This is a genomic window from Rhodococcus sp. SJ-3, assembly GCF_051918125.1.
Lineage (GTDB): Bacteria > Actinomycetota > Actinomycetes > Mycobacteriales > Mycobacteriaceae > Rhodococcus.
This window is the reverse complement of the sequence record NZ_CM123306.1, coordinates 5,098,024-5,155,392: the sequence shown is the minus strand read 5'-3', so window position 1 is coordinate 5,155,392 and position 57,369 is coordinate 5,098,024. Positions and strand designations below refer to the sequence as shown.

51 protein-coding genes and 2 tRNA genes (2 of these 53 cut by a window edge) are annotated in these 57,369 nt (G+C 66.1%); 26 read left to right on the top strand and 27 right to left on the bottom strand.

The features are described from left to right. On the bottom strand, nt 1–769 hold the 5' end (the start) of the coding sequence (locus ACTDXD_RS24055; RefSeq protein ID WP_440124688.1) for an ABC transporter substrate-binding protein. The gene continues 821 nt to the left of window position 1, outside the view; 769 of the gene's 1,590 nt are visible here — the first part of the coding sequence; the start codon lies at nt 767–769; the stop codon falls past the left edge of the window. A 140-nt stretch (nt 770–909) separates the two neighbouring features. Here ACTDXD_RS24055 and ACTDXD_RS24050 point away from each other — a divergent pair, with 140 nt between their 5' ends. Beyond that, nucleotides 910–2,499 carry an acyl-CoA synthetase gene (locus ACTDXD_RS24050; protein WP_440124687.1) on the top strand — a complete coding sequence of 530 codons (1,590 nt, stop codon included), beginning with the start codon at nt 910–912 and terminating at the stop codon, nt 2,497–2,499. A 61-nt stretch (nt 2,500–2,560) separates the two neighbouring features. On the opposite strand, the gene ACTDXD_RS24045 is transcribed toward ACTDXD_RS24050, so the two are convergent. After that, nucleotides 2,561–4,135, bottom strand: a complete 1,575-nt coding sequence (locus ACTDXD_RS24045; protein ID WP_440124686.1) for a protein kinase domain-containing protein — start codon at nt 4,133–4,135, stop codon at nt 2,561–2,563. A gap of 896 nt (nt 4,136–5,031) precedes the next feature. Between ACTDXD_RS24045 and ACTDXD_RS24040 the strand changes: the two genes are divergently transcribed. Continuing rightward, nucleotides 5,032–5,529, top strand: a complete 498-nt coding sequence (locus ACTDXD_RS24040) for a DUF4274 domain-containing protein (protein WP_440124685.1) — start codon at nt 5,032–5,034, stop codon at nt 5,527–5,529. A gap of 287 nt (nt 5,530–5,816) precedes the next feature. Here ACTDXD_RS24040 and ACTDXD_RS24035 read toward each other — a convergent pair whose 3' ends face one another. From ACTDXD_RS24035 to ACTDXD_RS24025, 3 genes are all read right to left on the bottom strand, one after another. Continuing rightward, the gene (locus tag ACTDXD_RS24035) at nt 5,817–7,319 is read right to left on the bottom strand and encodes a protein adenylyltransferase SelO (protein ID WP_440124684.1); all 1,503 of its coding nucleotides are present in this window, start codon (nt 7,317–7,319) and stop codon (nt 5,817–5,819) included. Between the two features lie 90 nt (nt 7,320–7,409). After that, nucleotides 7,410–8,021, bottom strand: a complete 612-nt coding sequence (locus ACTDXD_RS24030; RefSeq protein ID WP_440124683.1) for an AAA family ATPase — start codon at nt 8,019–8,021, stop codon at nt 7,410–7,412. Nucleotides 8,022–8,257: 236 nt separating this feature from the next. Then, nucleotides 8,258–8,779, bottom strand: a complete 522-nt coding sequence (locus tag ACTDXD_RS24025) for a nitroreductase/quinone reductase family protein (protein ID WP_440124682.1) — start codon at nt 8,777–8,779, stop codon at nt 8,258–8,260. Nucleotides 8,780–9,038: 259 nt separating this feature from the next. Between ACTDXD_RS24025 and ACTDXD_RS24020 the strand changes: the two genes are divergently transcribed. The 3 genes from ACTDXD_RS24020 (at nt 9,039) to ACTDXD_RS24010 (ending at nt 12,422) form a co-directional block, all read left to right on the top strand. Next, entirely contained in the window at nt 9,039–9,383 is a 345-nt protein-coding gene (locus tag ACTDXD_RS24020) for a hypothetical protein (protein ID WP_440124681.1), read from the top strand. Then, nucleotides 9,380–11,638 (top strand): TPR repeat region-containing protein, encoded by a 2,259-nt coding sequence (locus ACTDXD_RS24015; protein ID WP_440124680.1) that lies wholly within the window; start codon nt 9,380–9,382, stop codon nt 11,636–11,638. Before ACTDXD_RS24020 ends, ACTDXD_RS24015 begins: the two co-directional genes overlap by 4 nt. Nucleotides 11,639–11,861: 223 nt before the next feature. Beyond that, nucleotides 11,862–12,422 (top strand): hypothetical protein, encoded by a 561-nt coding sequence (locus tag ACTDXD_RS24010; protein ID WP_440124679.1) that lies wholly within the window; start codon nt 11,862–11,864, stop codon nt 12,420–12,422. A 662-nt stretch (nt 12,423–13,084) separates the two neighbouring features. Here ACTDXD_RS24010 and ACTDXD_RS24005 read toward each other — a convergent pair. Further along, nucleotides 13,085–13,525 carry a VOC family protein gene (locus ACTDXD_RS24005; protein ID WP_440124678.1) on the bottom strand — a complete coding sequence of 147 codons (441 nt, stop codon included), beginning with the start codon at nt 13,523–13,525 and terminating at the stop codon, nt 13,085–13,087. Nucleotides 13,526–13,789: 264 nt separating this feature from the next. On the opposite strand from ACTDXD_RS24005, the gene ACTDXD_RS24000 reads away from it, so the two are divergent. The 3 genes from ACTDXD_RS24000 (at nt 13,790) to ACTDXD_RS23990 (ending at nt 15,217) form a co-directional block, all read left to right on the top strand. After that, nucleotides 13,790–14,710: an SDR family oxidoreductase gene (locus ACTDXD_RS24000; protein ID WP_440124677.1), complete on the top strand. Its 921-nt coding sequence runs from the start codon at nt 13,790–13,792 to the stop codon at nt 14,708–14,710. A gap of 34 nt (nt 14,711–14,744) precedes the next feature. Further along, nucleotides 14,745–14,999 carry a hypothetical protein gene (locus tag ACTDXD_RS23995; RefSeq protein WP_440124676.1) on the top strand — a complete coding sequence of 85 codons (255 nt, stop codon included), beginning with the start codon at nt 14,745–14,747 and terminating at the stop codon, nt 14,997–14,999. An 89-nt stretch (nt 15,000–15,088) separates the two neighbouring features. Continuing rightward, on the top strand, nt 15,089–15,217 hold the full coding sequence (locus ACTDXD_RS23990; protein ID WP_440124675.1) for a hypothetical protein: 129 nt from the start codon (nt 15,089–15,091) through the stop codon (nt 15,215–15,217). 41 nt (nt 15,218–15,258) lie between these two features. Here ACTDXD_RS23990 and ACTDXD_RS23985 read toward each other — a convergent pair whose 3' ends face one another. The 7 genes from ACTDXD_RS23985 to purF form a co-directional block, all read right to left on the bottom strand. Further along, entirely contained in the window at nt 15,259–15,798 is a 540-nt protein-coding gene (locus ACTDXD_RS23985; protein WP_440124674.1) for a VOC family protein, read from the bottom strand. A 125-nt stretch (nt 15,799–15,923) separates the two neighbouring features. Further along, entirely contained in the window at nt 15,924–16,619 is a 696-nt protein-coding gene (locus ACTDXD_RS23980) for a nucleotidyl transferase AbiEii/AbiGii toxin family protein (protein WP_440124673.1), read from the bottom strand. Continuing rightward, complete coding sequence (locus tag ACTDXD_RS23975) at nt 16,616–17,263, bottom strand: type IV toxin-antitoxin system AbiEi family antitoxin domain-containing protein (RefSeq protein ID WP_440124672.1); 648 nt, start codon at nt 17,261–17,263, stop codon at nt 16,616–16,618. Before ACTDXD_RS23975 ends, ACTDXD_RS23980 begins: the two co-directional genes overlap by 4 nt. A gap of 123 nt (nt 17,264–17,386) precedes the next feature. Next, on the bottom strand, nt 17,387–18,625 hold the full coding sequence (locus tag ACTDXD_RS23970) for a vWA domain-containing protein (protein WP_440124671.1): 1,239 nt from the start codon (nt 18,623–18,625) through the stop codon (nt 17,387–17,389). Then, a complete protein-coding gene (locus ACTDXD_RS23965; protein WP_440124670.1) occupies nt 18,622–19,863 on the bottom strand; it encodes an AAA family ATPase in 1,242 nt (413 codons plus the stop codon). The genes ACTDXD_RS23970 and ACTDXD_RS23965 overlap by 4 nt, the downstream gene beginning before the upstream one ends. Before the next feature lie 58 nt (nt 19,864–19,921). Continuing rightward, nucleotides 19,922–21,286, bottom strand: coding sequence for a hypothetical protein (locus ACTDXD_RS23960; RefSeq protein WP_440124669.1), 1,365 nt, complete (start codon nt 21,284–21,286; stop codon nt 19,922–19,924). Nucleotides 21,287–21,416: 130 nt separating this feature from the next. After that, the gene (gene purF, locus ACTDXD_RS23955; protein WP_440124668.1) at nt 21,417–22,871 is read right to left on the bottom strand and encodes an amidophosphoribosyltransferase; all 1,455 of its coding nucleotides are present in this window, start codon (nt 22,869–22,871) and stop codon (nt 21,417–21,419) included. A 132-nt stretch (nt 22,872–23,003) separates the two neighbouring features. Between purF and ACTDXD_RS23950 the strand changes: the two genes are divergently transcribed. Continuing rightward, nucleotides 23,004–26,219, top strand: a complete 3,216-nt coding sequence (locus ACTDXD_RS23950; RefSeq protein WP_440124667.1) for a DEAD/DEAH box helicase — start codon at nt 23,004–23,006, stop codon at nt 26,217–26,219. Here the strand turns inward: ACTDXD_RS23950 and ACTDXD_RS23945 are convergent. Genes ACTDXD_RS23945 through mshC form a run of 3 tightly spaced genes read right to left on the bottom strand, consistent with a single transcriptional unit; the run spans nt 26,124 to nt 32,202 of the window. Continuing rightward, nucleotides 26,124–29,567, bottom strand: a complete 3,444-nt coding sequence (locus ACTDXD_RS23945) for a hypothetical protein (protein ID WP_440124666.1) — start codon at nt 29,565–29,567, stop codon at nt 26,124–26,126. The two genes, ACTDXD_RS23950 and ACTDXD_RS23945, sit on opposite strands and share 96 nt — an antisense overlap. Then, complete coding sequence (locus ACTDXD_RS23940) at nt 29,564–30,910, bottom strand: SWIM zinc finger family protein (RefSeq protein ID WP_440124665.1); 1,347 nt, start codon at nt 30,908–30,910, stop codon at nt 29,564–29,566. The genes ACTDXD_RS23945 and ACTDXD_RS23940 overlap by 4 nt, the downstream gene beginning before the upstream one ends. 50 nt (nt 30,911–30,960) lie before the next feature. Beyond that, nucleotides 30,961–32,202 carry a cysteine--1-D-myo-inosityl 2-amino-2-deoxy-alpha-D-glucopyranoside ligase gene (gene mshC, locus ACTDXD_RS23935; RefSeq protein ID WP_440124664.1) on the bottom strand — a complete coding sequence of 414 codons (1,242 nt, stop codon included), beginning with the start codon at nt 32,200–32,202 and terminating at the stop codon, nt 30,961–30,963. 142 nt (nt 32,203–32,344) lie between these two features. On the opposite strand from mshC, the gene ACTDXD_RS23930 reads away from it, so the two are divergent. Further along, nucleotides 32,345–33,298 carry a DUF808 domain-containing protein gene (locus ACTDXD_RS23930; protein ID WP_440124663.1) on the top strand — a complete coding sequence of 318 codons (954 nt, stop codon included), beginning with the start codon at nt 32,345–32,347 and terminating at the stop codon, nt 33,296–33,298. A gap of 6 nt (nt 33,299–33,304) precedes the next feature. On the opposite strand, the gene ACTDXD_RS23925 is transcribed toward ACTDXD_RS23930, so the two are convergent. The 4 genes from ACTDXD_RS23925 to ACTDXD_RS23910 are packed head-to-tail and all read right to left on the bottom strand — an operon-like array spanning nt 33,305 to nt 36,363. Beyond that, nucleotides 33,305–34,102 (bottom strand): SCO1664 family protein, encoded by a 798-nt coding sequence (locus tag ACTDXD_RS23925; protein ID WP_440124662.1) that lies wholly within the window; start codon nt 34,100–34,102, stop codon nt 33,305–33,307. 4 nt (nt 34,103–34,106) lie between these two features. Then, nucleotides 34,107–34,694 (bottom strand): DUF3090 domain-containing protein, encoded by a 588-nt coding sequence (locus ACTDXD_RS23920; RefSeq protein ID WP_440124661.1) that lies wholly within the window; start codon nt 34,692–34,694, stop codon nt 34,107–34,109. Between the two features lie 45 nt (nt 34,695–34,739). After that, entirely contained in the window at nt 34,740–35,471 is a 732-nt protein-coding gene (locus ACTDXD_RS23915; protein ID WP_440124660.1) for a histidine phosphatase family protein, read from the bottom strand. Between the two features lie 46 nt (nt 35,472–35,517). Continuing rightward, nucleotides 35,518–36,363, bottom strand: coding sequence for an undecaprenyl-diphosphate phosphatase (locus ACTDXD_RS23910; RefSeq protein ID WP_440124659.1), 846 nt, complete (start codon nt 36,361–36,363; stop codon nt 35,518–35,520). Between the two features lie 205 nt (nt 36,364–36,568). Here ACTDXD_RS23910 and ACTDXD_RS23905 point away from each other — a divergent pair, with 205 nt between their 5' ends. The 8 genes from ACTDXD_RS23905 (at nt 36,569) to ACTDXD_RS23870 (ending at nt 43,782) form a co-directional block, all read left to right on the top strand. Beyond that, complete coding sequence (locus ACTDXD_RS23905) at nt 36,569–37,507, top strand: aldo/keto reductase (RefSeq protein WP_440124658.1); 939 nt, start codon at nt 36,569–36,571, stop codon at nt 37,505–37,507. A gap of 88 nt (nt 37,508–37,595) precedes the next feature. Continuing rightward, a complete protein-coding gene (locus tag ACTDXD_RS23900; RefSeq protein ID WP_440124657.1) occupies nt 37,596–38,261 on the top strand; it encodes a heme oxygenase (biliverdin-producing) in 666 nt (221 codons plus the stop codon). A 5-nt stretch (nt 38,262–38,266) separates the two neighbouring features. Continuing rightward, the gene (locus tag ACTDXD_RS23895) at nt 38,267–39,286 is read left to right on the top strand and encodes a heme/hemin ABC transporter substrate-binding protein (RefSeq protein ID WP_440124656.1); all 1,020 of its coding nucleotides are present in this window, start codon (nt 38,267–38,269) and stop codon (nt 39,284–39,286) included. A 55-nt stretch (nt 39,287–39,341) separates the two neighbouring features. Next, complete coding sequence (locus ACTDXD_RS23890) at nt 39,342–40,403, top strand: FecCD family ABC transporter permease (protein ID WP_440127774.1); 1,062 nt, start codon at nt 39,342–39,344, stop codon at nt 40,401–40,403. Between the two features lie 89 nt (nt 40,404–40,492). Continuing rightward, nucleotides 40,493–41,278: a heme ABC transporter ATP-binding protein gene (locus ACTDXD_RS23885; RefSeq protein ID WP_440127773.1), complete on the top strand. Its 786-nt coding sequence runs from the start codon at nt 40,493–40,495 to the stop codon at nt 41,276–41,278. Between the two features lie 132 nt (nt 41,279–41,410). Then, the gene (locus tag ACTDXD_RS23880) at nt 41,411–42,418 is read left to right on the top strand and encodes a hypothetical protein (RefSeq protein WP_440124655.1); all 1,008 of its coding nucleotides are present in this window, start codon (nt 41,411–41,413) and stop codon (nt 42,416–42,418) included. Nucleotides 42,419–42,420: 2 nt separating this feature from the next. Next, nucleotides 42,421–42,675 carry a DUF5703 family protein gene (locus ACTDXD_RS23875; RefSeq protein WP_169690516.1) on the top strand — a complete coding sequence of 85 codons (255 nt, stop codon included), beginning with the start codon at nt 42,421–42,423 and terminating at the stop codon, nt 42,673–42,675. A gap of 42 nt (nt 42,676–42,717) precedes the next feature. Continuing rightward, entirely contained in the window at nt 42,718–43,782 is a 1,065-nt protein-coding gene (locus tag ACTDXD_RS23870; RefSeq protein WP_440124654.1) for a quinone-dependent dihydroorotate dehydrogenase, read from the top strand. A gap of 65 nt (nt 43,783–43,847) precedes the next feature. On the opposite strand, the gene ACTDXD_RS23865 is transcribed toward ACTDXD_RS23870, so the two are convergent. Then, nucleotides 43,848–44,390, bottom strand: a complete 543-nt coding sequence (locus tag ACTDXD_RS23865; RefSeq protein ID WP_440124653.1) for a YbhB/YbcL family Raf kinase inhibitor-like protein — start codon at nt 44,388–44,390, stop codon at nt 43,848–43,850. Between the two features lie 41 nt (nt 44,391–44,431). Beyond that, the gene (locus tag ACTDXD_RS23860) at nt 44,432–45,784 is read right to left on the bottom strand and encodes a M20/M25/M40 family metallo-hydrolase (RefSeq protein WP_440124652.1); all 1,353 of its coding nucleotides are present in this window, start codon (nt 45,782–45,784) and stop codon (nt 44,432–44,434) included. A 118-nt stretch (nt 45,785–45,902) separates the two neighbouring features. Between ACTDXD_RS23860 and ACTDXD_RS23855 the strand changes: the two genes are divergently transcribed. Then, nucleotides 45,903–45,988 (top strand) — tRNA-Leu (locus ACTDXD_RS23855). A gap of 210 nt (nt 45,989–46,198) precedes the next feature. Next, nucleotides 46,199–46,284, top strand: a tRNA-Leu gene (locus tag ACTDXD_RS23850). 64 nt (nt 46,285–46,348) lie between these two features. On the opposite strand, the gene ACTDXD_RS23845 is transcribed toward ACTDXD_RS23850, so the two are convergent. Further along, entirely contained in the window at nt 46,349–46,594 is a 246-nt protein-coding gene (locus ACTDXD_RS23845) for a PLDc N-terminal domain-containing protein (RefSeq protein ID WP_440127772.1), read from the bottom strand. A gap of 94 nt (nt 46,595–46,688) precedes the next feature. Here ACTDXD_RS23845 and ACTDXD_RS23840 point away from each other — a divergent pair, with 94 nt between their 5' ends. From ACTDXD_RS23840 to ACTDXD_RS23815, 6 genes are all read left to right on the top strand, one after another. Then, nucleotides 46,689–48,164: an SDR family NAD(P)-dependent oxidoreductase gene (locus tag ACTDXD_RS23840; RefSeq protein ID WP_440124651.1), complete on the top strand. Its 1,476-nt coding sequence runs from the start codon at nt 46,689–46,691 to the stop codon at nt 48,162–48,164. Between the two features lie 138 nt (nt 48,165–48,302). Continuing rightward, nucleotides 48,303–48,671 carry a universal stress protein gene (locus ACTDXD_RS23835; protein WP_440124650.1) on the top strand — a complete coding sequence of 123 codons (369 nt, stop codon included), beginning with the start codon at nt 48,303–48,305 and terminating at the stop codon, nt 48,669–48,671. 18 nt (nt 48,672–48,689) lie between these two features. Next, nucleotides 48,690–49,082 (top strand): DUF2784 domain-containing protein, encoded by a 393-nt coding sequence (locus ACTDXD_RS23830; RefSeq protein ID WP_440124649.1) that lies wholly within the window; start codon nt 48,690–48,692, stop codon nt 49,080–49,082. A 9-nt stretch (nt 49,083–49,091) separates the two neighbouring features. After that, nucleotides 49,092–50,336 (top strand): saccharopine dehydrogenase family protein, encoded by a 1,245-nt coding sequence (locus ACTDXD_RS23825; protein WP_440124648.1) that lies wholly within the window; start codon nt 49,092–49,094, stop codon nt 50,334–50,336. Nucleotides 50,337–50,607: 271 nt separating this feature from the next. Next, nucleotides 50,608–51,555, top strand: coding sequence for a sulfite exporter TauE/SafE family protein (locus ACTDXD_RS23820; protein ID WP_440124647.1), 948 nt, complete (start codon nt 50,608–50,610; stop codon nt 51,553–51,555). A 72-nt stretch (nt 51,556–51,627) separates the two neighbouring features. After that, nucleotides 51,628–52,227 carry a hypothetical protein gene (locus ACTDXD_RS23815; protein ID WP_440124646.1) on the top strand — a complete coding sequence of 200 codons (600 nt, stop codon included), beginning with the start codon at nt 51,628–51,630 and terminating at the stop codon, nt 52,225–52,227. A 101-nt stretch (nt 52,228–52,328) separates the two neighbouring features. Here the strand turns inward: ACTDXD_RS23815 and ACTDXD_RS23810 are convergent, their stop codons facing one another. The 4 genes in view from ACTDXD_RS23810 to mutA are tightly spaced (at most 1 nt apart) and all read right to left on the bottom strand, a layout consistent with a single transcriptional unit that may run on beyond the window. Further along, a complete protein-coding gene (locus ACTDXD_RS23810) occupies nt 52,329–53,027 on the bottom strand; it encodes a lysoplasmalogenase (protein ID WP_440124645.1) in 699 nt (232 codons plus the stop codon). After that, nucleotides 53,024–54,073, bottom strand: a complete 1,050-nt coding sequence (gene meaB, locus ACTDXD_RS23805; RefSeq protein ID WP_440124644.1) for a methylmalonyl Co-A mutase-associated GTPase MeaB — start codon at nt 54,071–54,073, stop codon at nt 53,024–53,026. Before meaB ends, ACTDXD_RS23810 begins: the two co-directional genes overlap by 4 nt. 1 nt (nt 54,074) lies before the next feature. Next, nucleotides 54,075–56,321 (bottom strand): methylmalonyl-CoA mutase, encoded by a 2,247-nt coding sequence (gene scpA, locus ACTDXD_RS23800; protein WP_440124643.1) that lies wholly within the window; start codon nt 56,319–56,321, stop codon nt 54,075–54,077. Further along, nucleotides 56,322–57,369, bottom strand: the 3' portion of a protein-coding gene (gene mutA, locus ACTDXD_RS23795) for a methylmalonyl-CoA mutase small subunit (protein ID WP_440124642.1). Its footprint extends 821 nt past the window's final position; the window shows 1,048 of its 1,869 coding nt (coding positions 822–1,869); its start codon lies beyond the right edge, outside the window — the gene reads right to left on this strand; its stop codon occupies nt 56,322–56,324.

Below are 57,369 nucleotides of genomic sequence, written 5' to 3'. Positions count from 1 at the left end.
TGCGTTGGTTCGTGTCGCCGTTGTGGACCAGTTCGATGCCGTCCAGGTAGGGCGCAGGCTCGAATTCGACGTTGCGCTCCAGCATGATCCGGTCCTGTCGCCGCCACTCTGCCATGGTGAACGGGCCGGCCCCGACGGGATCGTCGTCGAATGCCTGCCGTCCGGCCTCGAGCGCCGCCGGGGAGGCAATCCAGTTCAGACCGCTCCACACCACGGACTGGGCGTAGTGCGGGTTGGGTGACTGCAAGGTCACCCGCAGCGTGAGGGAGTCGGTCACCTCGAGGGCGGCGATCTGCGAGGCCTGGATCAAAGATGGTGACCCGGAAGCTTCGTCGCGCATCCGCTCCCAGTTGTAGCGGACGGCTTCGGCATCGTAGGCGGTTCCGTCGGTGAAACGTAGGCCGTCGCGCAGTGCCAGTTCGAAGGTTGCGCCACCGTCGGCGGTGTCGAACGACTCGGCGAGCACCGGCGTGATCTCGAGTGTCTCGGGATCGTTGACCAGTAGCGTTCCGTACAGGGCATTGCCGATGAGACTGTTCGAGACCCACGCGTTGACGAGAGTGGCCGGATCGAGCGAACGCGGCTCACCGCCCTGCACGACGGTGACCGTCCCACCCTGGATCGGGTCGCCGGTATCCGCATCAGTTTCGGCGTTGCCCGTTGTTCCCCCGCCCCCGCATGCTCCCAACACCAGGGCCATAACCGCGACGAGCACCGGCACCAACATCGTGCTGCGGCTCTCCGGTCTGCGACGGATGAAGTTCGACATCTGGACTCCTCCACTGGAGCGACTGCACGAGCGCCGGTTCGGCTCAGTGCTGAAACCGGGGTGGCCCGGACCGGTTAGAAACGATACTCTCACAAAACAGAATCATATTCTCATGCGCATGCCGAACCTGGGAGGCACTGATGACAGCAGCCGCGGCCGAACCGACGGAGATCGCACTGACTCCTACCGCCCACGCCCTGCGCACCCCGGACGCGCCCGCCATCATCATGGGCGAGGGAGATGTGGTCACCTACCGGGAGCTCGACGACCGGTCGGCGCGGTTCGCCACATATCTCCGCGCTCAGGGACTCACCATCGGCGACCACATCGCCATCCTCATGGAGAACTCGCGCGCGTTCCTCGAAGTCGCTTGGGCTGCTCAGCGTTCCGGGTTGTATTACACGGCGATCAATCGACACCTGCGACCGGCCGAGGTTCAGTACATCCTCGATGATTCCGGCTCGGCCGCCCTGATCGCGACCGTATCGATGTCCGACGTCATCGACGGTATCGATCTGGCGAGCATCGGCGTCCGCGTGTGCACCGACGGCGCACTGCCCGGTTTCTACGACTACGCGTCGATCCTCGACAGCAACGATCCGCTGTCGCTCGACGACAGCGTCGAAGGCCGCGAGATGCTGTACTCGTCGGGTACCACCGGGCGTCCCAAAGGTGTTCGCAAACCACTTCCGGCCACTCCCTTCGGCGACCCTGCCTCGCCGACCTCCCAGGTCGCCCAGGGCATCGCCGCGCGAGGAATCACCGCCGGCAGCGTGTACCTGTCGCCCGCCCCGCTGTACCACGGCTCTCCCCTGGTCTTCTGCATGTCTGCGCAACGACTCGGTGCCGCGGTCGTCGTGATGGAACGGTTCGATCCGGTCCGGTGTCTCGAGCTCATCGATCAACACCGCGTCACCTACGCACAGTTCGTGCCGACAATGTTCGTGCGGATGCTCAAGCTGTCCGACGAGGACCGGGCGGCATACGATCTGTCGTCGCTTCAGGAAGTCACCCACGGCGCTGCCCCGTGCCCGGTCTCGGTGAAATATCGGATGATCGAGTGGATGGGGCCGATCATTCACGAATACTATTCCGGAACCGAGGATGTCGGAGCCACCCAGATCTCGTCGCAGGAGTGGCTCACGCACCCCGGATCGGTCGGCAGGCCGATGCAAATCTGCCATATCGTCGGTGAGGACGGCGAGGAACTTCCGGTCGGCGAGGTCGGTGTCGTGTACTTCGACGGCGGGCGCCCCTTCGAATACCACAACGACCCCGACAAGACCGCGGGAGTGACCCACCCGAACGGATGGCGCACCCTCGGCGACATGGGATATGTCGACGACGAAGGCTATCTCTACCTCACCGACCGACAAGCCCTGATGATCATTTCAGGCGGGGTGAACATCTACCCGCAGGAGACCGAGAACATTCTGATCGGGCACCCCGCGGTGCTCGATGTGGCCGTCATCGGAATTCCCGACGACGAGATGGGCGAAGCGGTGAAGGCGGTCGTGCAGTTGGTCGAGCCCGATGCCGCCACCGACGCCCTCGCGGACGAGCTCCTGTCGTACTGTCACCGCGAGCTCGCTTCCTACAAATGCCCGCGCAGCATCGACTTCGTGCACGAGTTGCCCCGCGATCCGAACGGCAAGCTCTACAAGCGTCATATTCGTGAGGAGTATTGGAAAGACAACACGACTGCCCGCACTCGGCTCGTGCAGGACTGACGCGCGCCCGCGCAACCTCGGTTGTCTGCCGCTGCATACCGATTCCGCCGTGCTGGCGCGATCATCGGACGGTGACGACACCCTGGTCGAACATGACCGAGCCGTTCTCGAACGTGCTGACCTTCACACCGTCGACATCGATCTCATCGCTGGTGGGGTAGCCCAAAGCGCCCTGGCTGCCGCCGAGTTCGTTCCACTTGTTCCGTATTTCGCCCCACACGATGTATGCGGGATTGCCTGTCTTCTGAATGATCACGCCACCGACGAACCATTGATACTTGCCGTCGGGATTGGTCTTCTCGGCACCCAACGGCTGCCCGAGGTCGGCTTTCTGGGAGGCATCGGCAGTGTAGTACTTCTCCAGAAGACTTCCCGACACCGTGTACTCGGCGCCGTCCGCGCCCATCATCACCGTGGAGGGGATCACCGACGCGGGTGAATCGGAGTCCGACGACGCGAACTTGTTCATTCCGAGGATGATAACGACGAGGGCGAGCAGAACGATCACCGCGACTGCCAGCATTTTCTTACCCCACCCGGTTTTCCGGGTCGTCGGCTGCTTCTCGACCGCGCCACCGCCCGCAACCGGTGGCGTCACAGGGGTCTCCGGAGGAGCCGCGGGAGCAACCGGCGGTTCCTGCACGAGCACAGGCTCGGGAGTGTGCACCGGCTCCTTCACAACTACCTGCGCGGTCACCGGTTGGGGCGTCTGGGTGGACTGATACGGACTCCCGAACTGCTCCGAGTACGAGGCTGTGGAATCGAACACCTTGGTCGGATTCGCGCGCCGCACAGACGACATGATTGCCTCGGCTGCGGCGTCGGCAAACGCCACACACGTGGGATAGCGGTCTTCGCGGTTCTTGGCCATCGCCCGCGCCACCACCCGATTGAGTTCGATGGGCAGGCTCGGAACGATCCAACTCGGTGCCGGTATCCGGCCACCCAGATGTGCGTGCATCAATTGCGGCAAGGAATCGCCCGGATACGGCGGCTCGCCGGTCAACAGATGGAAAAGACTGCACCCCAATGAATAGATGTCTGCACGACCGTCGAGCGTCGCTCCCTCGAACTGCTCGGGAGCCGCGTAGTGCAGGCTCGCGAGCATCATTCCCGTCTTGGTGTGGAATGCCGTCTCGACGAGGGCTTTGGCGATGCCGAAGTCCGTCAATAGGACGCGTCCCGATCGTCCCGGGCCCGCTTCTTCGAGCAGCATGTTCGCCGGCTTCACGTCGCGGTGCAAAACACCGTTGTCGTGTGCGTAGTCGAGAGCCTTCGCGATTTCACCGATGACACGAACGGCCCGCTCGGGCTCGAGTCGCCCCTGCGCCATGGCTTCGGATGCGTTCATACCGGCGACGTACTGCATCGCGATCCAGAGCTGATCACCCTCGCGTCCACGATCGAGGACGGAAACGATGTTCGGGTGGTCCAGTCGCGCCGCATGGTCGGCTTCGCGTTCGAACAGGGCGCTCGCATGCTGGTCCTGGGTCAGCGACCTGTGCAGGAGTTTCAGCGCGATCTTCCTGGGCAGCCGTGGATGGTCTGCCAGATACACCGATCCCATACCGCCGGCACCCAGCAGTCGTTCGATCTTGTATCCAGCGAAGACCGTGCCGGGGGTCAGTGCAACCATCGTCATCTCCCTCGGTCATCCAACACAGGCTGTGCGCGTTCGCTGAGAAGATTAACCGGAGTGTCGAAAAGCGATGCCGCGCGGTCACGCTGATCGGCCGCGCGTTCGGCTCCGACGGCACTCCACCCTGCACTCGGCGATCGCGACACGAACATACATTCGAGTTGACGCCTCCCCCGCCACATGGGACGATTCCCGCACCAACCTGAAAACAGGTCGACCCCGGAGGGTGCTACCAACACCGACCGGGGTCTGGGCACACGACAGAACGGAACTGTCATGCACCGTAGGGTGGAGTCTATCCACACGCCCCCAGGGGGCGCTTCTTCTGGTTCGGTCTTCGATACCGACCCTCTTCGTCTCACCCCGCCGGGGTCTTCGCTGACGTCCTGATTCTCGCCAGCCTCTCGACCGACAAGGTCGAGAGGCTGGCGGTGTTTGTGCTGCGACGTGTGCGCGGGCCGGTCCGGTAGCCGCGGCATGTCGGAGTATTCGTCGCTCATCTCCTTCAGGTCCGACGTCAGCGCTTCGACGCTGCGCGCAGGGGTGCCATTCCCGTGCGTGAAACCGACTGGGCGCCAGTACCTTCGTCTCCACAGCTGGCGGTGGAGCACCCGCTCGTGAGGGTCGACACGAACGACCGGGTCCAACGCACAGCCACACGTCACCTCCGACGTGGGGCCAGAAGCGTTGGCCGAGACGGTCTATCGGGGCATGGCGACCGGGCAGCGTTGGGGAAGGGGCCGAAGGCAAGCTCAGGGACCCGCAGGGTCTCGGTACGGTCGAGCACTGCCGCCCGCAGGGCGTCCTCTTTCTCGGTTCGGTAGTCTCGCGAATCGACTCGACCATTCTCCGGCCCGGTGCGGGCCCTGGAGACTCACCTGAAGGACGGTGTCATGCACCCCGCCGTCGAACTGGTTCTGAACCACGACCCCGACGACCACGGAAGCCTCGCCGATCGGGTCGCATCGCTTGCCGACGAGTTCCGACTGTGGGAGCTCATGAGCCACTACAACTGGGACGAAGGCTTCGAGGTACCGCTCGCCGTCATCCGTCACCCGCGGTGCGATCGGGCACTGGCGCTGCGCCTGTTCTGGGACCTCGACGATGCCGCGAGGGAGTACCTCGTCGGCGGCACCACCGATTTCGGCGCCTCATACGCACCGTACGACGCGGAGGAGGCAGCGCGCGTCGAGGAATACTGCCGAATCCTGACCGAGGGGCTGCGCCACGGCCGGTTTCCCCCCGGCCGCAATTCGTTCGACACCGGCTTTTTCGGCACCGATGATCCCACCCTCACGGAGCGTCAACGCAAGCTTCGGGCCGGGAAGACCACACTCGCCCAGCGCGATTACGACGATGCGTTCCTCCATCCGGCTGTCGCCGTCGCCTGACTTGATCACTGTCACGAGGCGGCTGCCGACACAACGTGCACGCTGAAGAGGGACCCGCAGGGATTTCCGACGACTCGGCGACAGCGGACCACTCCTAGCACTGGGCGCACTCGGCGCACTACAGGCAGAAGGAAAGATCCTGAGTATCGCATCGTCGAATGTCGCTGCGGCACAGTGGCGCCTCTCGGACTCGGAGCTGGCAGCCGTTCCCTTCTGATCGCGCGTAATCACCGACTGCGCGGACCGTGACGACGTGAACGCCGAGCGTGCAGTGCACATGAAATCGATCAGGTGCCGCAGAACGTCCGGAAGTTCTCAGTGAACTCGCTGGATGCCGGGGATGTGTAAACCGCCCACTCGTCCCGGCGTTCGAACGGATGCGTCACCGCATCCAACAGTGCCTGGAACGGAGCGAGGTCACCGGCGGTCGCCGCGCGCAGTGCAGCGTCGACCTGGTGGTTGCGCGGAATGTAGAGCGGATTGACGCGATCCATCGCGTCCGCCGTCTCAGCGCAGCTGCGGGTCCCGAGAGCACTACGCCACCGACCCAGCCACGGGTCGAGGTGCTCACGCGCCCCAAGAACGTCGAGTGGCTCCGAGTTGCTGCGGAGTTCGTCTGCGAGAGCACGGAAAGTGCCGGTCCAATCCATACGGTGCTCGGCCATCGCGGTCAGCAGATCGTCGATCAGCGCCCGGTCGGCGACCTCGACGGGCAGACCGAGCTTGGCGGCCATACCGTTCCTGTAGTGATGCTCGTAGCATTCGTCGAATGTCTCGAGCACCGCAGTGGCGGCCGTGATCGCATCGTCCGGGGTGGAGGCGACCAGCGTCAACAGGGTTTCGGCGAATCGCGCCAGATTCCATTTCAGGACGATGGGCTGGTTGCCGAACGCGTAGCGGCCACCCTGATCGATCGAGCTGAACACCGCGGAGGGGTCGTAAGCATCGAGGAAGGCACACGGGCCGTAGTCGATGGTCTCCCCCGAGATCGTCGTGTTGTCGGTGTTCATCACTCCGTGCACGAAGCCGATGTGCATCCACCGCGCCACCAGCGATGCCTGAGCATCGACGACTGCTTCGAGGAATGCCAGGTAGCGATTCCCCTCTCCTTCCGCGGGCAATTCGACCAGGTTCGGGTAATGACGTGCGATCGCGTAGTCGGCGAGGGTCTGCAGAATCTCACCCTGCCGGACCGCGAGTTCGAACGTGCCCACCCGCAGATGACTGGCAGCGACCCGGGCCAGCACGGCACCGGGCTCGGCACCGTTGCGGTGGACGGGGCGGCCTGTCGCGACCACCGACAGGGCGCGCGTGGTGGGGACACCCAAGGCAAACATGGCCTCGCTGACCAGGTATTCGCGCAGCATCGGGCCTACCACCGCGAACCCGTCGCCGCCACGGGAGAAGGGCGTCGGTCCCGACCCTTTGAGATGCAGATCCGTCCGCCGGCCGTCGCGGTCCACGAGTTCGCCGAGCAGCAGCGCCCTCCCGTCTCCGAGGAGCGGGGCGTATCCGCCGAACTGGTGACCCGCGTACGCCATGGCGACCGGTGTCGCGTCGGACGGTGTCGCGGCCCCGGACAGGACGGCGATTCCCTCGTCGCTGCGCAGTGTGCCTTCATCCAACCGCAGCTGCGCTGCGAGCTGGTCGTTGAGCACGAGCAGCGTCGGATCCGGAACCTCGGCACCCTGCCACGACACACTGAGGTCGCCCAGTTCGTCGACGAACGTGCTCTCGAAGCCGAATGTCGCCGTGTGCGCGTCTACTGGTGAATCCGGGATTGCAGCCATGCTTCGAGGGTAGTCACCTGGGCCACCATGCTCGCGACGACGTGAGCGTCACCATGGATCGCTGTTGCCGCATGGCGCTGACGGTCGTACTCAGATTCTGATGTGACGCACACCGACCGCAGCGCGCCGAAGCTGGTAGCGAGCGCCGTTCATCCTGTCGTGGATCAGGTCCAAGCCCGTGCGTCGCGCAATGTCCTCGACAACCTCGTCCACGGCGCGGCCATCGGTGCCTATGTGTTCATCGAACCGCTCAGAAGCGAGCGCCTGCACACAGCGAGGGATCTGGCGCAGCGCCCAAGTGTCTTCCCTCCCCGCAAGACGACCGAGCCAATAGCCGCTGCGTGTCCGCAACCGTTGCCGCAGAGTCTCGGGCGATGCGATGAGGGAAAAGTGCCTGACGTCGACGTTCTCGGCCGACAGTCCGGTCATGATCTCGTCGAAGTAGGCCGGGTTCACGAGCGTCATCGGAACGATGACCGGTCCGTCGCTTACGGCCACCGCGTCAGCAAGCGTCCTGACGACGGCCGACCGCCACTGAGGTCGGTCTTGGAAGTCGCCCCGTGCGTGGGCAGGAAGCATCTTGTGGAGTGCGAATCCGATGAACTCGGGATCCGCGACATGTGAGGATGGAGCACGGCGATGCAATTCGAACGCGGTCTGCGTCTTGCCTGCACCGAATGCACCGTTTATCCAGATGAGCACCGCACCGAGTGTAGTGGCAGTGGTTCTTCCCGGCTGACACTGCAAGATCCGGCGATGCAGAAGCGAATCGTGCTCGGCCACCTTATGTTCCGGTCCACCTCGTGAACCTCCGAGATCTTCGAGTTGCCGATCCGAGCTGGGCTACGACCTGACACACAGCCAGGAAGATCGAGGCTGGCGGGTATTGGCCGCAGCACACGGCGCAGTGCAACTGAAGGCAGTGCCGCCGGGAGTTCTCAGGAGTGCTCGGACCTCACGTTCGGAGTCAGCACAACCAGCGGCATGGGCCGGTCGATCTTGGACTGGAAGTCCGCCAGCAACGGGTTGTTGGCCAGCACCCAGCTCGCGAACTCGTCGTAGTCCGCGCCTTCGAGAGCCCTGCCGGTCGCCTGGTAGGTGGTGTCCCGGAGCTCGATGGTGACCTGAGGATTCGCTTTGATGTTGTACCACCAGGCCGGGTACTTGTCCTCGATGAACGAGCTGACAAACATGGTGTCGCCCCGGTACAGAGGCCCCAACGGAGTCGTGTGCCGCTTGCCGCTCTTGGCTCCCGTGGTGGTGAGCAGGATGAGATCCCCGCCTGCGTAAGCACCGCCCACCTTGCCCGAGTTCTCCCGGAATTCCTTGATCACGTCATCGTTCCAATTCGCGATGCTGCCTTCCTTGTCCCAGGCCTGGTTCCACGGCGCATTCGGATCGTCATAGTCGGTGATGTCGGCCTGATCGGGCTGTCCCGTGGTCGAATTGATTTCGCTCATGATGCGAGTGTGTCGCGAATATAGGACGATCAGCGTCCTGAATGTGGCCGCAGGCGCGGCACACCGATGATCGTGGCCAGGCGGTTCTGTGTGATTCCGAAAGGCTCGAGTCATTCCGCCACGGTTCTCGAGACTCGACAGCGTCAACGTCGTGACCCATTCGCGGACTGCCGATCCTGCATTCACCCAGTCGCACCAGTGCAGGGTGATCCGTCGGTCCGACCGCTCTGCTACTCTCCATCGCTGTCAAGGGGGACACATGCCGAATCATGCCTTGAGAGTTGATCTTGATCGACTCTCACACCTGTCGGGCCGGCTCGACCAACTCGCACGAAGCGCCGAAACATTGAAGGTCATACCGCACGAGCCCTGGATCGACGCTCCGGCAACGAGCCTGTCGTCGGTTCGGGCCGTCATCAGTATCTCCACCGACCTACTCGACACAGCGCTGGTCGCTGCCGTCACCGAACGGTTCGAGGAAACCGCCGACGTCATGCGTCAGGCCGTAGTTCAGTACAGAAACGCCGACGACGACGTGGCGCAACACCTCGCCGCGACCTACCTGTCGGCCACCGGTGCCTGGACCACGAACAGCGAAGCGTGACGCCGACTCGAACCCAGGTCGAGAACTGGACGCCCGGATCACTGCTCACCTGGCGTGACGGGTGGTTGAGCCTCGGGACCAGTATCGAAGCACTCTTCGACACGTACGTCGCCTCCGTCGAGAAGATCGACGGCCAGTACTGGGAAGGTGTGGCCGCCGAAGCGGCCTTCGAGCGCGCACACAACGACCGCACCACCGCACGCACCATCGTCGACACCCTCGAACGCGTAGCCGAAACGATCACCACCGGGTACCACGCGATCAAAGGCAACCTCGACGTTGCGCGCGATGCTCTGGCCACCGCCCAGGAGAACTGCTTCACCATCACCGACAACCTCGAAGTGATCGACCCCCGCACCGAGAATGACGCAGACCGCGAAGCGCTCCGGGCGGGACTACAGACCAACCTTCAGCGTTATGCCGGCCTCGCCGAACAAGCAGATTTCGACCTGACGCGCAGCCTTGAAGAGGCGCGTACCAGCCTGCGACTCGCATTCACCTCCGCGGCCGCACTCGGCGACACCCAGGCCACGGCAGACGCCGCTGCCCTCGCAGCCGGCGATGTCGGCCCCGAAACCCTGCACCGCATCGTCGAATCGGGAACTCTCACGCCCGAGCAACTCACCGACCTGCGCGCTGGCGAACCTACCTCGATTCCGGCCTCTCAGATGGAGTATCTCAACACCGTCGCCCGCTCACTCGACACCCTCAGCCCACGCGAGCTGGAACAGTTGATGTCGCCCCTGCCGGAGGAAGCACGGGCAGCTCTGGCCAACTCGCTGCAGATCATCTCGACCGACACCGTCACCGTCGCGACCAGCGGAGACCCCGAGGTCCCCGCCCGAGGCGGCATCGACCTCCTCCCCGAAGGCATCCGCGACTCGTTGTCGCGGGAGGACTGCGTGGTCCACAGTGTCGAGTCGATGGGAGGAACTGCCCTGCGGCAGACCACTCTCCACGGCGTTCCGGATGCGGATGCAATCGCATCGATCGTCTCCGCAGGGGACGGCGAGTACCGCAACGGCAGCGAGCTCGACAAGCAGCTCCTCGCTGCCGGTCGCGAGTATCTCGATGCACAAGTCACACACGATCAGGATCCCCAAGGCAACATGACCATCTTCGAGGTCGACGGCCACACCCCTGGAGATCCGTACCTCGACCCGATATTCGCAGCCGTCTCCGACGATCGAGTTGCCATCGAGCAGGCAGTCACCGACCCGAACGGATCCGAATTCGTACGAGACGTCCTCACCCACTCGTGGTCTGACGAATCCACGGTGCAGTCGATGTTCCACTTCGACGAACTCGAAGGCGCCGTGCAGGATCCGAACGATGCCGTCGATGTTGCAGAGGCGGCCAGGAGCGGACAGATCATGTCGGCGGTCGCGTCGGCGATGAGCACGGATGCGGCGTGGCAGCAGATGTCGAGCATCCCCGGGACGAACCATCAATCCATCGGCGAGGTGAATCCCGAACTGGTCCGCACCATTTCCCACAGCATGACCCCGTACATCCCGAGCCTCGTCAGCGTCGAAGTGCCTGATCGTCCTGGGTTCGACATCGAAGGGTGGACGGACCCCGAGGGTTCTGGAAGCTATCGCGGATCCGTCAACGTCTTTGCCGTATTGAGCACCGATGAGGAGGCGGGGACACACTTCCAGTCGCATGCAATGCGAGAGTCTGTAGCAGCCCAGATCCGATTCGGTGAAGATCCCGATGCTCCGAACTCGAATCAGCAGCTCGCCAACGCTGGTCAGCTCCTGGCGTTGACCGACAAGGGCATCGAAATGTCGATGCAAGACCGGTACGACGACGAAGCCGCCCGAGACTTGGCTGTCTACGAACAGAAAGCGAATGCGTACAACGCCGTGACGTGGCTCGGAGGTCATGTGCTCCCGGGAACTGATCTGCTCTTCGATACTATTTCCGCCGGCGGAGAGCCCTTGAAAGAAACCGTGATCGGACCAAAGCCGGACCCTGCAGCCGAAGTGCAGGTGAATCGCCCCAATTTTGAGCGCCTCAGCTACTTCGCACTCGCAGCTGTTCAAGACTTCCCGGAGAGCACTCGTCGTGACTTCACAGCACTCTTCGACGACGAGGGAAACCTCCGCGCGTACGGAGAAATCTTCTCAGAAGAGCGATCCCAAACGCATACGAGACGCGCAGATTACACCCTCGCCAATCTATTGGGGCGCGTCGGCGACACCCACGCACTCCGCATCGCGTACAACGAGGTGAAACCTCCAAATGTCTAAGCTCATACGAAACATGGTCACCGTTGCCTTAGGTGCACTCCTCAGCAGCTGCGGTACCCCTGAGTATCTGGGCTCCGCTGACGACACCGAGACTCCGCCTGACTTCAAGCCGTCCTACACAAGTTCATGGACTGCGGAGCCGGGCATCGACTTGTTCAGCCGCGGAGGAGAACTCGTCCGCTCTTCCCTCGAAGCCGGAATGCAGACATCCATGTATACACTCATGGATTCATTCCCCGGGTACCGCGAGGCCATCGGATACCCAGACAACGCCGACCGAGACATCGCCGCGGGTGTCCAATCAGGAAACACCGAGGAGAACAGGGTCGGCGAATTCACAGTCAACTACCACATCACCGAACTGATCGAGTCACACACCGAAGTCACCGCAAACGTGTGCGATGACATCGTCCACGCCGAAACCATCGACCATGACCGCATCACTGGTCACGGATTCTCGTGGACAGTGTCGCTGCACAACACTGCCGACACCCCGGGCCTCCCCGGCATCGTCGATACTGACCGTGCCAACCATGACCCACGAGCCCGTCGCACCCCGAACTGGAATGTCTTCGGCACCTGGAAAATCACACGCTTCACCCCACAAGGACTCAACGCAGCCCCAGGGGGAGCGGATCCCGCGTGCAAATCTTGGTGGCTGGCGAATCATCCTGATGCTCTGAATATCGACAGCGACTATACCTTCCGCGCGCCCGGTGTCGTGCCTGGCGTCCCGCGCGCGCCACAGTATCCCGAATGGATAGGCCCATCCGAACCCCAATGAGCAGACACAGACTCATACGAAACGCAGTCGCCGCCACCCTCGGCATACTCCTCAGCAGCTGCGCCACCGCTCAGGGTCCGACACCTGCCGACGTCATCGAAGCACCGCCCGCTTTTCAACCCTCATACACAAGCTCCTGGTCTGCAGAACCCGGCATCGACCTGCTCAGCCGTGAAGCAGAACTCATCCGAGCCACATTCGAATCCAGCTGGCAAACAGAGATGTACTCGATCACCAACTCCTTCCCCGGATACCGCGAAGCCATCGGCTATCCCCACCCCTCCATCCAGAACATCGTCCGGGGAGCCGACGTGGGGAATACCGACTGGGACCAGGTCGACGAACACACTATCCGCTACCACATCACCGAACTCATCGAAACTCCCACCGACATCACCGCAAGCATCTGCGACGACATCGTGTACACCGAAACCACAACCAACGACCACATCACCCGTCACGGGCTCTCATGGACCGCCTCCCTGCACAACACCGCCGACGCCCCGGGCGGCCGGCGTAGTGCCCGGTGCCCCCCTCGCTTCGCAATTCCCCGAGTGGATCGGACCAGCGGAGGGTCGATGACGACGCAGGCCGATCCAGTCACATTGTCGAGTGCAGTGCCCAGCGATGACCGAGGACTTGCGTCTGCGGTTCCGGTCTGGTCAACCGACACGCTCGAACAACGACACAATGATCCCTTCGGGCCCACGCACGTACGCCATCCGCACGCTGTTCTCGTACTCACCGATGCCACTGATGAGGCCGTATCCGTCCGCAGCCACCTCATCGATTGCAGCTTGAAGGTCGACGACTTCGAAAGACACATTGCGCAATCCGACCTCGTTGGCCATCGCCGCTGGCGATCCGGGCACGTGGTCGGGCGTGATGAAGCTCGAGAGTTCCAGTCCGCAGCCTCCGCCGGGCGGCCGCAGCATCACGATCTCGCAGTGAGCACCGGGGATACCGCAGACGGTCTCAACGAACTCGCCTTCCACAGATCCGGTGCCTTCCACCTCGAATCCAAGTCTCACGAAGAACGTCGTTCCAGAGGCGAGATCCGCGACGGTGATGCCGACATGGTCGAAACGCTGCACGTGTGCCATGACATCCATCTTCCATTCGAGAACTTCGATCCACGGCCGTTTGCATAGCACTGGTCTCGCCCCGGACAAGGACCCTTGTCTCGACCGCCAGAACACCGACGATCGGCGATGCCGAAGGGCTGATCGCTGAGATCTCGCAGCGAGTACCGCATCGTCGTCCCTGGTTTGGGGCCGTGCGACGAGGGAAACCTGCACTCGGAGGCGAGAACCATCCTCCGCTCGCTGCAAGGACAACCCTGCCCTCATACTTCCAGGACGGCATCCATGGCTGACGACGACACGCACACCACCCGCACAGACCAGCTCCACCTACAGAACCCTGTGTCCCGATACCCGACGATCTCGCCTCCTGAACAGCACCAACCCGAGCCCGGACGCGAATCCGAACTCGAACCGCGAGCCGACATCGGCGAATTCTCCTATCGCGGGACCGGGCGCCTGGAAGCTCGTAAGGCACTGATCACCGGCGGCGATTCGGGTATCGGTGCTGCGGTCGCGATCGCGTTCGCCCGTGAAGGCGCCGATGTCGCCATCACCTACCTGCCGGACGAGGAACCGGACGCGGCGAGGGTCGCACGGATCATCACTGACAGCGGCCGTAAGGCGGTCACTCTGCCAGGAGATCTCACCCGTGCCGACTTCTGCCGGGATGTCGTCGAACAGGCCGCGGAACAGCTCGGTGGCCTGGACATTCTCGTCAACAATGCCGGAAAGCAGGTGGTCGCGACCAGCCTCGAGGAACTGCCCGACGAGCAGCTCGAACAGACCTATCAGACGAACATACTTGCGATGTTCCGTACGACGCGAGCAGCGTTGGCACACATGCCTCCTGGCGGCACCATCATCAACACGACCTCGATCGAGGCCTACATGCCGGCGCCCACGCTCATCGACTACGCCTCCACCAAGGCGGCGATCAACAATTTCACCAAGGGATTGGCCAATCAACTGGCATGTAAGGGTATCCGGGTCAATGCGGTGGCGCCCGGCCCGATATGGACGCCTATCCAACCCACAGACGGCCAGCCGAAGGAGAAATTGCCCGAATTCGGACAGAGCACTCCGCTGGGCCGTGCCGGGCAACCTACCGAGTTGGCACCCGCATACGTTTTCCTTGCGTCCCCGGAATCCAGCTATGTGGTGGGCTCGACGATCCACGTGAACGGCGGCATGCCGTCGCCGTAGATGCAGGTCACCACCACTGAGACAGGAGACGATCATGACCACCAATCTGACCGCAGACGATCTACGGAACCTTCTCGACTCCACCCTCCCAGATCCCGCACTCGTGCTCACCGAAGGCCGGTTCCGAGTCGTAGGCGCCGAAGACATGACCGAACGGCACCGCACCTTTGTCGTGCTCACGCAGAAGCAGCTTCGCGATGAGCTACCGAGTGATCAGGAGTACGACGAAAGCGCTCTCGAGTTGCGAGCAAGTTCCTTGGACTCCGCCATCGCGAACCTCGGAGGATGACCGACGCTCCTGTCCGGACTCGGAAGGTCTCCTTCATCCCGTTGTCGACAACGGTCTCCTGCGGCACGGACGATCAGACAAGAGGAATCATGTTCGAACGCAACGTAGCCGACAGCGTACACCGCATTGCGCACGCCGATGTGAATGTCTATCTCGTCGAGGATAACGACGGGATCGAGACCGCTGTGGAAGCAGCATTGCGTGCTGGTCCGCCCTGACCACCGCACCTCGTTGCGCTCCCGACCGCACGGCGGTGAGATCACGGCGTAGCAGACGACCTCGCCGCGAGTCGCTTCCATACCTCGACGTCGGTGCGCGGTCCCCCTGGCGTCTCGGCGCCGTATCGAGCGATCTCGCCGGGGATGTCCAAGGGGCCGACCATCGGGACACCCGGGTACAGTGCTTCTTCGATCCGCTCGTCGGGCACCAGCCAGCAGATTTCGAACTCGATTCCGTCGGGATCGCGGCCGTACAGCGCTTTGGTGGCGGCGTGGTCCGCGGCACCCGTCAACGCCCCCGCAGTGACGAGGCGCTGACGCATAGCGTCGAGGTCGGTGAGTGTTTCCACTTCCCACGCGACGTGGTAGAGCCCGACCCTGCCCGGCACGACAGGGTCCCCGCCGCGCGCCTGGAACAGTCCCAGGTCATGATCGTTCGCCGATCCCGCGTGCCGAAGGAAGGCGCCACCGGGGAACTCCCCTGCCAATTTCTCGAATCCGAGGACCTGCTCATAGAAATGCAGACTTCGTTGCAGGTTCGACACATACAGGACGACATGATTGATGCCGCGCATCCCCATCGACAATCCCTTCTCGAGGGCCCCCGCACCGCGTCCGGTGCGTGAGCTGTGAACCTGCCATTCTCTATCGGGTGTTCGCCGCTGCGGTCGGTCGTTCCCGAAGAGCGGACTCGCCTAACGGGCTCCTAATCGAACCTGCGGAAAATGGTGCGCGGCACTTCGAGTGCCGCGCGTGCGCCTTGTTCATCACCGAGTCGCTTGGCGAGGGTCTGCTCCGCGAGTCCCGGCGGCAATGCGGCGGAAAACTTCAGTCCCGACACCGCATTGGTGATGCCGCGATCGTGCAGTGCCGCACCGAGCTCCCCTGCGCGGCGTCGCGAGTCTACGAACGCCAATCGCTTCTCCCCCTGATGCAGGGATGCGATGACAGTGGCAGCGTTCGAGACGGAACCCACGTAATCGACGGTGATGTCGGGATCAGTAGCGGGTGCTCCGACGTCCGGCGCGACGACACGACGCGGCCGACCGATTGCACTCCCCTGCAGCCACGCCAGCGACTCGTCGGGATTGCCGACCGTCGCCGACTGCCCGATGCGCTGAATGTCGCGATCGTGCGTCCGTGCGGCAGCGCGCTCGAGTACAGCGTCGAGCTCGGCGGCCATCTCGTTCCGATTACCCAGCGCAACGAGATCTATGTCCTCGCTGAGACGACCGCTCGGGAGATGGGTTCGCGCGAGCGCGGTGCCTCCTATGAAATGCACGCGGTCCGCGAAGCGATCCACGATTGCGGTGAGGAGGTGTGCGATGAGGTGGTCACGCTCCACCTGTTCCGGGGCGACACCGAACTGTGCGGCAACGGCGTCTTGCTCGTCGAGGATCATGACCGCACTCCTGCCCAGATCTCAGCGCGTCGCAAGGCAGAGACAAGCCGCTGAGGCTCCGCGAGTTCGGCGAGCCGGTCCGGGTCGCTGCGGCGGTAGAGGGCAGTGATCGCCGCAGCGATCTCGGGCTCTGCATTTCCGAGCAGTGGCCGGCGGGCAAGATCGAGCACTGTCTGTTCGGGTGTCGTGACAAGTGCAGGGCCGAGTGCTGTGTCCACGCGTTCAGCGTCGAGCGCGTTGGTATCACGCTGCACGAACCGGACGATGGCGTGACGGTCGCTCAACTCGATTGGCCTGTGCGCACGGGTGACGGCGACGACGGCGGTAGCCAGTGCGCGGGGAATTGCACCGAGTACCCGCGCTGCGCTGATACCCATCAGCACTGCGCGGTCTACCCCGTAGATCGCTGAGGCGATTCCCGCGGCAGCAGCTTCCAGTCCGGGAAGCCACGGACGCCCCACCTGGTCTTGCGGGACGACGATGTAGTAGCCGTAAGCCACCCGATGCAAGACTCCCCGGTCAACGAGCCTCGACAGCTCAGGACGCGGGTGCGCATACACGCGGGCAGCATCCTGGGGACGGAACGTGCGCAGGGCTGATCGCGCCAGCTCGACCGGCAGTGGTGTCCCGCGCAATGCGCCCACATCTCACCTTTCATTGTGCATTTCGTAGGCTGTAACCCTACGTACTGCACAGTGCTCACTCAATCAGCGCTGGCCACGGAAAATTCTGTCCGCCGATTCTGCCCCGAGCGCGGCGGGTGCCGCTCAGGTACGCGACGTGCCGATCTCCACCACATGCGTCCATTCCGGTGGTGGGTCCGGAACGTAGTCGGGGTTCTCTTCGCTGCGGAAAACGATTCGAGGGAACAGACCGACCACCGTTCGGCACCCCGGTCGCCTGCTGGGCCACGGTGACTGCCCGTCGGTGAGCACCACCACCACGTCGGGACGGAGTCGACTGCGCAGCGCCTTCTCGAACCCGGCACGCAGATCCGTGCCACCACCCCCGACCAGTGGAATGTCCTCTGCCTGGCACAGCGGGTGGACCACCCGGGCTGCCGCGTCGCAGGACAGCACCGTGACCAGGTCTCGGCGCCCGCCCACGGCCCGCGCGATGGCGGCGACCTCGAGGAGTGCACTACCCAGGTCGGCGTCGCTGACCGAACCCGACGTATCGACGATGACGCTGACCCGAGGTGGGGTGCGCCGCAGGCTCGGTAATACCGCGCCGGGCACGGCCGCGGATCTCCGCGCCGGCCGCCGGTAGGTGTAATTGTCGCCGGTCCCTGACGAGAATGTGGCCGAGCGGATCGCCGCACCCAGCAGCGCCCGCCACGGCTGCGGCGGGTGCACGGCCTCCTCCGCCCACCGCCGCCACCCGCGAGGTGCACTGCCCGGCTGTCCGATGATGCTGTGCGCCACCCGGTAACGGACCGCGTCTCGCTGCTCGTCGCTGAGTCCGTTCGCCCCTTCGGGACCCAGTTCCCACTCGCGTCGCAGCCCGTCGGCGCCGCTGCCGCAGTCGAGCCACGCCACCGCATCAGTCCAGGGGCCGAGAGCGAATTCGCCCAGGTACTCCTCCATGAGCCGGCCGTGGGGCAACCCAAGGGTCGACGGTAGGACAGCGTCGGGCGGTGTCTGCAGTCCGTCACCGAACGCGTCGTCATTGATCTCGGCATCGGCAGCGAGATTCATCCGTAGCCGATCTGCGCGGGAGGTCAGTCCGTGCGCATGGGCGTAGCGATCACTGCGGCCGTGGTGATCGCGCAGCAGGTGCGAGACCTCGTGGACCAGGATCGAGGCCAGTTCCTCCACCGGCCGTTGAGCGACGAAGATGGGCGAGAGATAACAGCGCCAATGCCGGTCCACACCCATCGTCGGGACTCGGGGTGAGTTGACGATGTGCAGCGCGTACAGGGCTGTCGCGAGGTAGGGCCTGGCACGCGCGGCGAACAACCGTGCGGCATAGATCTTGTTCTCGTCGAAAACTGGTGCGGCCGTCATCGCGTTGCCTGCGCGACGGCACGCTCACCCGCGTGGTCGGCTGCCTGGGACACCGACACGACCCCGGCGAGACGATCTATCGCCGCAGGCACCTCCCAATTGTCCCGCCGCAGGGTGGCCAGTGTGGTTGCCGGGACAACCACGAGGTCGGGTGGCCCGGTCTCCACCGCGGCCACCAGGATTGCCCATGCCGCATCCCAACGCGACTTCTCCGGCTGTCGGCGGACAGCAGCTACCACCGCGTCGAGCACGGCCTGGCGTAGATCGCCGCGCTCGGGTAGCTCGGCAGACGCCGGATCGGCAAGCAGCGTCTCCGGGTCCGGGAGATCCATGCGCTCGATGGCGGCCAGCAGCTCGAATCCGGGTCCGTCTCCGACACTCCCCCGAACCAGTAGGGACAGCACATCCTTCGACGACGAGGTGGCGGTCGCGAACGCGATCAGCCGCACGGTCATGTCCCAGCTCCGCGGCGACGGCCACGCGCTGCCACGACGGGTCTGGCTACTGGGAAGCTGATGAACGAGGGCGGGTCGGGCGGCGAGAAGGTCGCAGACGGCTCGGCGGGCGAATGTCACCGCATCGGAGAACTTCTCCGGATCAAGGCGCGGCAGCGTCGCGCGTGGCCAGGTCCCGCCGAGCCCCCGGACGACCACCTCGTGGTCGTAGGTCCAGTTCAGGTGCACGAATCGGTTGGCCAACGGCGGGCTCAGCTCCCAGCCGTCCGCTGCCGACGATGGCGGGTTGGCGGCTGCCACGATGCGCACTCCGGGTGGCAATTGCAGTGCCCCGATTCGTCTTTCGAGGACGAGACGGAGCATGGCAGCCTGCACGGCGGGCGGTGCCGTCGACAGTTCGTCCAGGAAGAGCAGCCCTCGGCCGGCCTCTACGAGCCGTACAGCCCAGTCCGGCGGGGCCATCGGGACACCCTGTGTGGCGGGGTCGTCCCCGAGCACGGGCAGACCCGAGAAGTCGGAGGGCTCGTGCACGCTCGCGATGACGGTGGTCAACGGAAGATCCAAGGCGTCGGCGAGCTGGGTCAGTGCGGCGGTCTTGCCGATTCCCGGTTCACCCCACAGCAGTACCGGGAGATCCGCGGCCACGGCCAGGGTGAGGGCCTCGAGTTGGTCGTCGGGACGGGGTTCGGTGGTCACCGTGCCGAGCATCGTCAACAGTACTGCAGCACTGTCGAGTTCATCGTTGCGAGGGCGGTCGGAATGGAGCATGGAAGACATGTGCATCACCTGAGGTATCGAGCCGAGCAGCAGCTCAGCGGGTTTCGGGGAGTGCGGAGATGGGTCAGCGCGAACGGGGCCGGCGCGACCGGGCGGTGCGCCGAGGTTGCCTTACCGGGGGCGGTTCCACCGGTGCGGCACGGAACCCCTCGTACATACTGCGGCGGTCCGCGGCGGCGCGAAGTTCATCCAGCAGAGGACCGTCGCGGAGGACCGCATCGGGACCGAGCAGTCCTTCGACGAGCGCCAAGGCGCCGACGGCGTCGCCGTGGTCCAGACGTTCGCGAACGCCCGGCAGACAGTCCGGGCGACGAAGCGCCTGGTCGATGACCTGAAGACACGGCAAGGGAGTGCCACCCAATCGGACGAGCAGTTCCTCGCGCCGAATCTCGGCGGGATCGTGGTCGAGTGCGGTCAATGCGCCGTCGACCAATCCGATCCGGTGCTGCTCACCACGGCAGTCGACGCTGTCGATCCGATTCGTCGGCGTCGATCTCGAGGATGACGGCGGCGGCCGGCCCGGATCCAGGGCGGCGGCGACCAGCGGGTGCAGTCGGTCGGCGGTGATCGCTCCCGACCGGATCAGTTCCAGATCCGGTAACACCCAGGTCGCGGCATCGGGCAGCACCGGCAGTGCGGCGAGCCGGCCGCGTGGGTAGTCGGCAACGAGCCGCACGGCTGCGGGTTCGGTGCCGCCGGCCGACTCCATCACCAGCCCCCGGCCCCCGCATCGCACCCGAACGGGACCGTCATTCTGCCCGTCCGCACGGTTGAGGATGCGGGCTTCGGCCGCCCAGCGGTCGACGGCGCAGCCCTCCGGTATCACTTCACGCAGGCGCGGGTCGAGTGCGGCGGAGTCCGGCAATTGACCTGCCCCGCAGCGTATTCGTAGCTCGCTTGATCTGCGCGCCTCCCACAGATGCCGATGGAGGTCGAGCCGGAAACGCCGGTTGGGTCGAGGATGCGGATGATTCGCGGGATCGGGACCGTCCCACAGCGTCAGGACAATCCGCTGCCCGGCATCCACCCAGGCCGGGGCGGTGCGGGCCACCAAGTGCACGGAATCGGTTCCACCACAAGTTTTTCGGTTCCCACAACGGGAATATCGGGCCAGCGTGACGGTCAGTCCGGGTCGCAGCAGCCCATCGGGTGCCACGCGCGGTAGGTGCCAGCGCAGCAAGTCCGGGGCGAGGTGACGCAGATCGTCCAGAACCTGTGATGCGACGTCGAGTCCGTGGGTGTGACGCACTGCGCGTAGGTCGATGTCGACATCGAAACCCGCTGCAGCACAGGCGCCGCGCCAGTCGCCTGCGAGACGCAGATCGGTTGCGGCTTCGATCATGGACGGCGGCACGGCGAACTCGCGCACGCGCAGCCAGAAGGACAGTCGGGGGTCGAACCCGTTCACGGTCGGAGGGTGCATCAGCACTCACCGTGTGTGAACTGGGCCCCCAATCTTGGATCAGAGAAGGTAGTCATCGGCGCAATCCTACAGTGCCGCGGCGATTGCGGCCAGTGCGCACTCCGTAGAGATCCTCCGCACCGCCGTCCCGAAGACTTCAGGAGATGTGGTGCTCCTCGAGGTAAGCGAGGTACTCGGGTGTCACGGTGCCGGTCACGTACTCGCCGGTGAACGGAGACAGATCGAGCTGTGTGAGCTCGGTATCGGCGGTGATCGCGTCGAAGAGGTCGTCGACATCCTGATAGATCAGCGCGTCCGCGCCGATCACCGAGCAGACCTCCTCGACCGACCGCGACGACGCGACGAGTTCGGCGCGGGTCGGCATGTTGATGCCGTACACATTGGGGTAGCGCACGGCCGGCGCCGCGGACGCGAGGTACACCCTGCGGGCGCCTGCCGCGCGCGCCATCTCGATGATCTCCTTCGACGTCGTGCCACGAACGATCGAGTCGTCGACGAGCAGCACATTCTTGCCCTCGAACTCCTGCGAAAGCGCGTTGAGCTTCTGGCGCACCGACCGCTTTCGTAGTTCTTGGCCGGGCATGATGAAGGTGCGGCCCACGTAGCGGTTCTTGTAGAAGCCCTCGCGATAGGGCAACCCGAGGGTCTGCGCCAATTGCATGGCCGAGGGGCGGGCCGAGTCCGGGATCGGCATGACGACATCGATCTCGGCGAGATCCATCTCGCGCTCCACCTTGCGGCCGAGTTTTTCGCCCATTCGCAGACGGGTGTCGTACACCGAGACGCCATTCATGATCGAGTCGGGCCGCGCGAGGTACACGTACTCGAAAGCGCAGGGCGCGGTGGTCGGATTCTCGGCGCACTGACGCGAGTACATCCGGCCCGACTCGCTGATGAAGATTGCCTCGCCGGGCTCGACTTCACGGACCACATCGTAGCCGCCCGAGGCGAGCACGAGCGACTCCGAGGAGACGACCCACTCGTCTCGGCCACCCGCATCCATTCGCCGTCCCAGCACGAGGGGACGAATACCGAAGGGATCACGAAACGCAAGCATTCCGTGGTCCGCGACCAGGGCTATCGCGGCGTAGGACCCCTCAACGCGGCGGTGCACGGCGGCGACGGCGTCGAAGATGTCGTCCGGCGTCAGGTTCTGGCCGTCGATCGAGCGTTGCAGCTCATTCGCCAGCACGTTGAGCAGTAGCTCGGTGTCGCTCGAAGAGTTGAGGTGACGCCGGTCGACGCGGAAAAGTTCGTCCGAGAGTTCGCGGGTATTCGTGAGGTTGCCGTTGTGGACCAGGAGCAGGCCGTACGGCGCATTCACGTAGAACGGCTGTACCTCGTCCTCGCTGCCGGATCCTGAAGTTGCGTAGCGAACATGACCGATGCCCATGTTTCCGAGCAGCGTGCGCATATCCCGCGTGCGATACGCCTCACGCACCTGCCCCCGTTCCTTGACGGTGTGGAACGTGCTGCCCTCCGCCGTGGCGATACCCGTCGAGTCCTGGCCTCGGTGTTGCAGCAGCAACAGGGAGTCGTATATCTGCTGATTGACGAGACTGCTCGAGACATGACCGACGATGCCACACACAGTGGATGATGCTCCCTTGGCTGAGTGATCTGGAACGACGCACCATTCTGTCATCTCGTGAAGCAGTTCTGGCCCGCGGCGACAACATCGACTCGAAACGGTGCGTTACGCCGGTGCATAGACTGCCGGTCTATGTCCGCGAATCCCCAGTACGAGCGCCTCGTCCACTCGATGATCTCGGCGGTGGGCAGACCCACCTTCTCGCGCGGCAAGCACTATGCGGAGTCCGGTGCGGTCCTGGACTGCGCCTTCGACGAAGACGAATTGATCGGCATCGGGACCATCGCCGGCACCGAGGTATACCGCACTCTGATCCAGCTGCGCCCCGGCCCGCGCGGCCTCGAGTTCGAGTACGGCGAATGCTCGTGTCCCGTCGGGTACGACTGCAAACACACGGTGGCTCTGCTGCTCGCCCTCACGACACCGGCCAGCGCCCCGGCGTCCGTCGAACCCGACTGGGATGAAATGTTCGCCGCGCACTTCGGTACCGACCAGGCCGACAGCGGTGTGCCACTGGGCCTGCAGCTGGCGTTGTCGCAGCCGTCGCAGGTCCCCACGCCGAAACTCACCGCACGTGTGGTGCGTCCCGGCCGCACTGGATGGGTATCGGGGAACATCTCCTGGTCGAACCTGAGCTACACCTACGACGTGAACCCGCAGCACAAACGGCTGCTACTCGAACTCGCCGCGTTGGCGCAGGCGGAGACACGAAGCTACTACGTCACCTCGCAGAACACCCTCGACCTGTCGGCCGCGTCGCCGCGACTGTGGGCCTTGCTCGACGACGCGACGGCTCACGGCATCGAGCTGCGTTACGCGAAGAAGAAGCACGGTGCAGTGCCGCCGCCGGGTGTCGCGGAGGTGTGCGTCGACGTCGCCGACACCGGCAACGGTCTGACCGTCACGCCTACCCTGCGCATCGGCGATCAGTCTGCGTCTGCCCTCGGGTTCATCGGCGCCCCGGCACACGGCGTGATCCTTCGGCCGCCAGGTGATCCCACCGACGCCGCGCCCGCGGATCTTCCGTTCCGCATCGCCCGACTGCACGGCACCACACCGGACGGGATGCAGCAGCTGCTGCTCGGCGGTGCCGCGCTTGCGGTGCCGCCCGAGCAGGTGCCCCGCTTCGTCACCGGCTACTACCCGCGGCTGCAGCGCACCGCCACCGTCGGGTCCGCCGACGGATCATTCACCGCCCCGACGGTGAGCGGCCCCTCGCTGCTACTGCACATCGCGTTCCGCCCGCAGCACCGCACCGACCTGCACTGGCAGTTCGTCTACCGCGTCGGTGACGCCGAGCATGCCGTCGAACTGTACGAGCAGCGTACTGACGCTGTCCGCGACCGCGGCACCGAAGATGCGCTCCTGTCCGAGATCCGCGAGGTCGTCGCGCCGTACGGACTGGACAACTCCGTCGACCGCCGGCCCCTCTCACGCATCACCCTCACCGGCCTCGACACTGCCCGTCTCGTATCCGAACTGTTGCCTCTGCTGTCCGACCGCGACGACGTGCAAGTGCGTGTCGAGGGCACTCCCGCCGACTACCGCGATGTGGGCGACAGCCTGCGGATCGGGTTGTCCACCAAGGCGACCGGCGACTCCGACTGGTTCGACCTGGACATCACCATCGAACTCGACGGTGAGACCGTGCCGTTCCGTGAGGTGTTCACCGCGCTCAGCGAGGGCGCGTCGTACCTGATGCTGCCCGATGGCGCATACCTGTCGTTGGACAAGCCCGAGCTGCAGCAGCTGCGCCGCCTCGTCGACGAAGCCCGCGCTCTGCATGAGGACCACGACCCGGACCGGTTGCGGCTGAGTCGATTCCAGGCGGGCATGTGGGAGGAGCTGGCGGCGCTCGGCGTCGTCGACCGGCAGGCTGCGGCCTGGAAGAAACAGGTGCAGGGCCTTCTCGATGTGAAGGCGACAGCGAAAACGCGGATACCGAAAACTCTGCAGGCAACATTGCGCCCGTATCAGCTCGACGGCTTCCGGTGGCTGACATTCCTGTGGACGCACGGCCTCGGCGGCATCCTCGCCGACGACATGGGACTCGGCAAGACCCTGCAGTCGCTCGCGTTGATCTGCCACGCTCGCGCAAAACGTCCCACGGATGCCCCGGTGCTCATCGTTGCGCCGACGTCGGTGGTTCCCAACTGGGCCGCCGAGGCGAAGCGGTTCGCTCCGCATCTGAACCTCGTCGCGATCACCGACACCTCCGGCAAGCGCGGGGTGGGCCTGGGTGAGCTGCTCGACGGAATCGACGTCGTCGTCACGTCCTACACCCTGCTGCGCATCGACATCGACGACTATCTCGAACACCCCTGGTCGATGCTCCTGCTCGACGAAGCCCAGTTCGTGAAGAACCATCGGGCGAAGGCATATCAGTGTGTGCGGCAGATCGACGCGCCGCTGAAGGTCGCGATCACCGGCACCCCGATGGAGAACAACCTGATGGAGTTGTGGTCGCTGCTGTCGATCACCGCGCCCGGGCTGTTCCCCAACCCGACGAAGTTCCAGGATTACTACCGCAAGCCCATCGAGAGCGGCAGCAACCCTGAACTGCTCGCGCAGTTGCGGCAGCGCTTCAAACCGCTGATGTTGCGGCGCACGAAGGAGCAGGTGGCCTCTGATCTGCCGGACAAGCAGGAGCAGGTGCTCGAGGTGGATCTCGCACCGAAGCACCGCGCTCTCTACGACCGGCAGCTGCAGCGGGAGCGCCAGAAGATCCTCGGGCTCATCGGCGACTTGGACCGCAACCGCTTCACCATCTTGCAGTCGTTGACGCTGCTGAGGCAATTGAGTCTCGATCCGGTGCTCGTCGACGAGGCGCACAGCAAGATCGGCTCCGCGAAGATCGACGCGCTGCTCGAACAACTCGACGACGTGATCGCCGGTGGCCACCGCGCGTTGGTGTTCAGCCAGTTCACCGGTTTCCTCGGCCGCATCCGCGACCGCCTCGATGCGGCCGGTATCGAATACCTGTATCTCGACGGCAAAACCAAGCAACGTGGAAAGCTGCTCGACGACTTCAAGGCCGGGGCCGCGCCGGTGTTCCTGATCAGTCTCAAAGCAGGCGGGTTCGGATTGAACCTGGTGGAGGCCGACTACTGTTTCCTGCTCGACCCGTGGTGGAATCCTGCCGCCGAGGCGCAGGCGATCGACCGCACCCACCGGATCGGGCAGACCCGCAACGTGATGGTGTACCGGCTGATCGCCCGCGACACCATCGAAGCGAAGGTGCGGGCGCTGCAGCTACGAAAGTCCGAGTTGTTCTCGTCCGTCGTCGACGACGGAGAGATGTTCTCCTCCGCCTTGACCGCCGACGACATCCGGGCGCTCCTGCACTGAGTGCGGCTCCGCCGGTGAGAGTGCGGCGACGAGTGCCTTCGCTTTCGTCGACGCAGCCGACCGGCCCAGCCGCGCGGCAAGAGAGACGAGCCCGGGCCACCGCGCGGCCTCCACCGGAATCAGCCCGCGGCGACCGGCTTCCCGCAGCAGCGGTGCGTGAAGCAGCGCGACGTCGAGGATCCGGTTGAGCCAGCGCGGAGCAGTTCCGTCCAGATCGGATGTGTACCGGATCGATTCGACAAGTATCGGCCACAGCACCGGCAGCAGCGACGCATCGCGTTCGAGGAGTCGCACGAGACGAGCGGGAGTCACGTCCGGTTGGGTCAGTAGTGCACGCATCGCGACGGCAACCGAACCCGATCCGATCAAACCGTCGCGGAGGATGGATCGGATCGAGTACATGTCCGGCCTGCCGTGGCACGCGCCGACCAGGACGACAGCGGTCATCGACGTGGTGAGCGGCGATGCGTTGCCACCGTGGAGGGGGCCGTCGGTGCCGTCGACCCAGTTGCGGTGCTCGCCGACGATCATGGTTTTCGCCGCCTCGTCCCACCGCAACCACACCTGGTCCCGTCCGTGATCCGGCCGGTCGCCGCCCGGTCGGTCGCCGTCGGTGTATCGGACGGCGGCGCATTGCCCTTCGTGTTCGAGGTCGTAGAACCAGCCCTTCCTGATGCGGAACATCTCGCTGGGACGGTCCGGAAATTCGAGGTCGACGGACAGGAACTTCGACGGTGCCGAGGCGTCCTCCCAGGTCGCGGTGATCACGGCGCCGTCGTCGACGGTCGGGGCGGCACCGAGTTCGGGGCGCCACCATTCGTCGAAGTCGAGAACCTCCTCGTCCGCCGGTTCCTCGACGGGCACGCGCGTGGGCTCCGGCAGTCTTGCCACGAGCGCGCGTGCAGCGGCGACGGCGCGCGACGATCCGCTGCGCGCCGCGAGGGCCCGCACCCCGGGTAGGTCGAGGACGTCGACATCGGCGACGCCGGCATCGACACCGCGCTGCGTTTCGGGGAGCCACCGGTCGAGGGCTTCCACCAGGTCGGCGGCGCCCGGTGGGATCCGGGTCTCGTGGACGGCAGCGGCGATCAGGTCGTCGAACAGCGGCCACAGCACCGACAGCATGCCCTCGTCGGCGAGTTCACTGCCGGCGCGGGCGAGTGCCGCGAGACCGGACGGGGTCGTCTGCCAGTCCAGATAGCGGGCATCGGCCACTCCCGGACGTAGCAGGCCACGTTGCCACGCTTCGACGACGGCGGTCGCGCCGTCCGCAGCGGCACCGCGATGGAATCCGCGTTGGGCGCCGATCATGTTGACCGCCAGACCCGGAGTCAACGGCGTCGTGCGGCGCGCGATCTGGCGCAGGAGAACCCCCGCGGACGCGTCGTCGCCGTGCCCGACCGACAGTCCGGCCGCATCGCCCCACGTGGGCAGGGTTGCCGGGTCGGCGGAACGGTACTCGTCGAAGGCCAGTCGTTTCGGAAACACGCTGAGAGAGTTCGGGATCCGAATGTCTCCGGCGATCCAACGATCCCATTCCCGGTGGTGTACCAGATGCGGCTCGACGACGGGATCATCCAGATAGGAGGCGAGCACGCGGCCCGCGGTCACCGAGAGCAGCGTCCCGGCCGATGTCTGCAGGGGCACCGCCAGCGACCGGGCGCGCGTCCGGTGCGTGTCGGTGGCCAGCGTGGTGTCGAGCCGGGTCAGTGCCGCGAACAGGTCGGCTTCGGCAGCGACCACATCGGCCGTCACATAGGTGTCGAGCCGGGCGAGTAGGTCGTCGGGGTGGATACGAAGGTCGACCCACGTGGGTGTCGACAGCAACACGGGCGCCTCCCCGAGTCGCGCGACGACGGCACCCTCGCGGGCATGCAGCACCTCCCAGACCCTGTCGCGGTACCAGGGGTCGTCGTCTGTGCCGCCGTTGATCCGGTCGGCCAGGTAGTTCGGCTCACCGTGCAACCATGTCCGGACCACGGCGAGCCCGGGAATCCAGTTCTTCCGCACCCCGCCGAGCGCGACGCGGGCGCCGTCGGGGTCGTCGTGGGCGAGACGGTTGGCGAGAGCCAGGAAGCGTTCGACCTCGACGTCGACCACACCGGTGTAGCGGCGTAGCAACAGAGCTGCCGCATCGGTGACGGTCTCCACCGTGGCCTCGCCCGGATCGAAACGCGGCACCTGCCACACCTCAGGGGTGGGTTGCCACAATCCCTGCACGGTCGAGGGCGTGGCATCCGGTGCGGATGCCGTGATCGCCCACGCCGACCTCAGGTCCGCTGCAGCACGCGCGAGGGCCCGATCACCGTCGGCAGCATCGTCGGCGATCAGCTCGGCGACCGCCGCGACGGTGTCGTCGCCGGGCCGATGACGCGCAGCCGCGGCGGTGAGGACGACCCGCCGGGCCTTCTTCGTCGGTGCACTGAGAGCGACGGTGAGAACATCGACGAGCAGATCGTCGTCGACGGCGGCGGCGATCAGGATCGGTGCGACGGCTTCGACGGCGAAGGCGTCTCCGAACGACATCAGCGACACCATTGCGTCGGCGCGCTCCACGAATTCTGTTTCGTCAACGGCGAGTTCGTCGGTGAGTAACCGGAGCCAGGCTTTCCTGTCGCCCGGTCGCTGCGCGGAATCCAATGCCGCGAAACACAGTTCGACCACGTCGGCGCGGTCGATCCAGCCGCGGTCGATCGCAGGCATCAGGGTCGCGGGGAACGGGCCGGTCGCGGGGAGTCCGGCGGCGACGGCGGCACGGGCGTGGTCGGCGAACGGCTCGGCGATCACGGCGTCGTCGACCCAGCCGCGTTCGGCGGGGAACAGCTCGCCCTCGCCGGTGAGCGCGCCGAGCGCGTACACGGCCCAGTCCTTCAGATACTCGATGTGCTGCGGGACGGGCAGTCGGTGATGAGCGACGAGTCTCACCGCCGCACCGGCATGCACCGACGTGGCGTGTTCCCACGCGCGCCGCGACGACACGCATACCCTCTCGACGAACCGCTGAGCGAATTCCGGACCGCGGGTCGCGAGGATCTCGGCTGCAAGGTCATCGCCCAGCCGGTGTGTGGACGGCATGATGTGCGCGGCGCGACGCGCGTCGACGCCGAGCCGGATCGCGAACAGGGCGAGGGCCGCGTCGTCGACGTCGACGAAGCTGATCCAGCCGTAGGTGCGTTCGGCGATCTTCCCGAACTCGCCCCACTCCCCCGTACGCAGCCCGGCGAGCGCGACACGTCGCTGCTCGTCGGTGCCGAGCGGGAGTGTCGGAGCATCTGTGAGATCGGCTTTGCTCCAACCGAGTTCGGTGAAGATGTCGATCGCTGCGGCGAGTTCGTCGCTGACGGTCACGCGATGCCCTTCCGGTGGAGTCGTACGGCCAGGATGTGTCGGCACGGGCCGCGCCGGTCGGCGTGGCGCAGGTACCAGGTGCAGGTGCATCGGCCCGTCTCGGCGGCCCCGTGGCCGACGGTGACGCGATGTTCCGTGGTGCCGCCGCTGCCGTGACCGCGGACCGACCATGTGTCCGGATCTGTCGCGGTGATCGCACCGGCTTCGACGAGCCCGCGCGCGGCGACGAGCCGCGGATTGTCGGTGTCGACGCGATCAGGATCGTCGGGCAGTTCACGGTGAAAGTAGGTGCTCTCGTGCAGGTCCCAGCCGATCCGTCCTGAGGACGCCAACACCGCGAGCGCGCCGTGCACGGCAGTGCGGTCCAGGGTCGTCTCGCGGGCGAGCCGGTCGATGTCGACGGAGGGTTCGAACGCGAGCAGCGCGGAGATCGTCTCGGCGTCGTCGCGCACCGTCGGCGAGGTGAGTGCCTGCAGCAACGCACCTTCGCCGGAGTGGCCGCGCCAGGTCTGTTCGGTCAGTCCGAGTACGAGACGTGCCGACGGAAGTGCGAATTCGACTGCGAGTGGACCGGGTTCGGAGCCATCGGGCCCGTACACGGTCATGCCCTGCACATGCGGCAGGAGACGTTTCGCCGCGGTGAGCCGGTGCAGTCCGTCGATGTGGACGGCGCCGCGGGTGGGCCGGGCGGCGAGTCGCACACCCGAGGTGGACGGTGTGAGCCATCCGCTGCGTTCCGCTCCGGTGGCCGGTGGGACCGTGGCCAGAAAACGGCGGGTGCCGGCTGCGTCGACGGTGAATGCGCAGTGCAGTTCGCGGTGCATCTCCGCGACGTTGCCGAGTGCACGCACCCAGCGATCGGGCATCGCCACTGGGCGTTCGGTGTCCGTCCGGTGGGGATCGGACACCGTCATGCCATCGATCCCCACCGCGAGGTGCAGCAACGCATGCCGGTGCACCGACCCGAGGGCGCTGCGCATCGCCGGTCCGATGTCGACGTTCGTGGTGCCGTGCGCGAGGGCGCCGCCGTCGAAGCCGTCGGCAAGCAGGTCGAGGCGCGCGTGGACTCCGTTGCACGCCGAGAAACATTCGACACGCAGTCGGTCTCCGTGCGCGGTGAGCACCGGATCGCGCAACGACGTGGGCGTGTGCCGGAAGTACCGGGTAGCGGTGATGTCGGCCAGCACGAGCAGACCGCGCGCCAGGACCTGCGGGTGGGTCGCGAATCCACGGAAGAACGTGGGTGACGCCACGATGCCGTTGGGTGTGAGGGCGGGGCCGAGAGCGAGGGTGAGCGCATCGTCGTCGAGCGTCGAGGCTCCCGTGAACGTTCCTGTGGGCACGGCGGCAGTGTAGGGACGGGGTACGACAGTGCGGTTCCGCCGCCCGTGGGTCAGCGCAGTGGCACACCCAGCAGCGCGTCGACGGCGGCGGCGAACAGTCCCGGTGCGGAGGTGTCGTCGCCGCCGCGATCGACCGCGAATTGCGCCCACGCGTCGAGGGCGGCGAGGGCCTTGGGGGTGTCCAGGTCGTCGGCGAGGTGCTGACGCAACCGCGCGACCGTGTCGTCGGCGGACGCCGCGGACGGCAACGCCGCTGCCCGGCGCCACAGATCGAGGCGGGACTGCGCGGACGCGAGCACGTCCGCTGTCCACGGCCGGTCGAGGCGGTAGTGGCCGGAGAGCAGACCGAGCCGGATCGCGGCCGGGTCGACGCCTTCGCCGCGCAGCTTCGAGACGAACACGAGATTGCCGCGCGACTTGGACATCTTCTCGCCGTCGAGGCCGATCATGCCGGTGTGCACGTAGTGCCGCGCGAAGCGGCGGTCGCCGGTGACGGCTTCGGCGTGCGCGGCGGAGAATTCGTGGTGCGGGAAGATCAGGTCGCTGCCGCCGCCTTGGACGTCGAAGCCGGAGCCGATGCGGTTGAGGGCGATCGCGGCGCATTCGATGTGCCAGCCGGGGCGTCCGTCGCCGAACGGGGACGGCCACGACGGTTCGCCGGGACGCCGGGCCCGCCACAGCAGGGCGTCGAGCGGGTTGCGTTTGCCGGGGCGGGCGGGGTCGCCGCCGCGCTCGCCGAAGAACTGCATCATCGTGGTGTGGTCGTAGCCGGATTCGTATCCGAACTGTTCGGTCGCGTCGACACGGAAGTACACGTCGGGGTACTCGGCGTCGTCGACGGTGTAGGCGGCTCCGGATGCGACAAGTTTCTCGACGAGTTCGACGACCTCGCCCACCGACTCCACGGCACCGATGTAGTCGCGTGGCGGCAGGACCCGCAGGGCTTCCATGTCTTCACGGAACAGAGCGGTTTCGCGCATGCCGAGCACGACCCAGTCCTCGCCGTCGCGGTCGGCGCGTTCGAACAACGGGTCGTCGACGTCCGTGACGTTCTGCACGTAGTGAACGTCGTGCCCGTTGTCGCGCCAGATGCGGTTGACCAGGTCGAAGGTCAGGTAGGTGGCGGCGTGCCCGAGATGAGTGGCGTCGTACGGGGTGATGCCACACACGTACATGGTGGCCGTCGCGCCGGGGGTGACGGGGCGCACCGCTCGGTCGGCGGTGTCGAACAACCTCAGTGGGGGGCCTTCACCGGGCACGGACGGAATCGCGACATCGGACCAAGACAGCATGAACCCGAGCCTAATGGAGTGGGCGAATCACGCGGCCTTGCCCCTGCTCCGCGGTCGTGCGTCACCATGGATTCGGTACGGTGCGGTGTCGGCCACGACCACGTGTTCGGCTCTACCGATCTCGAGATTGTGGGAGGTTCCCGTGGCTGGTGGTCTCGTCGCTCTGCTGGACGACGTAGCGGTACTGGCAAAGGCGGCTGCGGCGTCCATCGACGATATCGGTGCAGCGGCCGGTAAGGCGAGCATCAAGGCTGCGGGAGTGGTGGTCGACGACACCGCTGTCACCCCCCGCTATGTGCACGGCTTCTCCCCCGACCGCGAACTGCCGATCATCCGCAAGATCGCAATCGGCTCGATCCGCAACAAGCTGCTGATCATCCTGCCGGTGGCGATGTTGCTGAGTCAGTTCCTTCCGCAGGCACTGCCGTATCTACTGATTGCCGGTGGTTTGTTCCTGTGCTTCGAGGGTGCCGAGAAGGTCTACGAAGCGCTGTTCGGCGGTCATCACGCCGAAGACGACGTTCCGGCCGCGGTGCGCGGACCCGAGTTCGAGAAGTCGATGGTGAGCGGCGCGATCCGCACCGACCTGATCCTGTCGGCGGAGATCATGGTGATCTCGCTGTCGTCGGTCGAGAACGAGCCGTTCGTGACCCGGCTGCTGGTGCTGATCGTCGTCGCGATCATGATCACCATCCTCGTGTACGGGGTGGTCGCGTTGATCGTGAAGATGGACGACGTGGGCCTGTCGCTCGCTCAACGCACATCGACAATCAGTCAGCGGGTGGGGCGCGCTCTGGTGGCCGCGATGCCGAAGGTGATGTCGGTGCTCACGGTGGTCGGTATCGCCGCGATGCTGTGGGTCGGTGGGCACATTCTGCTCGTCAACGTCGGTGAGGCCGGGTTCCATTGGCCTGCCGATCGTCTCCATGATCTCGAGCATTGGTTCGGTGAGCTCGTGCACGGCGGGCTCGGCGGTGTCCTGTCGTGGACGGCGGGTACCGTGACGTCCGCGATCGTCGGGCTGGCCCTGGGCGCGCTCGTCGTGCTGATCGTGCATTTCATTCCGAAGCGGAAGAAGAGCGCCGAGGTCCACTGACCTCGATCAGAACGCAGGCCAGGGAATGCGCCGCTCCCCGACGGGGCGGGGCATCACGGGCCGTTCGAGCAGCGCGGTGATGCGGTGATGCAAGGCTGCGGCTTCGTCGTCGGTGATGTGTTCGCGCAACATGTCGGCGAAGTCTTCGTCGAATCTGCGGGCGAGCTTGTCGAGGTCGGTGAGCAGCGCCTGGTCGACGGTGGAGTTCGCCCATCCCCACAGCACGGTCCGGAGCTTGTTCTGAGAATGCAGGCAGATGCCATGGTCGATGCCGTAGACGGTGCCGTCGAGACCTTCGAGGATGTGCCCGCCCTTGCGGTCGGCGTTGTTGAGGACGACGTCGAGCACGGCCATCCGCTGCAGGCGGGGGTCGTCGGCGTGGACGAGCGCCACGTCGCTGCCGTCCATGTCGCGGGCGTGCAGCACGGGCAGCCACCCGTCGGGGACGGCATCGATCGGGCAGATGTCGACGAGGTCGAGCCGGTCTGCGGAGTCGGCACGGGTGTCGATCCAACGTTGCACCATGCCGGTCCCGAAGGGGCCGTCGCGCAGCACCGTCATGGGGATGACGTCCCAGCCGAGTGCTTCGGAGACGAGGTAGGAGGCGACTTCACGACCGGCGAGGGTGCCGTCCGGGAAATCCCAGAGCGGGCGTTCCCCTCGGACGGGCTTGTAGACGCACCGCACGCTCTGTGAGCCGAGTGTGGCGTCGCAGACGAGCGTGGCATTGCTGGCGTGCACGATCTGGCCGACGACGGTCAGCTCACCGTCGGCCAGCACGCCGCGCACGTCGGGAACCGCCACCGCGTCAGCTCTCCTCGTCGAACCACGAGGTCGGATCGAAACCCGGACTGCGGAGATAACCGTTGGTGCGTATGCAGATGTGGCCCTCGCCGCCGATGGGCTCGCCGCACAGCGGGCATGGGGCGCGTCCCGCGGAGATCACCATCTCGGAACGCGTCGCGAAGCCGCGCGCCTGGATCGGGGTCAGGAACACCCGGACGGCGTCGGGGCCTTCCTCGGTGTCGTCGAGTACGACGGATTCGTCGAGTTCGGTTTCGGTGACGGCGAGCAGTTCGACGACGACGGCTCCGGAGTCTGCGTCCCAGCCCAATCCCATGGTGCCGACCCGGAATTCCGCGTCGATGGGAGTTTCCAGAGGGCTGGTGTCGACGTCGGCGTCGTCGGGCAGCGTGGTGCCGAACCGCCGGTGGACCTCTTCGAGCAGCAGCCCCATCCGGTCGGCGAGGATCTGGACCTGCTGCTTCTCCAGTATCACGCTCACCACCCGGGAGTCGTGTACGGCCTGCAGGTAGAACACCCGGTCGCCGGGTTCACCGACGGTGCCGGCAACGAACCGATCCGGGGTCCGGAAGACGTGTATTGCGCGGGCCATTGCACCTCCTCGAGTTCGTCCACTGTGCCATGTCGGTCACTGTCATTATCCGCTCCGGGTGCCGTGTTCCTCCCGGGTGTCGTCGGCCGGGGATTCTTCGGTCCCGCTGCCGGGCACTTCACCTCCGGGTACGGACTTCGGGGCGTCGGCGACCGCAAGACCGGAGAGGTCGCTGCCGGTGTCGTTGACGCGCAACACGAAGGGCCGGGTGTCGGTGTAGCGCACGACGCTGATCGATGCGGGCTCGGCGACGATGCGCTGGAAACCGTCGAGGTGGGTGGCCAGTGCGTCGGCCAGGATTGCCTTGATGACGTCGCCGTGGCTGCACGCGACCCACACGACGTCCTTGCCGTGGGTGTCGGCGAGCCGGCGGTCGTGCTCTCGGATCGCTTCGACCGCGCGGGCCTGCACCTGCGCGAGTCCTTCACCGCCGGGAAATATCGCGGCGGACGCGTGCTGTTGCACGATCTTCCACAGCGGCTCGCGGACGAGGTCGCCGAGTTTGCGGCCGGTCCACTGCCCGTAGTCGACTTCGGCGAGCCGGTCGTCGATCGTCGGTGTCAGGCCCCGGTCGATGGCCAGCGGTTGCACGGTCTGCCGGCAGCGCAGCAGTGGCGACCGGACGATCTCGGTGATCTCGAGACCGGTCAATCGGGTGAGAAGGTTCTTGGCCTGCACATGGCCGACCTCGTCGAGTTCCACTCCGGGGGCGCGGCCGGCCAGCATGTGGGAGGTGTTGGCCGTCGACCGTCCGTGGCGCAGCAGGATGACCGTCATGTGATCCAGCCTAGATGTCTCGTGGTAGCCGAGCGTTCGACGACGGCTACGTCGCCGCGATCGCACCGGTTCCGAGCAGACCGAACAGCAGCAGGCCGATGATGATGCGGTATCCGACGAACCAGTACATCGAGTGGTTCACCACGAACCTGAGCAGCCAGGCGATCGCCGCGTAGCCGACACCGAACGCGATGAGCGTCGCGACGGCGAGCTGCGGGCCGGAGGCCTCGAGCCCCTCGCCGACGGGCTCGAACGCGTCGGGGAGGCTGAACAACCCCGAGGCGAGGACGGCCGGGATGGCCAACAGGAACGAGTATCGCGCTGCTGCTTCGCGGGTCAGCCCGAGGAACAGGCCGGCGGAGATGGTGCCACCGGAGCGGGACACGCCGGGAATCAGAGCGAGTGCCTGCGCCGAACCCATGATCAGGCCGTCCTTGAGGGTGAGCTGCTCGACGGTGCGGCGTTGGCGTCCGTAGTACTCGGCGGCGGCGATGACGAAGGAGAAGACGATGAGCATGGTCGCCACGAGCCACAGGTTGCGTGCGACGGTGCGGATCTCGTCCTTGAACACCAGACCCAGGATGCCGATCGGGATGGTGCCGAGAATCACATACCAACCCATCTTGTAGTCGTGGTTGTCGCGGTGCTCCTTGTGGAACACGCCGCGGAACCACGCGCACAGGATGCGCCAGATGTCGCCGGCGAAGAACAACAGAACGGCGGCTTCGGTGCCGAGCTGTGTCACGGCGGTGAAGGATGCGCCTGCGTCTGCCCCGAAGAACAATTCGGAGACGATCCGCATGTGACCGGACGAAGAGATCGGCAGGAATTCGGTCAGGCCCTGCACGAGTCCGAGAATGATGGTCTGCAGCCAGGTCATCGATTCGGTCATGCCGCGACTCCGGCGCCGCCGCGGGATGAGGAAGGACGAGGGGTCGAGGTGCCCGCATTCGAAGAGCGCAGATTCCGATTCACCCGCGAAACAGTACGCGGCGCGGCGGACCATCACTCGTCGTGCATCCGACATTAAGGTGCCAGTCAGGGAACGGCCGTGCATCGATCGGCACGTTCTCTCCGGTCGGGAGGATCACAGGCGGATGGAACACAGAACAGTGGGCTCGAGTGGGCTGCGCGTGTCGCGGCTCGGGCTCGGAACGTTGACTTGGGGGCGCGGTACCGACGGTGACGAAGCGGCGGCCCAGTTGTCGGCGTTCGTCGACGCGGGCGGCACCCTCGTCGATACTTCCCCCGCGTACGGAGACGGGGTCGCGCAGCGCATCCTCGCCGAGCTGCTCGACGATGTGGTGCCCCGCGACGAACTGGTGCTCTCGGGTAGTTCCGGGATCGACACCACCAAGCTGGGTGCCGGCCGGGTCGACTGCTCCCGCGGGGGGCTGCTCACGCAGCTCGACCACACGCTCCGCGAGCTGGGCACCGATCATCTCGATATCTGGCAGGTCGCGACCTGGGACCCGCACACACCTGTCGACGAGGTCGCTTCGGCTCTCGAGTTCGCGGTGTCCAGTGGCCGCGTCCGGTATGTCGGGGTGCGTGGCTTCCTCGGGTGGCAGCTCGCGACCGCGGCTGCGCGTACCCGACGGCCCGCGCCGCTGGTGTGCACACAGGTCGAGTACTCGCTGCTTGCCCGGGGCGTCGAAGAGGAACTGATTCCCGCGGCTGCGCATCATGGTGTCGGTGTGTTCGCGGCGGTCCCGCTCGCCGGTGGTGTGCTCACCGGCAAGTACCGCTCGGGGACGCCCGCCGACTCGCGGGGCGCCGACGACGTGCACACCGAAGAAGTGCAGCGGTACCTGACGAAGTCCGCGGTCCGGGTGGTCGACGCGGTCGCTACCGCAGCGGACGGGCTCGGCACATCCCCGTTGGCCGTGGCGCTGGCGTGGGTGCGCGATCGCCCGCACGTCGCCTCGGCTCTGGTCGGCGCGCGTGATCTGGCACAGTTGACAGGAGTGCTGGTCGCGGAGGAGCTGGCGTTGCCGCCGGCGATTTCGGCTGCGCTCGACGATGTCAGTGCGTGAGCTGGAACCGGCACTCGCCGGTCCACCTCACAAAGGTTAGGCTGTCCTGCCAAGAGGGTGATGAGGGGCAGTACAGAGAGGTGGGTCGATGACCACGATCGAGGTCGCAGGGTTCGCCGAGCGGATCCGGATCGAAACGCAGAAGGCACACTCGGACACCGAGAACTCGGTCTTCGTCACCGAACTGCTCGACGGGAAGCTCGATGCCTCGGCACATGCCGCGCTGATCGCCCAAACCTGGTTCGTGTACGACGCACTCGAACGGATCGGCCGCACCTACACCGACGACCCGATCGTCGGGCCGTTCCTCACCGCCGAACTCCTTCGCACTCCGGCGCTCGAGGCCGACCTGGGGTTCCTGCTCGGTGCGCAGTGGCGTGACGGACTCACGCCACTGCCCGCCACCGCCGCGTACGTCGAAAGGCTCGAGCAGGTCGCTGCGGCCTCCCCGGAAGCGTTCCTGGCGCACCACTACCTGCGCTACCTGGGCGACCTGTCCGGTGGGCAGATCATCCGCCGCATGCTCGAACGCGCCTACGGCTACGACCGCGACGGGCTGCGCTTCTACATCTTCGACGACATCCCGAAGACGAAGCCGTTCAAGGACTCCTATCGCGCCAAGCTCGATGCCGCTCCCCTCGACGAGGCCCAGCAGCAGCAAGTGATCGACGAGGCCAATCTCGTCTTCGGGCTCAACGGAGCGTTGTTCGCCGACCTGGCCGCCGATCTCGACCGATACCGGGCGCGGGTCTGAACGCTATGTTCCGTTCGACCGTGAAGGTCCTGTCGGCGCTGCTCGTGGCGATCGTCACGCTCGCGCTCGGCAGCTGCAGCACCGAGTCCGGCGGAAGCGGGACATCTGTGGCCGGCGCCCGCACCGCGACCGTCGCCGACCCCGATCCCCGACCGATCACCAACGATCCGTCCCCGAACCTTCCCACGACGGTCCGTAGCTTCGACGGTGTCGATGTCACCGTCACCGATGTGTCGCGGATCGTGGTCGCGGACCGCTCCGGGACCCTCGCCCAGACCGTCTTCTCCCTCGGTCTCGGCGACAATGTCGTCGGCCGCTCCACCGCGATCTTTCCCGCCGGTGAGCACCTGCCGAACGTCACACCCGGCGGGCACGGCCTCAACACCGAAGCGATTCTGGCGTTGAACCCGACGGTGGTGCTCACCGACACCTCGATCGGGCCGTTGGCCGTGCAGCAGCAGTTGCGCGACACGGGTGTACCGGTGGTGTTCGTCGATCCGGAACGCAGCCTCGACACCGTGGCGGAGGGTATCGAGTCGGTCGCCGCAGCACTCGGCGTCCCCGAGGCGGGAGAGGCATTGGTGCACCGCACCAACGACGAGATCGCCGCGGCGCAGTCCGCTGTTCCGGCGGAGCACCCCGATTTCACCGTTGCGTTCCTGTATCTGCGTGGCTCGGCGATCAAGATGCTCGGTGGTCCGGGTTCCGGTGCCGATGCGTTGATCGAAGCCCTCGGCGGACGTGACGCGGGAACCGTGGCCGGTCTCGAATCGCAGTTCGTGCCGATAACGAGCGAGGCCATGATCGCGTCGGCACCCGACACGATCCTGATCATGACGCACAGCCTCGAATCCGTCGGTGGACCGGAAGGCCTGGCCGAGCTTCCCGGAGTCGCGCAAACCCCGGCCGGGAAGAACGGCAGCATTGTCGACATGGACGACGCGGTGCTGCTCAGCTTCGGCCCCGAGACCGGTGAGGTGCTCGCAGCACTTGTCGAGGCGTTCTACCCCACGGACGCGGCGTGAGCGAGCCGCGGGCGGACGGATACTTGCAGTGAGTGAGGTCGGCGAAACCACCGGACTGCCCGCCGAGGCGCTCCGCAAGGCCGGACCCACCCGCACCACCGTGGTGTTCGCCGGACTCGTCGTTGCGCTCGTAGCGCTCGCGATCGTGTCGGCATGTCTCGGTCAGGTACCCACCAGCCCCGCCGAGGTAGTGGGCAGTGTGCTGCACCGACTCGGTCTCGATTTCGGGCCGCTGCCTGCGCATCCGGCCGGTGAGGTCACGCTGTGGGAGGTGCGGTTCCCGCGGGTGGTGCTGGCGATACTCGTCGGCGCCGCACTGGGCTGCTCCGGCGCGCTGCTACAGGGCATCTTCGCGAACCCCCTCGCTGAACCCGGCGTGATCGGGGTGTCGTCAGGTGCCGCCGTGGGCGCCTCCGCAGTGATCGTGCTCGGCGGCGCCTTCTCGTCGGGATGGTCGCTGGCGTGGGCCGCGTTGCTGTCCGGTCTGATCACCACGTTCCTGGTGTACGCGATGTCGCGATCGGGAGGACGGACCGAAGTCGTCACCGTGATCCTCACCGGTGTCGCCGTCAACGCCATGGCCGGCGGCCTGATTGCGTTCTTCACCTTCGTCGCGAATCCCGCGGCCCGCGATCAGATCGTGTTCTGGCAGTTGGGCAGTCTCGGGGGCGCCACGTGGGACATCGTGTCGGTGGTCGCTCCGCTCACCGTGGTCGGGGTCGCAGTGGCGATTGTGCTCGCGCCCAAACTCGATGTGCTCGCGCTCGGTGAGAGCGTGGCTCGCCATCTCGGGGTCGACGTCGAGCGGGTCCGGCAGGTGGCGATCGTCGCGGTCGCGGTGCTGGTCAGTGCGGCAGTGGCATTCACCGGCATCATCATGTTCGTCGGGCTCGTCGTACCGCATCTGATGCGGCTGGCACTCGGCCCCGCCCACCGTGTCCTCATGTTCGCCAGCGTCCTGGGCGGCGCCGTGGTGCTCTTGGCAGCCGATCTCGGTGCCCGCACCCTGGTATCCAACGCCGACCTTCCCCTCGGCATGCTCACCGCGCTGATCGGCGGGCCGGTGTTCTTCCTGATGCTGCGCCGCACCCGAGCGAAGCAGGGTGGGTGGGCGTGAACCGGATTTCGTTCGCCTCTCCGGTCACTCCGATACTCGGCCGGTTGCGTGGCCGCCACCACGTGCCCGAGCGATCCGCGCCCGGTTCCGTGACTCTGCGCGGCACCGGAATCCGATTGCAGCGCGGCGAACGTGAGATTCTGCACGGCATCGACTTCGAGGTCCGCGTCGGTGAAGTGGTCGCGCTGGTCGGCCCCAACGGCGCGGGTAAGTCGACGCTGCTCGCCGCGCTGACCGGCGATCATCCGCTCAGCGGCGGACACGTCGAGGTCGACGGATGTGGCCTCGACGAGTGGACCCCCCTCGCGTTGGCGCGGCGACGCGCCGTGCTGCCGCAGCAGCACACCGTCGGTTTTCCCTTCACGGCACGGCAGGTGGTGCAGATGGGCCGCGCCGCGTGGGCGCGTACGGACCGCCAGGGGGCCGACGGCGAACTCGTCGATGCCGCGTTCGCGACCTGCGACGTGACCCATCTCGCCGACCGCCCGTTTCCGGCGTTGTCCGGTGGTGAACGGGCCCGGGTCGCGCTGGCGCGGGTGCTCGCCCAGGACACCCAGACGCTGCTGCTGGACGAGCCGACCGCGGCACTCGACATCGGGCATCAGGAAACGATCATGCAGGTGGTGCGGTCCCGCGCCGATCACGGCCACGCGGTGGTGGTGGTGCTGCACGACCTCGGCCTCGCCGCGGCGTACGCCGACCGCATCTGCGTGCTGGAGAAGGGCCTTCTCGTTGCCGACGGCAGCCCCGTCGCGGTGCTCACCGAGGAACTGCTCAGCCGCGTCTACGACTATCCGGTGCGGGTCAGCGCGCACCCGGAGACCGGGACCCCGCTCGTGCTGCCGCATCGGGACGGGTCTGCACCCACGCTGTGAGCGCCACGTCACACCTGGGCTGACCGGCACGGAGGCGCCTGCACTCACGGGATGACGATCGGGAACACTGGATGGCGGCGCTGCCGTCAGGGCACTGCCACAGTCACAGCACGACAGCGAGGAGCGACGACGATGGGTGGACCGGTGATGCGCAGCGCCGCGGTGGTGATCGGGCTCGCGGTGACTCTCGTCGCCGGATGTTCCTCGTCCGACGAGGCAGCCGAATCGGTACCGACCCGTGAGCCGGCCACCGCCGCAGTGGCACCGCAGGTGAGCACCACCCCCGCCGGGGTCGTCACTCCGCTCGCGGAGTCGGTCGAGGCGATGGTCATCGCCCCCGGCACCAGCACCGTCGCTGCCCTCGTCGACGACGGTCGGAAAATGCTGCTGATCGACGACGCGGGCGCAGCGCCCCGTGAGGTGACGCTGCCCGCCGCCGCGGCGACCGTCTCCCCGGGCCCCGAGGGCAGCGTGCTGGCTCCCGCCGCGGGCGCGGTCTCGCAGATCGATGCCACCACCGGAGCGGTCACCGACGTGCCGGTCGACGGGGAAGCGCGTTCGGCTGCCGTTCTTCCCGACGGCCGCTGGGTGGTCGGAACCGCGGATGGCACTGTGCTCGTCGTCGCCCCCGAGACCGGTGAGGTGGACTCGACGATCAGCGGGCTCGTCTCCGTCGACGCACTCGCGGTCGCCGGGGGCACGGTCGCCGCGCTGGACCGCCACCAGACGTCCATCACCGAACTCGACCTGGAGGATTCGGGTCTGCGCGTCGCATTGCGCGCAGGCGAGGGCGCAACCGAAATGACCAGCGACCCGTTCGGCCGCGTCATGGTCACCGACACCGACGGCGACGAACTGCTGGTCTACACCCTCGATTCGCTGGTCCTGCGGCAGCGGTATCCGGCAGGACCGGCGCCGTACGCGCTGGCCTACGACGAGAAGCGCGACCTGGTGTGGGTCACCCTGACCGGCAGTAACGAGGTCGTGGGCTACGATCTGTCGACCGGTATCCCGAGGGAACGCCACCGCTTCTCGACGGTGCAGCAACCCAACTCGCTCGCCGTCGATCCGGCAGATGCAGCACTGGTGGTGGCATCGGCGACCGGCGACGGACTGCAGAGGATCCCGGTCGAAGGGTAGTGATGGCAAGCGAGAATGCGAGCCGGTTCACCCGCCTCCCCGTGGGGTGGGACACCAGCAACGACGAGTACGACTACGTGCCACTGAAGCTTCCGAAGGAAGTCTCGCGGATCAGCGCGTCGCTGCGACTCGCGATCTCGGCCGAATTCCACGGCTGGGAGCTGACCCGGCTGCGGTTGTATCCCGACGGCAGCCGCCGGGTGCTGCTGCGGCGGCGCAAGACCGGCCATCACGTCCCCGAACCCACCGTCCGCTGATCGAGTCTCGGGGCCTCCGCGCCCCTGTGCAGGGAGTTGTTCGTGTACCGCTTGCTTCTTCGCGTGATGTTCCTTGTGCCGCCGGAACGAATTCACCACGTGGTGTTCTTTGTGCTGCGTCTGATCACCGGCTTCGGGCCGACCCGCGCGCTCGCGTCGAAGATCCTCGCCGTCGACGATCCGGTGTTGGACAACACCGTGTTCGGTGTGCGGTTCCCGAATCCCGTGGGCATGGCAGCAGGCTTCGACAAGGATGCCAGGGGTGTCGACGCGTGGGGCCCGCTCGGATTCGGCTTCGCGGAAATCGGGACGGTCACCGCGCAGGCACAACCCGGCAATCCGGCACCGCGCTTGTTCCGGCTGCCGGAGGACCGCGCGCTGATCAACCGGATGGGGTTCAACAACCACGGCGCCGGTGAAGCCGCGAATCATCTGCGGCAGCGCCGCCGGACGGTGCCGATCGGCGCGAACATCGGCAAGACGAAGGTCGTGCCCGCCGAGCAGGCCGCCGAGGACTACACCGCAAGCGCGCAACTGCTCGGTCCGCTCGCCGACTTCATAGTGGTCAACGTGTCGTCCCCGAACACCCCGGGTCTGCGGGATCTGCAGGCCGTCGAGTCGCTGCGGCCGCTGCTGCAGGCGGTTCTCGACACTGTGACAGTGCCTGTGCTCGTGAAGATCGCCCCGGACCTGTCCGACGAGGACATCGACGCGGTCGCCGATCTCGCCGTCGAGTTGAAGCTCGCCGGGATCGTCGCGACCAACACCACCATCCGCCGCGACGGATTGCATACGGACGCCGCCCGAATCGAGGAGATCGGAGCCGGTGGCCTGTCGGGCGCTCCTGTGGCAGCACGATCGCTCGAGGTGCTGCGCCGGTTGTACGGGCGTGTGGGAGATCGTCTGACTCTGGTGTCGGTCGGGGGGATCGAGACACCGGAGCAGGCGTGGGAACGCATCCTGGCCGGTGCATCGCTGGTGCAGGGCTACACCGGGTTCATCTACGGCGGCGCGTTCTGGACGCGCCGACTCAACAAGGGACTTGCTCGCAAGCTGCGGGCGTCCGGCTACGCCTCGATCGCGGATGCGGTCGGCGCCGGTCACTGAGTTGTCCCGGTAGAGGACCGGGGGCCGACACCGTGGCGGTGTCGGCCCCCGGTTGGTCCGTTCGTCTATTCGACCTCGTAGGTACCGGTCAGCAGGCCACGCGCGATGGCGTGCCCGAATACGTTGAAGCCGAGGAACGCCGGGCTGGCCTCCGGGCCGACTCCTTCGAGTGTGTCGACGTCGAGAGCGTGCACGGCGACGATGTACCGGTGATGGCCGTGACCGGCCGGCGGGGCGGCACCGATGAATCCGAAGGCGCCTCCGTCGTGGCGCAACTGCACGGCCCCGGTCGGCAGAGCAGCGGAATCCGCACTACCGGCACCGGACGGCAACTCGGTGACGTCGGCTGGGATGTTCGCCACAGCCCAGTGCCAGAACCCGGACGCGGTAGGCGCGTCGGGGTCGAACACGGTCACGACGAAGCTCTTCGTCTCGGCAGGGAATCCCGACCACGACAGCTGGGGAGAGACGTCGCCGCCGCCGGGGATTCCGAACGCGCCGCTGGCCTGCGGAAGCTTCCACTGTCCGCCTTCGGCGAAGTCCTCGCTGGTCACCTGGAAGGTGGGCAGCTCGGGCAGGAACTTGTAGGGGTCGTAATCGAAGGCCATGCCGGTCCTTTCGGGTTGTGTTCGGTGATCTGTTTCGGTGATCAGGAATGCATGAGGAAGTGTTCCATGACCCGCGTGCCGAAGCGCAGTGCGTCGACGGGGACACGCTCGTCGACACCGTGGAACAGGGCCGCGAAGTCGAGTTCCGGGGGCAGTTGCAGCGGCGCGAAGCCGAAGCACCGGATTCCCAGCTTGGCGAATGCCTTGGCGTCGGTGCCGCCCGACAGCATGTACGGCACCGTGCGTCCCAACGGGTCGTGTGCCTCGATAGCGGCGTTCATCGCATCGACGAGGTCGCCGTCGAACGTGGTCTCGTAGGAATCGAGACTGGTGATCCATTCTCGGGTGACGTCGGGACCGATCAGTTCGTCGACGGTGCGCTCGAACTCGGCGCGGCGACCGGGCAGGATGCGGCAGTCGACGACGGCTTCGGCGGTCTGCGGGATGACGTTCGCCTTGTAGCCTGCATCGAGCATCGTGGGGTTGGCGGTGTCGCGCAGGGTGGCACCGACGATCCGGGCGATCGACCCGAGTTTGGCCAAAGTGCCTTCGAGGTCGGGCGATGTGGGATCGAAGTCCAGGCCGGTCTCCTCCCCCGCGGCGGCAAGGAATTCGGCGACCGAATCGGGGACTACGAGCGGGAACGTGTGGGTGCCCAGCCGGGCGACGGCCTGCGCGAGAATCGTGACGGCGTTCTCCTCGTGCAGGAACGATCCGTGTCCGGCGCGTCCCTTCGCGGTCAGACGCATCCATCCGAGACCCTTCTCGGCGGTCTCGACCATGTAGAGACGGCGTTGCGTCCCGTCGGGACGAGGAACGGTCAGCGAGAAACCGCCGACCTCACCGACGGCTTCGGTAATCCCCTCGAAGAGATCGGGGCGATGCTGGACCAGCCAATGGGAGCCGTAGGTGCCGCCGGCTTCCTCGTCCGCGAGGAACGCGAAGACGAGGTCGCGCGGTGGGACGATGCCCTCGGCTTTGAAGCGTCGGGCTACGGCGATCATCATGCCGACCATGTCTTTCATGTCGACCGCTCCACGCCCCCAGACGTAGCCGTCTTCGACGGCCCCGGAGAACGGGTGCACACTCCAGTCGGCCGGTTCGGCGGGAACCACGTCGAGGTGGCCGTGCAGCATCAACGCCCCGCGGTCGCGGTCGGCGCCGGGGAGTCTGGCGAACAGGTTGCCGCGGCCGGGTGCACCGGATTCGACGTAGGTGGTCTCGTATCCGACCTCCTGCAGCTGGGATGCGACCCATTCGGCGCATTCCTTCTCGCCGCGGGTGGTGGCGAGGTCGCCGGTGTTGGACGTATCGAAGCGGATGAGCCGGGAAACGAGGTCGACGACCTCGGCTTCGGCACGGGACGGTGGATGCGCGCTCGACGTGGGGACCATGCCTGCATGTCTACCATCGAAGGCGCTGTGAATCACTGCAGGTAGGGGTAGCGATTTGGGAGCTGGAGCGTGGTGCGTTAATCTTTCACAGCGCCCGCCGGAGCGGGTGCAGGCATCAGTCCGAGTGGCGGAATGGCAGACGCGCTAGCTTGAGGTGCTAGTGTCCTATTAACGGACGTGGGGGTTCAAGTCCCCCCTCGGACACTCTGAGTCGAGACAGACGACGAAGGCCCCGAACCGATCAGGTTCGGGGCCTTCGTCGTTGCCGGGATGGGGGCCTTCTCACCGACGGACCGGATCGATACGACCCGAGAGGGGTCTGGGCAGGCGAATTGGGGAACGGCGTACTCATGCGCTACTGTTTTCGACAGCGCCCGCGAGAGCGGGAGTGCATCGCATGCCTGCATGGCATAGGTCCGAGTGGCGGAATGGCAGACGCGCTAGCTTGAGGTGCTAGTGTCCTATTAACGGACGTGGGGGTTCAAGTCCCCCCTCGGACACTCCGAACATGATGGCCCCGAACTTGATTCAGGTTCGGGGCCATTGTCGTCGGAGGCGAGCTTCTCAGTTTCGGCGTCCTGTGCGGAAGTAACTGAGCGGCCCGACGAAGTTCACGGCGATGATCAGGGCCCACTTCAGTTTGCTGCCGTCGACCTCTTCTGCGGGACGCCGCGCGAGATCGACCCAGGCGGTCGCGGCAAGCGAGATCTGCACGCTCGCGAGTGTGCACACCAGGACCTTCTGCCACGGCTTCAGGTCGGCGAACTTCTTCTTGGCGCAGACCGTCTCCGCGGGTGCGGTCGAACTCATCATTCCTCCGAAGTGATCCTCAGGACACGAGCGTCGTGCGTTCGGCGCTCACCGCTACCATTATCTGCTACTGCACATACCGGAAAAAGAGCATATGGACCCCCAGAGCGAGACAGCACCGACATCCACCGACACACCGCGATCCGATCGGATCGATCCCGCAGACCTCGACACCTGCCTCCGTGTTCTCGATATGGCGGGCGACTTCGCGGCCGATCACCCGGATGCGGTCACGGTGCAGCGCGCCGTCGGGCACATGTTCAAGAAGTTCAAGCGGCTCCGCCGAAACGAGCGACGCGACCGTAAGGCCGCGGCCGATCGCGAGGTGCTCGAATCCACCGCAACGGGGTCCCCTACCCGTATCGACGACGAGACCGCCGGTGTTCCACTGGCATCGTCCGTACGGGGCGCAAGCGCGGGAACACTACTGCGGCCGCGCGGCTGCTATGTCTGCAAGAACAAGTACACCCAGGTAGACGCGTTCTACCATCAGCTGTGCCCGGAGTGTGCAGCGGCGAATCACGCCAAGCGTGACGCCCGCACCGATCTGACCGGCAGGCGCGCGCTGCTCACCGGTGGTCGCGCCAAGATCGGGATGTACATCGCGCTGCGACTGCTGCGCGACGGCGCGCACACGACGATCACCACCCGCTTCCCGAACGACGCGATCCGCCGGTTCAGCGCAATGGAGGACAGCGCCGACTGGCTCCACCGCCTGCGGGTGGTCGGAATCGATCTGCGCGACCCGGCGCAGGTCGTCGCCCTCGCCGACGAGGTCGCAGCGCAGGGTCCTCTGGACATTCTCATCAACAATGCGGCACAGACGGTGCGACGCTCCCCCGGCGCATATTCGGCCCTAGCCGAGGCCGAGTCCGCGGCGCTTCCGGCGGGGCCTCGTCCGGAAGTCCTCACGTTCGGTAAGCCGTCGGATGCTCATCCCGCCGCGCTCGCCGGGAGCCTGTCGGGCAGTGCATTGTCACCGGAGGCGGTGTCGTCGCTGGCGATGGTGGCCGGATCGGCGACGCCAGAGCGGATCGCCGCGGGCGTCGCGATCGACGCGGGCGGTCTACTCCCCGATCTTGTGCACACCAACAGCTGGGTGCAGACCGTGGGCGAGGTCGAGCCACTCGAGCTACTCGAAGTGCAATTGTGCAACTCGGTGGCGCCGTTCATCCTCGTCGATCGACTGCGCCCCTCGATGGCCTCGTCACCGGCACGCCGCAAGTACGTCGTCAATGTCTCGGCGATGGAAGGCCAGTTCGCAGGACGCAGATACAAGGGCGCGGGGCACCCGCACACCAACATGGCGAAAGCCGCCCTCAATATGCTCACCCGGACGAGCGCCGAGGAAATGCTGAGCGACGGCATCCTCATGACCGCCGTCGACACGGGGTGGATCACCGACGAACGACCCCACCATACGAAGATCAGGTTGGCGGAGGAAGGCTTTCACGCACCGCTCGATCTGGTCGACGGGGCAGCGCGGGTGTACGACCCGGTCGTGCAGGGTGAAGCCGGCGTCGATCTGTACGGGTGTTTCCTCAAGGACTACGCACCTGCGCCCTGGTGAGGTCGGTCCGGTGAGATCCGGCCGACACGGCACCGCCCGCGGAGATCACTTCCACACAGAACGGATTCCGAATTCACCGGTATCGGCCGCGATACTGGTACACAGTGGTCCATCTGTCCCACCGCGCATAGGAGCATCATGTCTGTCGCCGTCGTCCATGCCGATACCCCCGAGGGACGCGCCGCCCTGCGCGCCGGTGCCAGGGAAGCCTCCGACCGCGGGCAGACACTCCTGGTGCTGGCCCCTCTCGACGATCCCACCGACAGTGACGCGGTGGTCGCCGACGTCCGAGAGGTCCTCGGCGAAGGCGACTGGGAACTGCTCACCGAGGTGCACAACGGTGATTCGGTCGGAACGGTCGTCGAGTTGCTCGCGCGCAGCGGTGCCGAGAGAGCTGTGGTCGGTAGCCGCGGCCGGACCGCGACCGGCAAGTTCCTCCTCGAACGCGGTCTACAGCGCATGATCATCGAAGCGGCGGTTCCGGTACTCGTCGTGAAGGACGAGTGATCGCCCTACTCTGGTTGCATGGCATACCGGCTCCTTGCCGACGCCACTGCGTTCGTCCATCTGCTGTTCGTGCTCTACGTCGCGTTCGGCGGGTTCCTCACGTGGCGGTGGCCGCGCACGATCGTCACCCATGCGCTCGCTGTGATGTGGGGCGCCGGGTCGGTGATCATCGGGTTCGACTGTCCGTTGACGTCGGCAGAGAACTGGGCCAGGGGCAAGGCCGGTGAGTCGGGATTGCCTGCGGGTGGATTCATCGATCATTATCTGACCGGCGTGATCTATCCGGAATCGGCACTGGGGTTGGTCCGTGCCGGTGTCGTGGTGTGCATCGTGGTGTCCTGGACGGTGCTGTGGCTACGCCACGGGCGTGCGCGGGCGGGAAAGGCCGCACCGGGACTTACCCGACAGTAGGGTGGCGGCATGACTGCCTCACGCCATCTCGACGTCGTCGTCTACGGCGCCACCGGCTTCGTCGGCCGGCTCACCGCCGAGTATCTCGCCCGCCACCTGCCGTCCGGTCTGACGGTCGGCCTCGCCGGCCGTTCCCGCGACAAGCTCGATGCTGTGCGCTCGACGCTTCCTTCGCCTGCCGCCGACTGGCCTTTGATCATCGCGGATGCGGAAGACCCCGGCTCCCTCGCCTCGATGGCAGCCGAGACGCGCGTGGTGATCACGACGGTCGGCCCCTACGCCCGGTACGGCATACCGCTGGTCCAGGCGTGTGCCGAAGCGGGCACCGATTATGTAGACCTCACCGGGGAGGTGCTGTTCCAGCGCGAGAGCATCGACCGGTTCGACGACATCGCACGCCGCACGGGCGCCCGTATCGTGCACGCGTGCGGATTCGATTCGGTTCCGTCCGATCTCGGTGTCCATGCTCTGCGTCGTGCCGCAGACGCGGACGGCGCCGGCGCACTGACCGACACCACGTTCGTCCTGACCTCGATGCGAGGCGGTGTCAGCGGCGGCACGATCGATTCGCTGCGCAACCAGCTCGAGGTGGTGCGCGGGGATCGCGTCGCACGGAAGATCGCGGCAAGTCCCTACTCGTTGTCGCCCGACCGGAGTCTGGAACCCGATCACGGCAGGCAGAGCGATGTCGCGCTGGTCGACGGCAAATCGATCGCTCCGGAGCTGACCGGATGGAAGGCGCCGTTCGCGATGGCGTCGGTCAACACCCGGGTGGTGCGGCGCAGCAGCGCGCTGACCGAAGGGACCTACGGACCGCGGTTCCGGTATCGGGAGGTGATGAACGTCGGCTCGTCGATTGCGTCCCCGGTGATCGCCGGAGCCGTCGCAGTGGGGCTGGGTGCACTCGTGGCGGGCCTGTCGTTCCGGCCGACCCGATTCCTTCTCGACAAGGTGTTGCCCGCACCCGGGGAGGGCCCGTCGGAACGAACCCGCGAGCGCGGGCACTTCACGGTCGATCTGTTCACCACCACCGAAACCGGCGCCCGCTACACGGCGCGGATAGCCGCCAAGGGTGATCCCGGCTACAAGGCGACCGCGGTGATGCTGAGTGAATCCGCGCTGTCGTTGGCAGTGGGAGGTTCGGCGCTGCATGCCGGCGGTGGCGTGCTCACTCCGGCGGTGGCGTTCGGCGATGTGCTGACCGAGCGGCTACGTGCAGCGGGCTTCGAGATCTCGACACGCCGTCTACCCTGAATCTTCGTACCGGCGTGGTTTCGGAGTAGCCGGGAGGTTATGCTCGATCGGTCGCCTGTCCGGCGACCGAAGTAGCCGATGGAAGATAGGGCACCATGTACGCGATGAGCATCGAGACGGCTCCGGCCGCTCGGCTTGCGCTGATGGCGTTCTGGCCTACCCGTCGTGGCGCGTGCTTCGACTGCGAGTGTTGTTCCTGGATGTCCTTCTGAGCGGTGTCGCACCGCTCGTCGTGTTCGTCTAGGTTCCTTCCAGTCGCACGGAGCGATGCATGCTCAATCTCCTCGTTTTCACGTTGGTCGGTGTCGGTGCCCAGTTGGTCGACGGCGCTCTCGGCATGGCGTTCGGTGTCACTGCCACCACTTTGCTGATCTTCAGCGGTGTCGGCGCGGCGCACGCGAGTGCCGCGGTTCACCTGGCCGAGGTCGGTACCACCCTGGTGTCCGGTGTTGCACATTGGCGCTTCCGCAACATCGACTGGAAGGTCGTGCTGCGACTCGGCGTACCCGGTGCGATCGGTGCGTTCCTCGGTGCCACAGTCCTTTCTGGATTGTCCACGGAAGCGGCTGTTCCGGTCACCGCGACGATCCTGCTGATCATCGGCGTGTACGTGGCCCTGCGCTTCTCGGTGCGCCCGCCGGCCGTGGCCGATGCCCGTACCTCGCCGCACACCGCGAAGTTCCTCTCTCCCCTCGGATTCTTCGGCGGTTTCATCGACGCGAGCGGAGGCGGTGGTTGGGGTCCGATCACCACCAGCACACTGCTTTCCCGCGGAAAGACCGCACCGCGCACAGTGATCGGCTCGGTCAGTGCCTCGGAGTTCCTTGTCGCGGTCGCAGCAAGTATCGGATTCCTGATCGGTCTGGGGCGCGAATCGCTCGACAACCTGCTCATCGTCGCTGGGTTGGCGATCGGCGGTGCGCTGGCGGCACCGGTCGCGGCATGGCTGGTTTCCCGCGTTCCGGCGACCCTGTTGGGTACCGCGGTCGGCGGCGTCATCGTGGTGACCAATCTGTACAAGCTGTTCGACACGTTCGAGGTGTCCAGCACCGTCGCAACGCTGCTCTACATGCTGCTCATCGCCGGCTGGATCACGCTGCTGGTGGTGTCGTGGAAGCGTTCGAAGCTCACCGCCGCCGAGTCGTCCGGCGGCCTCGAGAAGCTCGAGGCCCCGACTCCGACAGCGTTGCAGGAAGATCCACAGGGCCAAAAAATCTAGCACGCACCTTGACCGGACAAATCACCCACACCAAGATCAGTTCGGTGCGCCACACCCGATAACATTCGCCGCGTGAATCGACTTCGCCTCGCCGCCCTCCCTGCCGCCCTCGCTTGCGCGCTCGTCCTCGGCGCCTGCTCGTCCGACGACACGTCTGCCTCCGAGAGCGGCAACGCCTCTGAGACAGCCGATGCCTCCTTCTCCGAAGGAGACGTCAGCATCGAGACGCTCGACGCTGACCTTCTCACGAAGTTCTCCAGCTGCGACGACGTGTCCCCCGCCGTGGATCAATACATCGACGGACTCGACGCCGACCCGGACAACGGCTCGAGCGACTACGGCGTGTACTGCACCTGGACGACGCCCGACGCCGCAGCGAGCCTCGACGACATCCGCACGGTCGAGGTCATGATCGAGACCGGGAACGGCGCCGTGTCGGACCCCTCGGTGCTCAGCACCGCAGGACTCGAGGTGCTCTCCGACAGCACCGTCGAATCGAAGGGCGGCGTCGCCTACACGATGAATATGGGAACCGACGTAGCCGGAATCACGGTTACCACCGTCGAATTCCCGGACGTGCGTGTCTCGATCACGGGCGGGCAGTGGGCCGACTCCCCCAGCTTGGACGGGCCCGCGGCCGTCGCCGCCGCCACGGAACTCCTCGGCCTCTGAACGAACCGGGCGGCTGAACGAACCGGGCCGCTGAACAACCGGTCTCGAACGAGCGCGGGCGCGGTCACCGATATGGTGACCGCGCCCGCTTTCGTGTCCGCTCAGTCGAGCTGACCGACCGCTCTCCTATCGGTGTTCTCATCTCGTGCCCTGGACATCACGCCGCACGTGATGAGCACCTGCGCCGAGATGTAGGTGAGCATCACCCAGAAGCCCGACATCGGCAGGGGGAAGTCGTCGACGAAGGCACGCAAGGCGATCAGCGAATCGGAAACCACGAAAACCACACCGCCGATCGCGACGGTGCGCCCGACTCCGGTGGCGAGTACCGCCATCGTGGCCAGGCACAGCGCGTAGAGCACGACGGGGACCACCAGTACGCCCGCACCCGGGGCGCACACGGCAACCAGCACGACGACGGCGACTGCGAAGACCGCGAGTACCCAGCGCCTGGTGTGCAGCACACTTCCGGACCGGTACGGTGCGAACGCCGCGATGTACGTCACCTGCGCACACAGGAAGAATCCGACGAGCACCAGAAACGAGGTGTCACCGTCGAACAGATCGGGTGCGGTGTCGCCGAGCCAGGAGAAGGCCAACGCCACCAGCGTCAGCTCGACGAGCCGTGATCGGGGCGCGGTCGTGCCGAGTACGAGCGCGGTCGCCAGCACCGGCATGAGTAGCCATTGAGTGGCGTCGACCAGCATCGCCACGGGATCGATGAGCTGGGCGAGCAGATGTACCGCGGCGAGTACACCGAAACCGGCGAACGCGATCCGCGCACCGATGCCCTGGGTCACCGAGAGGGACCGTCGTTCTCGTCGCTGCCGACACCGTCGAAAGCATCGAGAATCTGCTGCGCACCGATGGCCGCGGTAAGCGACCCGTCGCGCACTCCGGCCTCGACGTCACCGCGGATCGCCTTGACGCGCGGATTGCCTTCGAGACGCCGGAGCAGCTGGTCGTGCACCATCGTCCACGTCCAGTCGACCTGTTGGCGACTGCGGTTCTCCTCGAACCGACCCGCTTCGGTGAGCACCTTCCGGTGTTCGAGGACGGTGTCCCAGAACGTGTCCAGACCAACGCCTTCGAGGCCACTCATGGTGATCACGGGCGGTTTCCACAACGCGTCATGCGGGTGCACCATGCGCATCGCCCCGGACAATTCACGTGCGGCGACTCGCGCGTCGCGCTCGTGGTTGCCGTCCGCCTTGTTCACCGCGACGAGGTCGGCGAGCTCGAGCACGCCCTTCTTGATGCCTTGCAGCTGGTCGCCGGTGCGGGCCAGTGTCAGGAAACAGAAGCAGTCCACCATGTTCGCGACGGTGACCTCCGACTGTCCCACACCGACGGTCTCGACCAGGATCACGTCGAAACCGGCTGCTTCGAGCAGCACCATCGTCTCGCGGGTCGCCTTCGCGACACCGCCGAGGGTGCCGGCCGTCGGTGACGGGCGAATGAACGCGTCCTGCTCGCCGGACAAGCGCGCCATCCGGGTCTTGTCGCCCAGGATCGACCCACCGGTCCGCGTCGACGACGGATCGACGGCGAGCACCGCGACCCGATGTCCCTTACCGATCAGGTACATGCCCAGCGCGTCGATGAAGGTGGACTTCCCGACTCCCGGCACACCGGTGATACCGACCCGGATCGCACCACCCACCTGCGGGAGCAGGCGCAGCAGCAGCTGCTGCGCCTGCTCCCGATGGTCGTCGCGGGTCGATTCGATCAGGGTGATGGCCCTCGCGAGTCCGGCTCGCTCGTTGGCCAGCACAGAGGTCGCGAGAGCGTCGAGGTCGACCGGACGACGGCGCGTCACGGAATTCCCGATCGAGGTGTCACCCATATCAGCTCGCGAGAGAGTGTCCGAGCTGGTCGGCGAGCTTGGTGAGCAAGCCGGCCGCGGCATCGGCGATGACGGTGCCGGGCGGGAAGATCGCCGCAGCCCCGGCCTCGTACAACTCGTCGAAGTCGCCGGGCGGAATGACACCGCCGACCACGATCATGATGTCCGCACGACCGACCTCCGCGAGCGCGTGCTTGAGCGCGGGCACCAGGGTGAGGTGTCCCGCAGCCAACGACGACACGCCGATGACGTGCACATCGTTGTCGGCCGCCTGCCGGGCGACCTCTTCGGGGGTCTGGAACAGCGGTCCGACGTCGACGTCGAATCCGAGGTCGGCGAAGGCGGTGGAAATCACCTTCTGTCCGCGGTCGTGGCCGTCCTGGCCCATTTTCGCGACCAGGATGCGGGGACGACGTCCCTCCTCCTCGGCGAACTTCTCGACGAGTTCGATTGCATTCGAGATGTTGCTCACCTTTCCGGCCTCGTCCCGGTACACACCACTGATGGTCCGGATCTCGGCCTGATGGCGCCCGTACACCTTCTCGAGCGCGTCGGAGATCTCGCCGCCCGTGGCCTTGGCGCGGGCCGCGTCGATTGCGAGCGCCAGAAGGTTGTTCTCCATACCACCCTCGGTCGATGCCGCGGCGCGGGTGAGCTCGGCGAGGGCCGCCTGCGTCGCGTCCTCGTCACGCTCGGCGCGGAGCTTCTCGAGCTTGGCGAGCTGCTCGGCGCGCACCTTGGTGTTGTCGACCTTGAGGACCTCGATGCTGTCCGGCTCGGCAGGCACGTACTTGTTGACGCCGATCAGTGGCTGCCGACCGGAGTCGATACGGGCCTGGGTGCGGGCCGCGGCCTCCTCGATGCGAAGCTTCGGGATACCTTCACTGATGGCCTGCGCCATGCCGCCGGCCTCCTCGACCTCGGCGATGTGGGCGCGGGCCCGGTTCGCGAGCTCGTTGGTGAGCCACTCGACGTAGTGCGAGCCACCCCACGGGTCGATCGGACGGACCGTGTTCGACTCCTGCTGGATCAGCAGCTGCGTGTTGCGGGCGATGCGGGCAGAGAAGTCGGTCGGCAGCGCGATCGCCTCGTCGAGCGCATTGGTGTGCAGCGACTGGGTGTGCCCCTGGGTCGCGGCCATCGCCTCGACGCAGGTCCGTCCCACGTTGTTGAACACGTCCTGCGCGGTCAGCGACCAACCGGAAGTCTGCGAGTGGGTACGCAGGGACAGCGACTTCGCGTTCTTGGGATCGAACTTCTCTACGAGTTCGGCCCACAGGAGCCGGCCGGCGCGGAGCTTGGCGACCTCCATGAAGAAGTTCATGCCGATGGCCCAGAAGAACGACAGGCGGGGCGCGAACTTGTCGATCTCCATGCCTGCGTCGAGGCCGGCGCGGATGTACTCGACGCCGTCGGCGAGGGTGTAGGCCAGCTCCAGGTCGGCGGTGGCGCCGGCTTCCTGGATGTGGTAGCCGGAGATCGAGATGGAGTTGAACTTCGGCATCTTCGTGCTGGTATACGCGAAGATGTCGGAGATGATCCGCATCGAGGGCTTCGGCGGGTAGATGTAGGTGTTGCGGACCATGAACTCTTTCAGAATGTCGTTCTGAATGGTTCCGGCCAGCTGCTCGGGCGTCACGCCCTGCTCTTCCGCAGCCACGACATACAGCGCGAGGATCGGCAGCACCGCGCCGTTCATCGTCATCGACACCGACACCTTCGACAGGTCGATGCCGTCGAACAGCTGACGCATGTCGAGGATCGAGTCGATAGCGACACCGGCCATGCCGACGTCGCCCTGGACGCGCGGGTGGTCGGAGTCGTAGCCGCGGTGGGTCGCGAGGTCGAAGGCCACCGACAGGCCCTTCTGCCCGGCGGCGAGGTTACGACGGTAGAAAGCGTTGGATTCGGCTGCCGTCGAGAAACCCGCGTACTGGCGAATAGTCCACGGCTGGTTGACGTACATCGTCGGATAGGGGCCGCGTACGAACGGCGCGATGCCCGGGTAGCTACCGAGCGGGTAGCCCTCGGCGGCGATGGCGTCACGGTCGGCCTTGGTATAGACCGGCTTGACGTCGATGCCTTCGGGGGTGTTCCACACCACGTCGTCGACGGTGTAGTTGTTCGCGGACGCTACGGAATCGACGAGTGCGGCGGTCTGCTCCGCGGTAGGAGCAGCGGGTTCCGGGGAATCCGGATCTGTCAGTGGGACATCGGCGAAGCTGCCGATCTCGGATTGGATGCTCACTTACGCTCCCAGGGTGTTCAGAAGATCGGTCAGTGCAGCGACCGCGTCGATGCGCGCGGTCAGGTAACCGTCCGGACGGTTGTCGCCCTGCGCGTCGCCCACGGCCTTCTCCGGGCCTGCGAGCAACACGGTGGTGATCCCCGCGGCACGCAGCGCCGCGGTGGCACTGCCTGCGTGCTCGCCGTAGCGGGCGTCGGTGCCGCACAGCACGGCGACCGTGACGCCGGAGTCGCGGACCGCGGCGGCGAGGGTGTCGTCGCTCGGATCCACCGGTCCGGGGTTGACGGCCTCGATGCCACCGGCTGCGAGCAGGTTGCTGGCGAAGGTGGTGCGCACGTTGTGTTCCGCGACGGGCCCTAGGGGGGCGAGCAGCACCGTGGGCCGGGAGCCGTGCACAGCGAGAAAGACGTCGGAGCGATCGCGCAGCGCCTCGAACGGTGCTGCGTAGCGCGCCGCGAAGGCACCCGAGTCGGCGACACCGGCGGGCAGGGGGGCCTCGGCGAGGTTCGGGAATTCGTTGATGCCGGTGACGGAGAACTTACGGTGCGCGATATCGGCCTCGCGGCGGGCGCGGGTAGCGGCGATGCGCTCGGAGACCAGTCCGGCGTCGAGGGCCGCACGGTATCCGCCGGCTGCCTCGATCTGCTGGAAGAACTCCCACGACTTGCCCGCGACCTGTGCTGTCAGATCCTCGATGTACCAGGATCCTGCGCCCGGGTCGAGGACACGACCGAGGTTGGACTCCTCGAGCAGGAGCAGGTTGGTGTTGCGAGCGATGCGCGCGGAGAATGCCTCGGACACGCCAACGGCACCGGTGGGCAATGCGGCGTCGAACGGCAGAACGGTGACGGCGTCGGCGCCACCGACTCCGGCGCCGAACGCAGCGAGGGTGGTGCGGAGCATGTTCACCCACGGGTCGCGCTGGGCCATCATGGCAGCGGAGGTCACTGCGTGCTGCGGGGCGTTTCCGGCGTCGCTCGCTCCGGCGACCTGCGCGACACGCGCCCAGAGTTGACGGGCTGCCCGGAACTTGGCGATGGTCTGGAAC

What these genes read in the sequence shown, in the direction of transcription:
- ACTDXD_RS23990 (WP_440124675.1), top strand. Translation starts at nt 15,089, where the DNA reads ATGTTCGAACGCAACGTAGCCGACAGCGTACACCGCATTGCGCACGCC.
- ACTDXD_RS23875 (WP_169690516.1), top strand. Translation starts at nt 42,421, where the DNA reads ATGGCAAGCGAGAATGCGAGCCGGTTCACCCGCCTCCCCGTGGGGTGG.
- ACTDXD_RS23865 (WP_440124653.1), bottom strand. Translation starts at nt 44,390, where the DNA reads ATGGCCTTCGATTACGACCCCTACAAGTTCCTGCCCGAGCTGCCCACC.
- ACTDXD_RS24005 (WP_440124678.1), bottom strand. Translation starts at nt 13,525, where the DNA reads ATGGCACACGTGCAGCGTTTCGACCATGTCGGCATCACCGTCGCGGAT.
- ACTDXD_RS23910 (WP_440124659.1), bottom strand. Translation starts at nt 36,363, where the DNA reads ATGACCGAATCGATGACCTGGCTGCAGACCATCATTCTCGGACTCGTG.
- ACTDXD_RS23905 (WP_440124658.1), top strand. Translation starts at nt 36,569, where the DNA reads ATGGAACACAGAACAGTGGGCTCGAGTGGGCTGCGCGTGTCGCGGCTC.
- ACTDXD_RS23880 (WP_440124655.1), top strand. Translation starts at nt 41,411, where the DNA reads ATGGGTGGACCGGTGATGCGCAGCGCCGCGGTGGTGATCGGGCTCGCG.
- ACTDXD_RS23820 (WP_440124647.1), top strand. Translation starts at nt 50,608, where the DNA reads ATGCTCAATCTCCTCGTTTTCACGTTGGTCGGTGTCGGTGCCCAGTTG.
- ACTDXD_RS23840 (WP_440124651.1), top strand. Translation starts at nt 46,689, where the DNA reads ATGGACCCCCAGAGCGAGACAGCACCGACATCCACCGACACACCGCGA.
- ACTDXD_RS23860 (WP_440124652.1), bottom strand. Translation starts at nt 45,784, where the DNA reads ATGGTCCCCACGTCGAGCGCGCATCCACCGTCCCGTGCCGAAGCCGAG.
- ACTDXD_RS23985 (WP_440124674.1), bottom strand. Translation starts at nt 15,798, where the DNA reads ATGGGGATGCGCGGCATCAATCATGTCGTCCTGTATGTGTCGAACCTG.
- ACTDXD_RS23970 (WP_440124671.1), bottom strand. Translation starts at nt 18,625, where the DNA reads ATGACGGCCGCACCAGTTTTCGACGAGAACAAGATCTATGCCGCACGG.
- ACTDXD_RS24040 (WP_440124685.1), top strand. Translation starts at nt 5,032, where the DNA reads ATGCACCCCGCCGTCGAACTGGTTCTGAACCACGACCCCGACGACCAC.
- ACTDXD_RS23950 (WP_440124667.1), top strand. Translation starts at nt 23,004, where the DNA reads ATGTCCGCGAATCCCCAGTACGAGCGCCTCGTCCACTCGATGATCTCG.
- ACTDXD_RS24050 (WP_440124687.1), top strand. Translation starts at nt 910, where the DNA reads ATGACAGCAGCCGCGGCCGAACCGACGGAGATCGCACTGACTCCTACC.
- ACTDXD_RS23915 (WP_440124660.1), bottom strand. Translation starts at nt 35,471, where the DNA reads ATGACGGTCATCCTGCTGCGCCACGGACGGTCGACGGCCAACACCTCC.
- ACTDXD_RS23835 (WP_440124650.1), top strand. Translation starts at nt 48,303, where the DNA reads ATGTCTGTCGCCGTCGTCCATGCCGATACCCCCGAGGGACGCGCCGCC.
- mshC (WP_440124664.1), bottom strand. Translation starts at nt 32,202, where the DNA reads ATGCTGTCTTGGTCCGATGTCGCGATTCCGTCCGTGCCCGGTGAAGGC.
- meaB (WP_440124644.1), bottom strand. Translation starts at nt 54,073, where the DNA reads ATGGGTGACACCTCGATCGGGAATTCCGTGACGCGCCGTCGTCCGGTC.
- ACTDXD_RS24020 (WP_440124681.1), top strand. Translation starts at nt 9,039, where the DNA reads ATGCCGAATCATGCCTTGAGAGTTGATCTTGATCGACTCTCACACCTG.
- ACTDXD_RS23830 (WP_440124649.1), top strand. Translation starts at nt 48,690, where the DNA reads ATGGCATACCGGCTCCTTGCCGACGCCACTGCGTTCGTCCATCTGCTG.
- ACTDXD_RS23965 (WP_440124670.1), bottom strand. Translation starts at nt 19,863, where the DNA reads ATGCACATGTCTTCCATGCTCCATTCCGACCGCCCTCGCAACGATGAA.
- ACTDXD_RS23900 (WP_440124657.1), top strand. Translation starts at nt 37,596, where the DNA reads ATGACCACGATCGAGGTCGCAGGGTTCGCCGAGCGGATCCGGATCGAA.
- ACTDXD_RS23995 (WP_440124676.1), top strand. Translation starts at nt 14,745, where the DNA reads ATGACCACCAATCTGACCGCAGACGATCTACGGAACCTTCTCGACTCC.
- ACTDXD_RS24025 (WP_440124682.1), bottom strand. Translation starts at nt 8,779, where the DNA reads ATGAGCGAAATCAATTCGACCACGGGACAGCCCGATCAGGCCGACATC.
- ACTDXD_RS23980 (WP_440124673.1), bottom strand. Translation starts at nt 16,619, where the DNA reads ATGATCCTCGACGAGCAAGACGCCGTTGCCGCACAGTTCGGTGTCGCC.
- ACTDXD_RS23825 (WP_440124648.1), top strand. Translation starts at nt 49,092, where the DNA reads ATGACTGCCTCACGCCATCTCGACGTCGTCGTCTACGGCGCCACCGGC.
- ACTDXD_RS23920 (WP_440124661.1), bottom strand. Translation starts at nt 34,694, where the DNA reads ATGGCCCGCGCAATACACGTCTTCCGGACCCCGGATCGGTTCGTTGCC.
- ACTDXD_RS24045 (WP_440124686.1), bottom strand. Translation starts at nt 4,135, where the DNA reads ATGGTTGCACTGACCCCCGGCACGGTCTTCGCTGGATACAAGATCGAA.
- ACTDXD_RS24035 (WP_440124684.1), bottom strand. Translation starts at nt 7,319, where the DNA reads ATGGCTGCAATCCCGGATTCACCAGTAGACGCGCACACGGCGACATTC.
- ACTDXD_RS23845 (WP_440127772.1), bottom strand. Translation starts at nt 46,594, where the DNA reads ATGAGTTCGACCGCACCCGCGGAGACGGTCTGCGCCAAGAAGAAGTTC.
- ACTDXD_RS23895 (WP_440124656.1), top strand. Translation starts at nt 38,267, where the DNA reads ATGTTCCGTTCGACCGTGAAGGTCCTGTCGGCGCTGCTCGTGGCGATC.
- ACTDXD_RS24000 (WP_440124677.1), top strand. Translation starts at nt 13,790, where the DNA reads ATGGCTGACGACGACACGCACACCACCCGCACAGACCAGCTCCACCTA.
- ACTDXD_RS24010 (WP_440124679.1), top strand. Translation starts at nt 11,862, where the DNA reads ATGGATTCATTCCCCGGGTACCGCGAGGCCATCGGATACCCAGACAAC.